We start from the raw sequence: 57,671 nt of genomic DNA, 5'->3' as shown, positions 1-57,671 counted from the left end.
CATCGGAGACGAACCGCTGTTGCATCTTCGACAGATTGGCCAACTGGGTGATCTGATCCTGGAGGGTGGAGGCCATCCGGTTGAAGGACTGGCCCAGCCGGGCGATCTCATCCTCCCCGACGACGGCCAGACGCTGGTCGAGCTGACCGTCGGCAATGCGTTCGGAGACTTCAGCGGCCTGGGAGACCGGCCGGACCACGGTCCGGGTGACCCAGGCGGCGATGAGGATGTTCATCAACAAGATGACCGCCGAGGCGACCAGGAACGCTTGGAACACGAAGTCGACGTTGTCCTGCACCGAGGAGAAGTCATAGACGAAGAACAGCCCATAGTTATACCCCGGCGGCAGGGTGGAGACCCGCACTCCGAAGACCACACCGGGGACGACGTCGCCCTGGGCGTTCGTAAAACTCACCGGCTGGTAGTACTGCCCTGAGCCCGAGCGCACCGCCTCGAGCAGCTCATCACTGAGGACCTCGTCGGTGTCTTCGATGAACCGGCCACCCCGATCGGTGATGAAGATATTGTCGCCGTCCTCTAGGGGCACCAACAGCTCGTCACGTTCCTGGGGGTTGCCGCCTTCGGCGATCTGCTGCATCTGCTCACGCACGGCGGCCTCCACCTCCGAACGTTCACCGGACGGGATGTTCTGCAGCTCCTGGCGGCCCTGGGAGAGCCCGCTGGTGGCCTCGATCTCCACCTGGTCGAAGCGTTCTTGGTACAGCCCGCTGGTGACCTGGGTGACCAGGAAATAGGAGATCAACCCGGTGCCGAGCACGGTGAGCAGGCCGGTGAAGAACACCGCCCGGAACATCAGCGAACGGGACCACACTCGGTGGAGTTGGAAGCCCTTCCGCTGTTTGTCGTCTGCCGGAATGGTCGGCGCTCCTATCCTCCGGCCTTATACCCCACACCGCGGACCGTCTGGACGATCTCCGGGTTTTCGGGGTCGCGTTCAACTTTGGAGCGCAGGCGCTGGACGTGGACATTGACCAGCCGGGTGTCGGCCTGGTGACGGTACCCCCAGACCTCCTCAAGGAGCTGTTCGCGCTGCCAGACCTGGGCTGGCTTCTTCGCCAAGGTGGTCAGCAGATCGAATTCCAGGGGGGTCAGCGGAATCTTGGTGTCGCCACGGCGGACTTCATGACCGGCGACGTCGATGGTCAGATCCCCGATGGTCAGGGTGCCGGAGTCCTGTTTGCCGGAGGTGTCGCTGGGCCGCAGGCGGGCCCGGACGCGGGCCACCAGTTCAGCGGGCTTGAAGGGCTTGGGCACATAGTCATCGGCGCCTGCTTCGAGTCCCCGGACGACGTCGGCGGTATCCGACTTGGCGGTGAGCATGATGACCGGGGTATCGGCTTCCTCACGGATCTCGCGGCACACTTCAATGCCGTCTTTACCCGGCAGCATCAGATCCAGCAGCACCAGGTCCGGGTCGGAGGCACGGAATGCCTCCAGGGCGCCGTCGCCGGTGGCGCAGAACGTCGGCTCGAAGCCGTCGTTGCGCAGCACGATGCCGATCATCTCGGCGAGGGCCTCGTCATCGTCAACAACCAGAATCCTGGCTTTCATCGGTGGGGGAGATCCTTCCTCGGCGGGCCGCACTCTGTACTGAATGCCCAGGATATATGAGAGCGGTAAGGTGGGCGCGGGCCAACGTCAAGGGTGTATGGAGGGCAAGCCGATGGACAGCCGTGTCAGCGGGGCTGCTGCACCGGCGCCCTCACGTGCCGGTTCGGTCTTCCCGCTACGCCCAATGAACCAGGATGAGGTTTTCTCCTCGGCCTTGGCGGTGCTGCGCCACGCTCCGCGAGCGGTGATCGGTCTGCCGGTGATCGCCTCGGCGGTCAACTTTGTGCTCACCACCGGGTTGATGCTGATTGCCCCGACGGATACTTTCCTGCGGTTGTACACCCAGCCGGCAGCCTTCGAAGACGATGAAGTCGCCTTGGCGGCGTTCTCCGACCTGTGGGTGCTGCTGCTGATGTCGGTGACGAGTTTCCTCAGCTGGGTCTTGCTCTACGTTGCGGCAGCGCTGATCCCGGTGGCTACCCTGCGTGCGGTCTACGGGTTGGGTACCGGGCCGTGGCAGACCCTACAGATCACTCGTAAGCGGCTCGGGTGGCTGGTGTTGCACGTGGTGTTAGTACTCGTGGTGCTCTCAACCGTGTTCTCCGTGGTGATGCTCATCGCTGCGCTCATCGTGGCGTTCACCCTGCTGGTGGGGGTCTTTGTGGTGGTACCCGCCATGCTGCTGGGGCTGTTGTGGACCACTGTGGCGCTGATGCACGCCCCGGTGGTGATTGTGGTCGAAGGTCGGGACGCCATTACCGCAGTGGGCCGGTCGTTCCAGCTGAATAAGGGCCTGTGGGTAAAACATATGGTGGCCGTGGGCGTGTTGTTCGTGGTTGGGCTCATCGTGATGCTCGCCACCATGTTGCCGCTGGGGGCACTGCTCGGGATCAGTGCCGGAACGGTCGATGGACTCCCGGAGGACGCCACCTGGCTGACCACCTCGCTGCTGATCGGCGTGCAACTGACCGATAGTGTGCTCACCGCGCTGATCCTGGCGCTGATGGGTGTGGTGATCTCCGTGCTCTATCTCAACGCCCGGTTCCGTCAGGAAGCCTTGGATACCGTGCTGGAAGCCGCTGCGGATAAGCCCTACTCCAGTGATGATGCCGGTGACCTGGTACCCGGGTCTCCGCAGCACACCGCCGCGTATTTCTCCGAGGCACGTTCCCCACAGGCCGCTGTGCCTGCCGCCCCCTTCGCTGGAGGTCAGCGTGTACGCACCTGATCCCGCCCGCCGATTGCTCGAAGACGAGCTGGAGGATCCCCGCTACCAGCGGGAGTTCACCGGACCGATCCGAGAAGCCATCGACCGGTTCCTCTCCTGGTTGGATGGCCAGGTCACCGGCACCGGCCCGGTGGATGTCCCCTTCGGACCGGTCATTATCCTGCTGCTGCTCGTTGCCGCGTTGGTGGCCTGTCTGCTCATTGTGCGTCCGCGGTTGCAACGTGCCCGGCGCGCCGAGGATCCGGTGCGCATCGAACGGGACATCACCTCAGCAGCACTGCGGCAACGAGCAGGCCGACACGCTGCCGCCGGTGAAACGGACGAGGCCTTCCGGGACATGTTCCGGGCACTGACCCGGGCGGCAGAGGAGCGCGGGGTGCTGCGGACTCAAGCCGGCGGGACCGCCACCGAAATCGCCCTGGCCTTGGGGCGGCAGTTCACTGGGCACGCAACCGAGCTGCGCCGTTGCGCGGACCTGTTCAATCTCTCCCTCTACGGCGGCGGTGCCCTGAGTGAACAGGACTACACCGATATCTGTTTACTCGACGAACAGCTGACCCAGACTCCGCCGACACACGAGACCACCACCGGCACTGCGAGGCTGGTGGCACCGCGATGAGCACCAGCACCGCCACTGTTGAACAGCACACCCCCACAGCGACAAGTGCAGCGGATATGGGCCGCTCGGCCCTGCGCCGGGGTTCCTTCTGGTTCGCGTTGGCAGTGGTGTGCCTGGTCACCGCTGTGGCGATGCACCTGCTCGATGACAGCGAGGCCGAACGCTACGGTCTGGGCAACACGGATCTCTCCGGGTACGCGGCCCTGGCCGAAGTACTCCAGGATGAGGGGGTCACCCTGCACCGTACGGCCTCCGCTGAGCAGGCTCGCCAGCTGACCGAAGAGCACGACGACGCCACGGTGGTCATCATGATCGACCCCTGGGAGCCGGAACCGGATTTCCTCGATCACCTGGCGCAGACCGACCGGGAGGTCATCTGGATCTCGCCAGAAGCGGAACTGCTCGCAGGGCTACTCGACGACGTTGAACCGGGCTACTCCATCCCCGAAGGTGCGGCAGGGACTGCGATGACTCTGCAGGCCGATGACTGCCAGTTGGACTCCGGGGCCGCGGCGCAGACCCTCCAGGCCCCCGGGGAGACACTCATCGCCGAGTCCGGATGCTTCCCCGTCGGCGGGGACAGTTACCCGTTGGTCTCCACGGAGGCGGGCACTGTCTTCAGTGCGCCGGAGGCCTTCACGAACCGGCACATCACCTCCGCAGGCAACGCCTCCCTGGCGTTGAATCTTCTCACCACCGGAGGCACTGAGGAGATCATCTGGTACTCCCCCACCCCTGGCGACGTCGTCGAGGATCAAGCCTGGGCTGACCCGGTGGAGTTGCTCTCCGACTGGATGGTGCCGCTGGGCTGGTGGTTACTGGCCTGTGGTCTGATCGCCTGTCTGGTGGCGGGCCGCAGAACGGGCCCGGTGGTGACTGAGCCCCTGCCGGTGCAGGTGCCCTCCGGGGAAGTGGCGCTGGGTCGCGGCCGGCTCTACCAGCACGCCAACGCCAGTGACACTGCCGCCCGAACCCTGCGCAGCGCCACTGTGCTGCGTGTGGCCGGGATCCTCCGACTCGGCCAACGGCCTGACCCTGAAGCGGTCATCGAGGCGGCACACCGGCAGACCGGCACCGACCGGCACCAGCTGAGCCAACTGCTTTCCACACCGCGTGTCAGGACCAACGCAGAGCTCGTGTCGTATGCTCGCAGGCTGCAGGAGCTTGAAGAAGATCTCCGGCGCAGCGTCACCGGCGCCGGCATGACCAGCACAGACCGCAACCGGGAGGAACACCAGTGACGGACGAACACCCCGCACCGGCAGCCGATGAGCTACGGGAGAAACTCTCCGCCGTCCGCGATGAGGTGGGCAAAGCCGTCGTCGGCCAAGACAGTGCGGTCTCCAGTATTGTCATCGCCTTGCTGGTACGCGGGCATGTGCTTCTAGAAGGAGTCCCCGGGGTCGCCAAGACCTTGCTGGTGCGGGCAGTCTCGGCCTCATTGAGCCTGCAGGCCAAGCGGGTGCAGTTCACCCCGGATCTGATGCCCGGGGATGTCACCGGCTCGCTGGTGTATGACTCCCACACCTCGGACTTCGCCTTCCGGGAGGGCCCGGTGTTCACCAACTTGTTGCTGGCCGATGAGGTCAACCGCACTCCACCGAAGACCCAGGCCTCGCTACTGGAGGCGATGGAGGAACGTCAGGTCAGCGTGGACGGGCTGGGCCGGAAGCTGCCCGACCCGTTCCTCGTCGCCGCCACGCAGAACCCGGTGGAGTACGAGGGCACCTACCCTCTGCCGGAAGCCCAGTTGGACCGTTTCCTGGTCAAGGTCAACCTGGATCTGCCCGAACGCGACGACGAGATCGAAGTGATCCGCCGGCACGCCGAGGGGTTCAATCCTTCCGACCTTGCTGCGGCGGGGGTCTCAGCGGTGGCCACAGCTGAGGACATCATCGCGGCCCGTCACGCAGTGTCCACGGTGACTCTTTCCGATGAGGTGGCCGGCTACATCGTGGACTTAGCCCGGGCCACCCGCCAGTCCCCTAGCTTCCAGCTGGGGGCATCCCCGCGTGGAGCCACGGCACTGCTCAACGCGGCCAAGGCCTGGGCCTGGCTGACCGGACGGGACTTCGTCACCCCCGATGACGTCAAGGCCCTGGCCCTGCCGGTGCTGCGCCACCGCGTCTCGCTGACCGCCGAGGCCGCCATGGACGGAGTCAGCCCGGATGATGTCCTCACCGGGGTGCTGGCCTCCACACCGGTCCCCCGCTGAGGCGCTGCTGCAATGGTGCTGACCTGGCGGCTGCTGTGGGTGGCGCTGGTGCTTGCCGCCGGTGTGGTACTCGCCCCTGAGCTCATCGGCTGGTGGGCGGGGCTGGTGGTGGTTCTCGTCGTCGTCGATCTGCTCACCGCTGCGTCCCCGCGGCGAGTGCGGATCGAACGGGAGCCGACCCGTCCGGTGCGCCTGGAGACCACCACCACTGTGGCCTCTGTGGTGCACAATCTGGGATCCCGCACGCTGCGGGGTACCGTCCGGGACGGGTGGCAGCCTTCAGCCGGTGCCGCGAATCCGCTACAGCCGGTGCGCATCCGGCCAGCGTCAGCCCAGCGCATCGAAGTCCAGCTCACACCTCGCCGCCGTGGTGCCCTGCGCAGCGCACATCTGAGCGTCCGCAGCCTGGGAGTCCTGGGGGTTGCCGGACGGCAGGTCACCCATCGGGTGGAACACACCCAGCGGGTCATGCCACCGTTCCGTTCCCGCAAGCATCTGCCGTCGAAGAAACAACGGCTACGGGAACTCGATGGCGCCTCCGCGGTACAGACCCGGGGTGCGGGGACGGAATTCGACTCCCTGCGGGACTACGTCCACGGCGATGACGCCCGCTCCATTGACTGGCGCGGCACTGCCCGGCGTCAGCACCTGGTGGTCCGTACTTGGCGACCAGAACGCGACCGGCGGGTCATCCTCTGCCTGGACGCTTCGCGCACCTCGGCGGCGCGGATTGGTGACGACGACGACGGCGAGCCTCGCTTAGAGACCGGGATCGAGGCCGCCCTGCTGCTGGGTTCCTTGGCCGCTTCGGCCGGGGACAGAACGGACTTCCTCGCCTTCCATCGCCACACCGTTGCACGGGTCTCCTCCGCAGAGAAAGGGGACTTCACCCACTTGCTCGGTGAGCGGCTCACCGCCGTGGAGCCCGCCCTGGTGGAGGCCGATTTCTCTCGACTGCCGACTGAACTCAGCCGGATCACCTCGCAGCGCAGCCTGGTAGTGCTGCTGACCTCCTTGGAGTCGGCTTCAGTCCTGGAAGGACTGCTGCCGGTGCTGCCGGCACTGACCAGCCGGCACACCGTCCTGCTGGCCTCCGTACAGGATCCACACCTGGAACAGTTGGCCCGGGCCCGCAGCACGGTCGGTGAGGTGTACTCCGCAGCAGCGGCCGAACGTTCGCTGCTGGAATCGGCGGTGCTGAAGGCTGAACTGGCCACCGTGGGCGTAGAGGTCGTCGAAGCGGGACCCCACCAGTTACCGGCCGCACTGGCTGACGCCTACATCCACCTCAAGGCCTTGGGCCGCCTCTAGGCATCCCCTGCCGCGAGACGTCCCTGGCGGAATATCAGCGCTGCCGCGTACGCTGGTAGCACTGTGAAAGTCTTAGCAGCTATGTCCGGCGGAGTGGATTCCGCCGTCGCCGCAGCACGCGCCGTGGACGCCGGTCACGATGTGGTCGGGGTGCATCTGGCGCTGTCCCGCATGCCCGGAACCCTGCGGACTGGTTCCCGGGGCTGCTGCACTATTGAGGATTCCTCAGACGCGTGGCGGGCCTGTGAGAAGCTGGGCATCCCGTTCTACGTGTGGGATTTTTCGGAGCGATTCAAAGCCGACGTCGTCGACGATTTCATCAGTGAGTACGCCGCCGGCCGCACACCGAACCCGTGTATGCGCTGCAACGAGAAGATCAAATTCGAAGCCCTGTTGGATAAGGCGATCAGTCTGGGGTTCGATGCCGTGGCCACCGGTCACTACGCCAAGATCATCGACGGGCCCGGTGGACGCGAGTTGCACCGGGCGGCCACCTGGACAAAGGACCAGTCCTATGTGCTCGGGGTGCTCACCGCCGAGCAGCTCGCCCATTGCTACTTCCCCTTAGGGGATACGCCCTCGAAGGATCTGGTGCGCGCTGAGGCCGCTGAGCGGGGTCTTTCCGTGGCGCAAAAACCTGACTCTCATGACATCTGTTTCATCCCCGACGGGGACACCCGCGGCTGGTTGGCCGAACAGATCGAGATGGAATCCGGGCCGATCGTGGGCCCCGACGGTGAACAGCTGGGTGAACATGACGGAGCTCAGGCCTACACAGTGGGGCAGCGCCGCGGGCTGAAGCTGGGTCGCCCGGCCGCAGATGGTAAGCCCCGATTCGTGTTGGAAATCCGCCCCAAGGAGAACACTGTGGTGGCGGGTCCACGCGAACTCTTAGCGGTTGATGACATCACCGGGATCCGGTTGTCTTGGGCCGGGGCACCCGTCGCCGAAGAAGCTACAGGTGAGTGGTTCGGCATCGACTTGCAGATCCGGGCGCACGCCGACCCCGTTCCGGCCCGCGCCCGGGTGCAGAAGGACCACACTGAGCACGACGACGCCCGTCTGGTTGTCGAGTTGGAGGAACCTCTCCAGGGGGTCGCCCCGGGACAGACCGCGGTGATGTATCAGGGCACCCGCGTACTGGGCCAGGCCACCATCGACACCGCCCGCTCACGGCACTACCAGCCCGCATAACCGGCGCATAACCGGCGCGTCACCGCATCGCGCCGAGGAGCCAGAAGCCTCCGAGGCCATGATGACTCCACCGGTGACATGCTGTCCGAACCAGCCCGCAAGACTCTAGACTCGTCCCATGAGCACGGACCCGCGGGCCGGTGAGGCGGCGAACTACGTAGACCCTGAGATCCTCGATGAACTGTTGTCTATGCGTTCAAGCATCGACAACATTGACGCCGCTTTGGTGCATCTGCTGGCTGAACGGTTCAAAGCCACCCAGCGGGTGGGGGTTCTCAAAGCCAAGCACAAGCTGCCGCCGGCGGATCCCCAGCGGGAGAAGAACCAGATCGCCCGGTTGAAGCGTCTCGCCGAGGAGGCCCAGCTGGACCCCGAGTTCGCCGAGAAGTTCCTCAATTTCATCATCGAAGAGGTGATTCGCCACCACCAGGCGATCAATGACTCCACCTCCGCTGAACCCCGGGACCCGAATGCGCCCTTCGACTGGGCCTCGAAAGACTAACCCGCTTCAAGAGTGACAGCCATAGCGCCAGGCGCTCAGCGTCGGTCGGCGGCTAGACCGGCTGAGCGGGCCTGGGCAATGACTCCTGGAAGCGCTTCAGCCAGGGCGGCGACGTCGTCGTCGGTGGTGGTCCATCCCAGGCTGAATCGCTGCGCCCCGCGGGCCTGCGCCTCAGAGAGCCCCATGGCCAGCAGTACGTGAGAAGGCCGCGGCACCCCCGCGGTACACGCTGAGCCGGTCGCGGTGTCGAAGCCGGCCATATCCAACATGAACAACAGCGAATCACCTTCAGCACCATCGACGGTGATGTGCAGGTTATTCGGCAGTCGCTGTTCCGGGGTGACCCGCGGGTCGGGTCCCCGCAGGTGCACACCCTCCAGCCCGTCGACGGCCTCCAGCAGCTCATTGCGCAGCCGCGCCAGTCGGGCGGATTCTTCCTCCCGCTGGGCGATCACTTCCTCAGCTACCGCAGCAAAAGCGCAGATCCCCGCCACATCCAGGGTCCCGGAGCGGATATCGCGCTCCTGTCCACCGCCGTGCTGGGTGGGGGTCAGCTTCACATCCCGACGGACCAGCAGTGCACCGATCCCCACCGGTGCGCCGATCTTGTGTCCACTGATCGCCATCGTGGAGGCCCCCGAGGCAGCGAAGTCCACCTCAAGGGCCCCGAAGGCCTGCACCGCATCGGTGTGGAAAGGCACACCTGCGGCGGTGCACTGCGCAGCGATCTCAGCCACCGGTTGGACCGCGCCGGTCTCATTATTGGCCCACATCACCGTCACCAGCGCGGTGGTGGCCGCATACTGCTGGAGCAACTGGTGGAAGGCCACCGTATCCACCACGCCGTCGGCATTGACCGGAATGATGATGAGTTCCGCACCCTCGTGGGCCTCGAGCCACTCGGCCGTGTCCAAGACCGCATGGTGCTCAATCCCCGGCAGCAGCACGTGACGCCGAGCGGGGTCCTCGGCCCGGCGCTGCCAATACAGCCCTTTGACCGCTAGATTGTCTGCCTCAGTTCCCCCTGAGGTGAAGATCACCTCCGAGGGGTGTGCCCCCACACTGGTGGCCACCTGTTCACGGGCCGAATCCACCGCCAAGCGGGCCCGCCGTCCCGCGCTGTGCAGCGACGAAGGATTAGCCATCGCCGGCATCTGCTCAGTGAGGACGCGCACTGCTGTGGGTTTCACTGGGGTGGTGGCGGCGTGGTCAAAGTAGCGTGTGCTCACGGCAGGCGATTCTACGCCGGGGATGTCTCGGTAAGCTGGGGCCTCTGATGAGTGATGACCTCTACGCCATCCTCGGTGTGCCCGCCGATGCCGATGCTGCGACCCTTCGCGCTGCCTACCGGCGTCGTGCCCGCCAGACTCACCCCGACCATGGCGGTTCGGCCGAGGAGTTCCACCACGTCCAAGCCGCCTGGGAAGTCCTCGGCGAGGAGAGCACCCGGGCTGAATACGACCGACGACGCCGCAGCGGCACCTCTGAGGAGTCGCCCTCAGCTCCCACGGAGGAAGGCTCAGGTTTTACCTACTCGCGCAGTACCGCCACCCGCCGGCCGGCCCCACGCACCGGTGATCGCAAGCAGCGCCGCTCCGCAGCAGCTGACCAGCCACCGGTCTACCAGCCCCCGTTGTCTGAACCGCAGCCGCTGTCGCTGACCCTGACCAGCCAGAAAGTCCACGGCGAGTTCCGGCGCAGCGGGCTCTTCGGCGCAGGCCGAAGCCAGCGGCTGCACACACGGACCGTGGAACTGCTGCAACGGCATCTGCTCGAGCAGCTTCCGGCTGCCCGGCTGTTCAACGACGTTCATCTCGGTCCCCCGGGGCGTGACCGCAAAGGTCGGTTGCAGCACCCCAAGGGGGGCGAACGCGCTGAGCATGTGGTCATCGCAGGGACCTCGCTGGTCGTGGTGGCCGCCTTGGAAGTCCCCGCCACCGCAGCGGCCTGGGACGGACGGGCCCTGCGGGTGGCCGGCCGGCGCATCACCCCGCCGAATCTCGCCGCTCAGGCCGCCAAGCTCCGCACCACATTGGCGGGGTTGCTGCCAGAAGGATCCCCCGCTGGTGCGGGTGTGAAGGTCAGTTCCCAGCTCATCCTCCATGCCGCAGATGGTGACCTGTTCCACCCCGTGGTGGAGACCCAGGGGCAGGGGCGCTACGCCGACCCGCCGCTGGCCGCCGGGCGGGCTGTGGGGCATATCGCTAACGCCCTGAGCAGTTCTGAGCGGGCCAACCTGGTCGACCGGCATCTCATGGCCGCTCTGCGTACCCAGCTCGCCGCACCGGAGGCCAGCTGAGATGAGCCTGAACCTGCACGTGGTGCTCGACCAGCCGGAGATCCCCGGCAATACCGGTAACATCATCCGCCTGGCGGCAGTAGCCGGTTTCCGGCTGCACATCGCCGGACCGACGCTCTTCGAGTTTTCCGACGCCCGGCTCAAACGCGCTGGACTCGACTACCACGACCTGGCGGTGATGACCGAACACACCAGCCTGGAGGCCGCCTATACTCACCTGCGGCCTCAGCGTATCTTCGCGTTCACCGCTGAGGGCAGCCGCACCCACACCGAGATCAGCTATGCCGACGGTGATGTGCTGCTCTTCGGGCGGGAGTCCACCGGGCTGGATGACACCGTCAAAAACGACCCTCGGATCACCGAGCAGGTGCGTATCCCGATGTTGCCAGCTCGGCGTAGCCTCAACCTGGCTAACGCGGTCTCGGTTGCCGTCTACGAGGCCTGGCGGCAACAGGACTTCCACGGTGCAGCGTGACAGGCCGCAGCGGTTCCCCCGTTGCACCACGGCCGATCAGTAGACTCGAGCCTATGACGACCCCCGCCGGCGGACGCCACCCTGAGGACTCCCCCGACGACGCCCCCGAGCCCGTAGAGCCGGAGGCGACTGGCTGGGAGCATGCTGACTTACAGCACGCATCCGGGGAGTACCCCGAGGCCGATGACGTCGCCGGCGACCCGGACAGCACCGAACCTACAGAAACAGAAGACGATGAGGCTGAGGGTGAAGCCCCGGACCTCGCCGCGCTGCCGGAGAACCCCACCCTGGCGGATCTGCTCACCGGCACCGCCCGTGGCCACTCGGCGAGCTTCTCCGCGTTCTACGAGGCGACCTCGGATGTCGTCTATGGGCTGACCCTGCTGATGCACGCCACCGCCGAAGGTGCCGCTGCTGCCACCACAGCGGTCTACCAGCACCTGTGGGACCAGGCCGATGCCCGAGCCCGGGACCTGCGCGTGCAGACCCAAACCTCCCAGCTGCTCACTGATGAGTTCGCCGGTCCGGGCCCGCAGACCACCCAGGCGCAGGATGCCTCCCCAGCGGACCCCTCGGCTGCGGATCAGACTGCCGGTGAAGATGCCAGCTACCGACCCAATGAGTACGAGCTCGTGCTGGAATGGTTGGTTCCCTTAGTCCATCGGATCGTCGTCGAACGCTTCCGCGAAGGCCTCGCCGAGCCCATCCCGCTCTCCCCTGTTCCGCAGAATCAGGGCGGCGGGGTGGCCGGTCTGCCCGAAGAGGTCATCGAAGATCTCATCCCCCTGTCTGACTCGCAGGTCCAGGCACTGGCCCTGACGTACCTGACCGGTCAGACTCACCAGCAGGTGGCTGAGACCGTCGGTGCTGCGATCCCGTCGGTGAAGTCCCGGTTGCGCGATGCCATGGCCCGGCTGCACGCGGCCCGGACCGAACGTGAAGCCGAGCCCGATCCGATCCTGCGGGCGGCGGTGACTAAGGATGACGTCACCCGCGGCAGCGGAGTCAACCGCAACTTCACCCCGGAGATTGCAGCGGACCTGGACAAGGGACTCCTCACCGAGCTGGCTGAGCTCTACGCCTTGGACGCCATCGATGACCGCGAACGCGCCTTATTGGAGGAAGCCGCGCTGACGGCCTCTGCCGACCAGGCCCAGCAGTGGGATACCCGCGTCTTAGCGGCCCGCCGTACCCTCGCTGAGATCTTCGCCGCCCACCCGGTGCCCCCGCCTTCGGGCCTGCTCGATGAAATCCTCGGCACGGTCGCCGAGAGCCAGCAGGAAGTTGGTATGAGCATGGTCGAAAGCTTCGGTGCCGAGACCGAGGAGACCGAACGGCAGAAGCCCAAGGCCAAACGATGGATGCTGGTGGCCGGGTTCCTGGCCGTCGTTGCCATCGGCGCGGTGGTCATCTGGGGCATCAGCCGCGGGCAGGACACCCAGGCCATTGCCGAGGCGGATGAGAACGCCGTGGTCATCGAAGGGCACCCCATGCATGAGGGCGGTGAGATCCACGCGGTCATCTCCGCCGAAGAGGACGTCGCCTTCGTGGAGTTCAGCGATGTGCCGGATCTGGAGAACGAAAACGCCACCTACCAGCTGTGGCTGCTGCCTGTGGACGATTCCCTCCCCTCCTCCCTGGGGAATTTCACACCCGAAGAGCTCGAAGAAGAGGGCGTGGATATCCACAACATCGCCCAGTACCAGTACCTGCAGGTCACCGTGGAGCAGATCCGCGGTGAGGAACGTCCCACCGGCGAATCCGTAGCTGACCTGCCGTTACAAGAAGGGCTCCCCGAGGATCCCGACGACGCCTGACTCAGAAGCCGGAGATGGTGTCCTCGTCATTGACCACCACATGGTGAAACGCCTCGGCGTATCCGCCTGAGGCGTGCGTGGTGCGCAACTGGTCCAGGACGAATCCGCGCATCCGTTCGGCGTCGCGGTGCTGCGTGAAATGCCGATCCAGGGCCTCAAGCTTGCGTTGTTCGAAGCCGCCAACATCCACGGTGAGGTTCACCCGCTCGGCGGGCGCGCCCATGAGCAACAGGTGCCGGACTTTGAACGCCTCGAGCCCCTGGCCGGTCAGCTCCGGGTAGGCGAAGGGGTTCTCCACTGCCGGGTAGGCGGCGCGCACCACAGCCTCCCCGCAGGCGAGGTGGTCGGGGTGGGACTTCTGCAGCCGGTCCCAGGCCCGTTCTGGGTGGGATGAGAGCACGACGTCGGGGCGCACCCTGCGCATCTGCCGCACCACCTCACCGATCAGCTCATAGGTCGGGGCGACGAACCCGTCCCGCTCGGTGAGCAGCACCACCTCGGAGATCCCCACGACCTCAGCGGCGGCTCGCTGCTCCTCAGCTCGGATTCGCGCGGTCTCCTCCGGGGAGCGGGCAGGATCGAAGCCTCCCGCGTCCCCGGCGGTGAGCAAGCAGAGGGTGACCTCCACACCGTGGTCGCTGAGAGCGGCCAGGGTGGCGGAGGCGCCGAAGTCGACGTCGTCGGGATGGGCAGCGAATGCCAGCACCCGTCGGATACCGAGCTGGTCGATGAGCTCTGCCGGGGTGGACTCTCTGACCGGGGCGTGCCGTGTCACCGGGGCTCTCATCACATCCCGCTGAGGGTGACCTCGGTGGAGTACTCCTCGCCATCCCGCTGCACGGTGATGGTGACAGTCTCTCCGGCGGCGTACTCACGGATGATCGCAGTCAGTGCGATCTGGTCCTCCACATGGCGGCCTTCCACCTCGGTAATGACGTCTCCGGGCTGAATCCCGCCCTCCGCCGCGGGGGCCTCATCGGAGACCTGGGTGACCAGGGCCCCGGCGGGGAATCCTTCAGGCATGGGCACATCGGGGTCCTCATTGAGGAAAGCCTCGAGGATCTCCTCATTGAGCTCCGGGTCGGGGGTCGCCGTGGTGGCGGTGACCCCGAGTAGTCCGTGGCTGGCCTCCCCGTGTTCGATGAGCTCCTGGGCGACCCGCTGCGCGTAGTCGATCGGGATGGAGAACCCCACCCCGATGTTGCCGGCTCCTTCACCGAACATGCCCCCGGTGGAGGCGATGGCCACGTTGACGCCGATCACCCGGCCTTCGGAGTCGACCAGCGCCCCACCGGAGTTGCCCTGGTTGATGGCGGCATCAGTCTGAATGACGTTGAGGTAGATCTGCCCCTGGGTCTGCGGGGTTTCCTCCTGGTCGGGGAAGTAGAACTCGAAGCCTTCCCCGCCGTCGTCCTCTTCGGGCTGTTCGATGCCGGGTTCATCCTCCACGGCGGCAGAGGCCACCTGGATGGTCCGGTCCAGGGTGGAGATGATCCCGTCGGTCACAGTGCCGGAGAGACCTAAGGGGGAGCCGATGGCGATCGCCCGGTCCCCCACATTGAGGTCGGAGGAACTGCCCAGTTCGGCCGGGGTGAGGTCTTCGGCGTCATCGAGTCGGATGACCGCCAGGTCACTGAGCGGGTCCAGGCCCACGATCTGAGCCGAGGAGGTCCGGCCATCGGCCAGGCGGGCGTAGATCTCTGGTTCAGCGGTGGCTCCACCGAGGGTCACCACGTGAGTATTGGTCAGCACGTGCCCCTCCTCATCCAGGATGATGCCCGAGCCTGAACCGGCGCCGTCCTCAGCGCCCACGGCCAGAGTCACCACCGACGGCGAGGCCTCTGCGGCCGCAGCGGTGACCACTGTCGCGCTGTCCGGGTCGTTGACTTCCACCCCGTCGCCGGGCTCATCGATGGTCTCCTCCACCTCCCCCGCCTGCGGCCCGGTGGCCCAGTTGGCCAGGGTCAGGGCACCGGCAGCCACACCCCCGCCGAGCAGTCCAGCAAGCACCATGCACACCAGCAACACCCCGATGCCGACACCGCGCCGACGCTGCCGCTGCGCCGGTTCCGGAGGGTTGGTCCACTGATTGGGTTGCCGGTCGGGCTGTGGAGAAGGCTGCGGAGTCCCGCCGTACCCCCCACCGGAGTGGCCGCCTGCCCCAGGCTGAGCGAATGGTGACTGCCCAGCTGACAACGAGGGTCCAGCCGGGTGGGCGGATGGGGAACGGTGGGAACCAGGCTGGGAATACTGCCCTGGCCGCTGCGGCTGATGGGAGTCCCCGCCGGGACGGTACTGACCCGGCTGGGAGCCGGCCCCGGGGAACGACGGCGGTACCGGCGGTCGGCTACCCCACCCCGGGGTCGGTTCCCCGGGCTGGGGCTGACGCGGCTCAGGCCGGTGCTGCTCCGGCTGGCGCGGCGGCTCATCTCCGGTCTGCGGCTGACCCCGTTCGGGCTGCTGAGGCTGCTGCTGGTGCGGGGGAAGGGGGCGGGTGGCGTCGTCGTGATCGTGCCGGTGCTGCTCGCCGTTATCGTCCTGTGCCATGACGTCCTTGAAGCTCCTTGCTCGGCGTGAGGGACGGGTACTGCGTATTAGACTCGCACCATGGTGCCAGAGGTGGCTGTGCTCTTGCTGGGGGCCTCGATCGTGGGCCCGCTCATCATCGCTGCGGCGGTGCTCGCCCTCGTAGGGGCCGGGGCAGTCTGGCTCGCCGGAGGCCAGCGACGCTCAGCACGGATCCGCGCCGGCTGGCAGCGGCAGCAGGTGGAAGCCGCCCAACAGCCCGAGGCGGAACGGGATCCGCTGGATGAGCTGAGCACCGATGAGCTGCGTCTGCGGGCCGGTTCGGTTCTCGTGGCCGCAGATAATGCGGTCTCCTCCTCGGAGCAGGAGTTGCTCTTCGCCCAGGCCTCCTACGGTGAGGAGCGGATCAAACCCTTCCAGCAGGATCTCGAAGAAGCCACACGCCACCTGCGCCAGTCGTTTTCCCTCCAGCAACAGGCTGACCAGACCCCACAAGACCAACAGGATGAGATCCGTGATCTCTACAAGCGCATCATCCACCACTGTGAGCAACTCGATCAGACGCTGACTGCGCATCAGGAGGAATTCGAGGGGCTGCGCAGCCTGGAGCGGGATCCCACTCCGGCCCTGGAACAGTTGCAGACCCGGATCGATGAGTTCAGCCGGCGTCGTCGTACCGCTGAGGACGCGCTGGAGACCATGGCGCAGAAGTACGACGACGACGCCCTCGCCCAGTATCGGGACAATCTCACCCAATCTCAGCGGGCCCTTGAATCCGCTGAGCAGGAACATCGTCGTGCCGCCGAGGCGGTGCAGGCCGGCGATACTGCCGCGGCGGTGGTGGCGCTGCATTCCGGGGAGCAGGCCGCCGCCGATGTCCAGCGGCTGGTGGAGTCCATGGAGCAGACCGAAGACCGGCTGGCCCAGGCACGGAAGAACATCGAGATCGGGATCACCCAGACCGAGCAGGACATCGCCCAAGCCAAGGCGCTGCGCACCGGTACCCATCGGGAGGAGTTGGCCGGCCCGATCGCCGCGGCCGAGCAGGCCGTCGCCCAGGTGCGCGATGTCCTGCAGACCCAGGAACGCATCGACCCCTTACGCGTGCTGCATTCTCTGGAGATCGCCCACCGGGAGTTGGACGAACCGCTGAACGCCATCCGGGATCAGCAGGCCAAGGACCGCCGCGCCCGGGAGGTGCTCGACCACGAGCTCGTCTCCGCCCGCAATCAGGTCGAATCCGCTGCCGACTATCTGCGAGCCCGCCGGTACGGGATCTCCGCCACCGCCCGGACCCGGATGGCCGAGGCGCAACGCTGCCTGGCCGAGGCCCACGAGCGGGCAGAGGGTGAACCTGCCCGTGCCCTGGACTACGCCCAGCAGGCCGGTCAGTTGGCCGCCCAGGCGGCCCAGATCGCCCAGCGGGAAATCGCCGAGGGCAATCTGGCGCACGGTGGGCAGGTCGTCATCGGCGGTGGCCACTACGGCACCGGTGGTGGCTTCGGTGGGATGGGATACGGGTATGGCTATGGGCGCCGTCCCGGTGGCTACGGCATGGGTCGGGCCGCCCGTACCGGCATGCGGATGGGCCGGATGGCACACCGCGGACGGCGGTTCTAATCCGTGCATGCTGTCACAGCAGGAGGAAATCTCCCCCTAGGGACTGATGCGATGTCCACCTCAGTGACTAGTATCGGAGGGGTGATCGTCCGTACGCCGTCGACGCCCCTGTAAGGAAAGGTGATCACCGTGACGAAGCAGTCCATTTTCGGACGGATGTCCCAGTTGATTCGCGCCAATGTCAACGCGATGCTGGACCGTGCCGAAGACCCGGAGAAGATGCTGGATCAGATGATCCGGGACTTCACCAACAACATCCGTGAAGCAGAAGAGGCAGTCGCCCAAACCATCGGCAATCTGCGGATGATGGAGGACGACTACAAAGAGGATCTGGACACCGCCCGTTCCTGGGGGCAGAAGGCACTGGCGGCATCCCGCAAGGCCGATGAGTTCCGGGCCGAGGGTCATGAGCAGGATGCTCAGAAATTCGACAATCTCGCCAAGGTTGCCATTCAGCGTCAGATCGATGCGGAGAACTCCGCGAAGAACGCTGAGCCAACCATTCAGTCCCAGCGGGAGATCGTCGAGCGGCTGCGCACCGGTTTGGAGCAGATGAAGACCAAGCGTCAGCAACTGATCTCCAAACGGGATGAGCTAGTGGCCCGCTCCAAGGCGGCTCACGCCCAGTCTCAGGTGCACGACGCCGTCAAAGCCATTGACATCATGGACCCCACCTCGGAGGTGGGTCGCTTTGAGGAGAAGATCCGCCGGGAGGAGGCCCGGGTCCGGGGACAGAACGAACTGGCCGCCTCCTCCCTGGACTCTCAGTTCGAGCAGCTTGAGGACCTCGGCGAACAGGCTGAGGTCGAAGCCCGGCTGGCTGCCCTGCGTGGCGGGGCCTCCGAGCCTGCAGCCATTGGCACCGGGAGCGAGTCCTCCTCCGGAGTAACTGAGGCTGACTTCGCCAACCTAGAAACCGAAAAAGATAAAAGTTGAAAGTCAAAGGAGACTGTCGTGTCATTTGAAGGACGAGTAGCCCTCATCACCGGTGCCGGATCCGGCATCGGTGCCGCCTGCGCCAAGGATCTCGCTTCTCGCGGAGCCAAAGTGGTCGTTTCAGACATTTCCGCTGATTCGGCTCAGCATGTGGTCGAGGAGATCACTGCCGCCGGTGGTGAGGCGGCGTCCTTCGTGGCGGACAGCTCCACTCCGGAGGGTAACGAAGGTGCCGTGAATTTCGCCGTGGAGACCTACGGCAAGCTGAACTATGCGGTGAACAACGCCGGTATCGGCGGCAACCCGGCCCCCGCCGGGGAAGTGGACTTAGACGACTGGCTGCGGGTTATCAACATCAACCTCAACGGCGTGCTCTACGGAATGCGGTATCAGATCCCGGCCATGCTGCAGGCCGGTGCCTCCGAAAGCGCCATTGTCAACATGGCCTCCATCCACGGCTCGGTGGCCGCCCCCGGCAACGGAGCCTACACCGCATCCAAACACGGAGTGGTGGGGCTGACCAAGAACGCAGCGGCGGAGTACGGCGCGCAGGGGCTGCGCATCAACTCCATCGGCCCTGGTTACATCTGGACCCCGCTGCTGGAGAACAACCTGGACGAGCAGACCATCGAGGTGCTGAAGACCAAGCACCCGCTGGGCAGGCTGGGGACCTCGGAAGAAGTTGCTTCCCTGACCCGGTTCCTGCTCTCGGATGAGGCCTCTTTCATCACCGGGTCTTACCACCTGGTTGATGGCGGTTACACCGCAGTGTGATCCGCCTTCCAGCGGGCCTGTAGCCCCCGCCGGAAATCTGAGATAATGGGGAGCTGAACTGTTCAGCTCCCCATTATCTGTACCCAACGCATTTGCAACGAGGAGACTCCACCTGTGACCACGACCCAGCACTCCAACGGCACCCCGGAAACCGGTGCCACGGCAGTCAACACCGGCCTGGCCCACATGCTCAAGGGCGGGGTCATCATGGACGTGGTGACCCCCGACCAGGCGAAGATCGCTGAGCAGGCCGGTGCGGTGGCAGTCATGGCACTTGAGCGCGTTCCCGCTGATATCCGGGCCACCGGAGGTGTCGCCCGGATGAGCGACCCGGATTTGATCGCCGGAATCATCGATGCCGTCTCTATTCCCGTGATGGCCAAGGCCCGGATCGGCCACTTCGTGGAGGCACAGGTGCTCGAGCACCTGAAAGTGGACTACATCGACGAGTCCGAGGTCCTCTCCCCGGCTGATTATGTCCACCACATCGACAAGTCGAAGTTCAAAGTGCCGTTTGTGTGCGGGGCCACGAACCTGGGTGAAGCGCTGCGGCGGATCACCGAAGGCGCCTCCATGATTCGCTCCAAGGGTGAGGCCGGTACCGGCGATGTCTCCGAGGCGATGAAGCACATCCGCACCATCAATGCGGAGATCGCTCGTCTGAGCGCGCTCAATGAGGACGAACTCTATGTGGCGGCCAAGGAACTGCAGGCCCCCTATGACCTGGTCAAGCAGGTCGCCAAGGACGGCCGCCTGCCTGTGGTGCTGTTCGTTGCCGGTGGAGTAGCCACGCCGGCCGATGCGGCGATGATGATGCAAATGGGTGCTGACGGCGTTTTCGTCGGCTCTGGCATCTTCAAGTCTGGCAATCCGGCCGCACGTGCCGAGGCCATCGTGAAGGCCACGACGTATTACGACGACCCAGCTGTCATCGCTGAAGTTTCGCGGGGTCTCGGCGAGGCGATGGTGGGTCTCAACGTCGCTGATGTGCCGGCTCCGCACCGGCTGGCTGAACGCGGCTGGTGACCGCCGCGCCACAGATCGGTGTGCTCGCACTGCAGGGCGCGGTCGCCGAGCACGAACGGTCACTGCGCTCAGTGGGGGCGCAGGTCCGTACGGTCCGCCGCCCTGCGGAGCTGGAGGGTCTCGATGGGCTGGTCATCCCCGGCGGGGAGTCCACCGCCATGGCCCGGCTAGCGGCACCGGTGGGTCTGATGCCCGCGATTCGCGCCCGCCACGAGGAAGGCATGGCCCTCTTCGGCACCTGCGCCGGGCTCATCCTCACCGCGAATACCGTCTCTGACGCTGAGGCCCTTCAGGGGTATGACCGCATTGGCGGACTCGATGTCGTTGTGCGGCGGAACGCCTATGGCAGCCAACTGGATTCCTTCACCACGGATCTCGACGTCGCCGGACTCGCCGAACCGCTTCCGGCGGTGTTCATCCGAGCTCCGATCATCGAGGAGGTCCTTGACGGCGTCGAGGTACTTGCCGAGGCGGCGGGGCATCCGGTGGCCGTCCGGCAGGGCCGGATCTTGGGCGCCAGCTTCCACTCTGAGCTCACCAGAGATGCTCGTTTACACCAATTGTTCACCGAACTTGCCCGCTGAGGGACGTTTCTCTGGCATGATGTGGTGCCGATAAGCCTTCGGCACAGCACCGACCCATAGGGGAACCATGACTCAGGGACCAAGCGAGGACGAACTCCGGCGCCGCGCGGCGGACCCCGCCACGTCTCAGCGAGAGCTCTACCTGCTGGCAGCGGACCACCCGGAGGTGCGCCCGCTCATTGCGGAGAACCCGAATACCTACCAGGGCCTGCTTGACTGGCTGGCCAAGCAGGGAGATCCGCGGGTTGATGCCGCACTGGCACGCCGTCACGGCACCGGTGACACCGACGAGCCCACCGCGTTTATTCCCCCACAGCCTCCCCCGGGCGACAATCCCACTCGTCCGCTCTCGGCCGCACAACGGGAGCAGGAATTCGGCGCGGTACGGCAGGGGCAGGACTCCTCGGACTTCTTCGATCGGGTCTACTCGGCGGGCCCCCACCAGCCCACGCCGCAGCAGCCGGCTGATGAGGGCTACTACCCCGCACCCCCTCCGGTGGCCGAGTATCCGCAGCAGCAGTGGGTGCAGACCGAACCAGAGCGCTCGGAGCGCCGCGGCGGCGGGGCAGCGGGATTCTGCGTCATCCTCCTGATGCTTGTGCTGCTGCTGGCCGCAGGGCTGGCCGCGGTGTATTTCCTGCTCCTCGGCGGCGGTGACGACGAGCCCGAGCCGGCACCGGTACCCGAGGAAGTCGAAGAGCCCCAGGATGAGGCCGAAGAAGACCAGCAGCCGGAAGATTCCCCCGAGCCCTCTCCTGAGGACGAGGAGGAGGACGGCGAGGCCCGCCCCGCCCCGGATGATGCCCGCCAGATCGGTGGGTTCTCCACTCCCACGGGCAATATTCACTGCCAGTTCGGCGGCGGCACGGTCAGCTGCACCATCGAGGACTATGACTTCGATGGACCGGATGGCTGCGATGACCCGGTGACCCTGCATGTGGATGCCTCCGGGGCCACCGAGATGACCTGTGGGGCGGAGGTCAGTCAGCAGGGCACAGTGCTGGACTATGACGAAGCAGCCACAGAAGGCGACTTCGCCTGTGTGTCACAGTTCACCGGCACCGAGTGCTGGTCGACCGAACACGGGGATGGTTTCCACATCTCCCGTGGGGAGTACGACCTCTACAGCTGGGATTAGCTGCAGCCGCTGGTGTCACACGAAGAAGAAGCTCACCAGCAGCACGATTCCGAGGATCGCAGCAAGCACCACGGCAACGATCCCCACGATGGATGAGGTGTTAGCACCTCGGCCTGCTGGGGCATTGCCAGCTGGTCCGGGCGGGGTGGACATCCCGTCGACGCCAGGATCATGGGAGGCCTGGCCTGCGGGCCCAGTGGGTTGTGCAGGGGTCTCCGGGTAGTTCTGCGGGCCGGGTTCAGCAGCTGGTTCACGCAGTCCGGCGTCCTCGGCGGGCTCCGGTTCGGTGCGGTCGGGGTCCTGACTCATGACAAGTTCCTCTCTTGTCTCGCGGTCCTGACCAGCCTATGCATTCCGCCTGGACAGCTCCTGTCAGTGGGTCAGCGTCCTAGATCATCCCCAAGGGGGATTCGGTGAAGATGTCAGGTCCGTAGTGTCACGGGGTACACACTCCGCTGAATTGGAAGGCCCACGCCCATGACTACAGAACCCCTTGGGGAACGCCAGGCCTTCATCTGGCAGCGGATCGAGAATACGGCGCTCGCCGTGGGGATCCTGCTGGTAGTCATCGCCTTAGGCGAGCTGTGGTGGGTGCTGTTCGCAGCATTCCTCGCGTTTGACCTCTCGGCACTGGGGTATCTGCTCGGCCAGCGGGCCGGGGCCTTCTGTTACAACCTGGTGCACAACTACACGGCACCAGCGATGCTGCTGACCATCTGGGCGGGGCTGCGGCTGGTCGAGATCGAGGCCGGATGGCTGGCGCTGGTGGCAGCATGCTGGGCTTTCCACGTGGCGGTGGACCGTGCCCTGGGCTACGGACTGAAGCTGGGCCCCTTCCGTCACACTCACCTCGGCACTATTGGCCGGGATCATCACTGACGGGTCATTCGTCAGAGCTGAGTGGGCAAGCGCTTAAGGCGCCAGGGGGTCACAGGTCGTTAGGCCGAGGTGTTGGGCCACGGTTTTCATGGTGGCGTCGTGCGTGACTATGGTCAGCGGAAGGCCTGAGAGTTTCGCTGCGGCGAGGTGGATGGCGTCCAGCGTTGTGATGTGAGGTTCGATGCCGGCGGTGAAGGGGCGCTCGCAGAGCCGGTGGGGTCAGAGACCGGGGTCCTGCAGACCCTCTAGGGCGTTAAGTCCCAGGAAGAGCCCCAGCAGGAACAGAATCAGAGCAATAGTGCCATTGGCGTGCCGACTCAAGAAGCTTTCCAGCGCGGCTAGAGGACGCTCCAGCAGGCGGTGAGCAACCACCCGGCCGAGTAGCAACACCAGCGCCGGGGAGATCATCACCGCGCAGTAGAACAAGATCATCAGCACGGATCCGGGAAGTTCCGGCGCAGCAGTCGAGACCAGTCCGATGCCCGCCAGATACGGAATCAGTGTGGCAATCTCCAGGCCCACTGCCGCCAAAGCCAACGCCAACAGGGCCCCTAAACCACCTTGGGCGCCCTCACCTACAGCTCGGTTGCGGAACCGACCCACCCGGTCCGCAGTGCCCCGGGCTGCCTCGCGCCGACGTTTCTTCTCTTTGCCTGCCTCTGTCCAGGGGTCCAACCGCATGCTGTACCAGATCAGTACTGCGGCCAGAGCAGCCTGACCGATGAGGAACGGCTGGGACTGTTGTGCAGCGCTGACCGAAGAGAGCACCTGGTCCCCATAGAGCAGCAGTCCGGCCAGCAGCACCACGCCGATCACCGCATACGCTCCCGCGACCACACCCAGATACATCACAAGTCGTGCCGCCCGCAGCCGGCCTGGCGCCATCAGCAGCCACACCGGGATCAGCAGGGTCCCGAAGCTGGTGGAGTCGATCAACGCCAGCACTGCCAGGATTCCCAGCAGAGCCCAGGGACCGTCTGCGCCGTCACCGAGCAGTGCGGTGATGTCCAGTTCCGTCATGGACTCGATCCTGGCGCCTGCACGAGGTGTGCGCATCGGCTAAAGGATGGAAACCATCAGACGATTCTGGCTCGTCCTCCCTCTTTCGACGGAGGCTGTCACCACCAAGACTGTGGTCGAATAGCGGTGTGGACCGCAACTACCGCGCTCATCTGCAGACTGCCGCCTACCTGGCCTTGGGTGTAGCAGCAGTTCTGGTGGGCTGGGCCGGCCCTACTGATCTGCCCTGGTGGCAGTGGCTTCCCGGGGACCCCCAGCCTTGGTGGCACGTGGTGACCTTGGGTGCCATGGGTGCGGCAATGCTATTGAAGGTCCAGCGCCCCACCTTCGCCCTCCTGCTCGGTGGTCTGTGTGTCCTGATGGACCTCAGTTTCGGCTTCAGCGTGGGAATTCTGATCTGTTTGACGGATCTCATCTACAACCACGGAATCCGAGCACCGGCTGACCGGGCTAAGGCGTCTGAAAGACTCCTCGGCGGCGTTGTTCTTCTGCTCGCAGGTGGGGCGGTGCTCATCGACTCGCTGTTCACCGCAGTGAATGTCGGGCTGTTGGCTCTTGCAGTGCTCATGGTTCCGGCCTGGTGGGCCGGTGAGGTGCGGCGTGGCTATCCCTCATTCGTGGAGGACCGCATCAGGCAGCGGTTGGAACAGGAGCAGCATGCGGAGGTGGTCGCACAGCAGGAACGCAGGCGCAGAAGCGCCGTGGATCGGGAACGACGCCGGATGGCCCGAGAACTTCATGACGTGGTCTCCTCCCACGTGGCATCCATTGCCCTGACCTCCGGTGCGGTGTTGAATGCCGAACCGGATGCCGAGCGTGACCGACGAGCACTGCGCACGATCCGCGAGACCAGTCTCAGCGCCATGGATGAGCTGCGCCAGATGGTTCAAGTGCTGCGGGGTCAAGGACAGGACGACGACGACGCCACGGGCCTCCTCACCGAAACCACCTGGGATCAGGTACTTCAGCGGGCCAGAAACGGCGGTTTGGATGTAGACGTTCATGGCCACCCCCCTGCAGACCTGACTCCAACAGAACGCGGAGTAGTGCTGCGCATTCTGCAGGAAGCGCTGACCAACGCCCACCGTCACGGCGCAAACACAGCGGAGGTTCGCCTCAGAGCCACGCCGCGAAAGCTGGAACTGACGGTCGACTCACCACCCAGAGAAGATGCGGAAGAACCCACGGTGACAGGGAGCGGGACCGGGATCATCGCCATGCAGGAGAGAGCGCGAAGCCTCAACGGAACAGTGACAGCGAGAGCACATCAGGGGCTGTGGCGGGTTCAAGCCGAGATCCCGCTGGCCCGCACCAGCCAGACACCTCAGAAGGATTCAGAGTGAACTGCAAGCCGGACGACGCGGCAGCGGCGGCGCCCATTACGGTGTTGCTCGCCGATGACCATTCCAGTGTGCGGGCGGGCCTGCGGCTGCTCCTGGAGACAGCGGCAGGTATTGAGGTGATCGGTGAGGCCGCAGATGGGCAGGCTGCTGTGCATCAGGTGATGGCCCTGCAACCCGATGTGGTGCTGATGGACGCCCGGATGCCAGGCACCGATGGAATCGTCGCGACTCGGCGCATCGTCTCAGCGGGAGAAACGCAGGTGCTCATGCTGACCACGTTTGACCTGGACGAGGTGGTCTTCGGTGCGCTGCGCGCCGGAGCTGCCGGGTTCCTGCTGAAGTCCGCTGAACCCGGTGACCTGATTACTGCCATCCGTCGGGTAGCTGCCGGGGACAGCGTCGTGACTCCTGAAGTGACCCGTAAGGTGTTGGATACCTTCGTCAGAGACACATCTGCACAGCAACCCGACCAGACCCTCACCCCTGAGGGAGACCTGGCCGAACTGACTCCACGGGAACGTGAAGTACTCACCGCTTTAGGACGGGGGTTGAGTAATGCGCAGATCGCCGCGGAACTGTTCATCACTGAAGCAACCGTGAAGTCGCATGTCTCCAGTGTGCTGGCCAAGTTGCACCTGAGTTCACGGATGCAGGCGGCGGTCCTGGCCCGCAGCCACCAACAGCAGGGCCGCTGACCCCCGCAAGAGCCCAACCGCCTGGGCCGATAACCCCTATAACCCGGGGTCTGTATCAGGAGGGGTTATAGGAACAAATGTGTGTCTACACCATCACCTCGCAAGGATCTTCTTCATTTCGTTTCCTCCTCTATCAGGTGATGGTGGACATTGAATTTTTGAGCAAAGGCATGAGCTCGGGCCCGGGCCCGGTGCATAAGCACCCCGATGAGCACCAGACCGGATACGGCGATCAGATCCATAGCGGTGCGGGGAAAGTTCACCCACATGCCAAGAGCCAAAGCTGCCGCCCATAGGAGACCGATCACCACTACCGCTCGTAGATGGCCATCTACGTGGGCGTGGCTTGCCCGCCATACCTGGTCTGTACGCGTGGTCTCCTCTGTGGCCAGCCCCATCCGCATCTGCGGAGTCATCCAATTTCGTTGCACCGCTGTACGCATGAACAAGGTGAACCCAGCCAGCGACAGGTAACCCACGAGGGGGGCGATGAAGATCATCTAATGCTCCTCTCCGGCGGATGACCCTTAATGCACGCTGAACACTGAGTTGTGAACACCATAACGACGGCTATGTTTCGTGAACACGACCGGGGCAAATCGGGACCCGAATGTGAACTCGGTCGGCTCCAGTCACCATGTCGCACGCGCTTCAGTCTCTATCCGCTCTACTACGGCGATCGAACTACTGCTGTCTCAGGTGAGTTACCCCACATCAAAAGCAGACTTGTTACTCATGTTAGCCGTGCCTAAACACCGTGTGACCTGGTGTTTCGGAAGACAGCTCCCCTGCCGACAACTACGGATTCAAACCGCAGGGCGCCCGCCCGTGAAGCATCGTCCCCTCCCTGGTGGAGGCGTGTTCTCCCCCATGCCTTTCGGTGACCGACCGGTCACCTCCCCACTGTTGGGGGTTATAGGCCAAAATGTGTGTACAGAACGGCTGGGGATCGTTGATATAGCAGGGAAGTAGAGGGCTGAACATGCTTTGAAAGCATGTTCAGTGACTAATCCCCGGAATCACCCCACACTGAAGCGATTCCCCGCCCCTGATGTGGTGGTCACCGATGGTGGTCGAGGACTACGTGCTGCGATGGACCAGCACTGGCCGGCAACGAGGATTCAGCGGTGTTACTTCCATATCCGAGCAGCCGTTCGTAAGCACACCACCTTGAACCCCCGGCTGGAGGCAGGCCAAGAGATCCTTGAGCTGACCAAGGGCCTTATGCAGGTATGGGACCTTGATGCCGCTGCGAAGTGGATGGGTGCCTACGCCTCTTGGGAAGCGAAATGGGAGTCCTTCCTGAAACAACGCACCTACGCCAAGAAAGGACTGGAGCGGCCCGCCTGGGCCAAACCGAACCAACAGTGGTGGTACACCCATATCCGGCTGCGCAGAGTCCAGGGCCTCTACCGGCAACTCATCAGGGATGACTCCCTGTTTACCTGGCTGGGGGAGGACTACTGCGACGGTGCGGCCCGCACCGTGGAACGAGTGACCTCACGGCTGGAGGGTGGGCCCAATAACGCGATCAAGCACCTGCTACGCCACCACCGGGGCATGACCGAGGACCACGCCCGCAAGGCAGTCGACTGGCTGCTGAACAGCCTCACAGAACATCCACACGACCCATGGACCCTGGCACAGCGACACCTGAAACAGGCGCAGAGAACAGCACGTCCGAAGAGGGTCGAGGAGGAACCACTTGGCCCGGAGACCTACGGCACCGAAGCTACCGCTGAAGAAGGACTCTGGGCCCGTTCAGGCTGGGCAGGACGGGGATGACACGCCCGGACCATACACACATTTGTTCCGATAACCCTAACCCGGGGTCTGTGTCAGGGGGTCTGAGGGAAAGGGAAAGGGAAAGGGCCGCCGACTGGAGAAAAACTCCTCGTCAGCGGCCCTTCATCGTTGCGGGGGCAAGATTTGAACTTGCGACCTCCGGGTTATGAGCCCGGCGAGCTACCGAACTGCTCCACCCCGCGCCGTTGGGCAACAATGCCCTCTGCCCGTTTCCGGGCCTTGTCTATCTTACATGCAGGTGAACGGCGGACAAAATCACGGTCACGTGGTCGCCCAGCGCACCGGGCGACCACGTGCCGCAGAAAACCTCAGTCCTCCTGCTCCTCCTGGAGCTCGACCATCTGCTCCAGCACGGCGTCAAGCTCTTCCTGAGCCTCGCCATAAGCGGCCCAGTCGCCATCTTCCAGAGCCTGCTGAGCTTCATTCATCAGCTCGCGGGCCTGCTGAGCCAACTCGTAGAGATCACCGTCGAACTCGGTGGGAGCCGGAGTCGGGGCCTCGGCCTCCTCGGTCTCTTCCGGTTCGTCGTCTTCCTCGTCCTCGACCGTGGCTTCTTCGGTCTCGTCCGGGTCGATGTCGACCTCGTCCTCGACGGCTTCGGCATCAACCCCAGCCCCTTCGGCCGCCTCAACACCGGCGTCACCGTCGAAGATCATATCGAGCGCTTCCTGCAGGGTGTCCCCGTAGCCGACTTCCTCACCGAAGGCGACCAGCACCATCCGCAGGGCCGGATAGGCGGCGTCAGTACCGGCCGACTGCACATACACCGGCTGGACGTTGAGGATGCCGTCGCCGGCGGGGATCGAGAGCATATTGCCTCGGATCACATTCGACCCACCGATCTCCAGCACATTGAGCTGCTGGGCGACCTGGGAGTGAGCGTCGAAGTTCGCCTGAGTCTGGCCCGGGCCGGGGATCGCGGTGTCACGCGGCAGCTCAAGCAACCGCATCTGACCGTAGTCCTCGTTCTTCACTCCGTCCTCACCGGTGCCGGCGTCACCGCTGGCGGCAAGGAAACCGTAGAGTACGTTGCGCTGCTGCCCGTCAGCCTCAGTGGCGGGGATGAACGTGGAGGTCAACTGGAAGGTGGCCTCCTCCTGCTCGGGCATCTGCAGGGTCATGTAGTACGGCGGCTGAGCCACGCCGTCCCCACTGGTGGGGTCAGAGGGCACAGACCACGCGTCATTGCCCTCATAGAACGTGCCGGCGTCGTCGACGTGGTACTCGGTCAGCAGCTCACGTTGGACTCGGAACATGTCCTCGGGATAGCGGACATGGTCCAGCAGTTCGGCGCTCATCTCCTCATAAGACTGCAATGACTCCGGGAAGACGTTCTCCCAGGTCTTCAGGATGGGGTCTTCATCATCCCAGGCGTAGAGGTCTACCGAACCGTCGTAGGCATCCACAGTGGCTTTGACCGAGTTGCGGATGTAGTTGACCTGCCCAGTCAGCTGGGGACCACCTTGGGTCAGCGCGTCAGTGGTTGCCGACTCCAGCTGCTGCTGAGTGGAGTAGGGGAAAGCGTTGGAGGTCGTGTAACCCTCTACGATCCATTTCACCCGCCCGTCAACAATGGCCGGGTAAATGTTCTGGTCGACCTCCAGGAAAGGTGCGACCTTCTCCACACGCTCCCGAGGGTGGCGGTCGTAGAGGATCTGGGACTCCTCGTTCATGTCACCGGACAGGAGGATCTCGGGGGACTGGAACTGCAAAGCGTAGACCAGTCGGTTGAACATGTTGCCCACGGAAGGGCCACCGTCACCGCTGAAGGTGTACTGAGCATCCTCGCCGTCGTCGGCCTCACCATCGCCCTCGTCGTCTTCAGTGACCTGGGTGGCCGGGCGGTCCAGCTCCATGGGAGAGGCACCTTCCGGCGCACCAACGATGGAGTACTGCGGGGAGTTCTCACCGAAGTAGATCCGCGGCTCGTAGTCCTCGTCACTGGCCAGCTCACCAGTGGTGGGCATGCCGTGCAGAGTGAACTGGGGCCGGCCCTCCGGGGTGACAGTATTCGCGTTCGCAGCGACCAACCCGTACCCGTGGGTGTAGATCAGGTGCTCGTTGACCCAGGAGCCCTCCGGGGCGTTGACCTCACGGGCAGCGATGACGGTGTCGCGGGTCTCGCCGTCGATCTCGTAGCGGTCAAAGCTCAAGGTGTCCGGGAACCGGTAATAGGGACGGAACTGCTGGAACTGCCGGTAAGCAGCGGAGACCAGGTTGGGGTCCAGCAGACGGATGTTCTCGATGTTGTGGGTGTCATCGGCCAGCGCACCCTCTTCAGCCTGCGGCACCGCGTTGTAGTTCTGCTTCTCGATGTCGTTCAGCCCATAGGCGTAACTGGTGTGCTCCATATTGCGCTGGATGTAGTCCCGCTCGAGGCTCTGCTCGGTGGGTCCCACCTGGTACTCCTGAACCAGGAACGGCACGATCCCAGAACCGACGACGGCAGTGACCACCAGCATGGCCGTTCCGATCACCGAGAACCGCCAGCGGGCCGTAATCGCAGTAAGAATAAATGCCAAGGCCACGATGACTGCGGCGATGGCCAAGATGGTCTGCGCAGGGATGACCGCATTGACGTCGGTGTACATGGCACCGGCCCAGTTACCGCCCTGGTCCTGCAAAGTGGCGTACCGGTTAAGCCACCAGTTGATGCCCTGCAACAGCAGGAAGACCGCAGCGGCCACCGCAATGTGCCAACGGGCCGCCTTCTCCACGACGAACTTGCCAGTGGATTCGATGCGGATATTGCCGAACAGGTAGTGGCAGAGGATGCCTGCGATCCCAGCGACAAGCACCGCGGAGATCAAAAAGCCGGTGATAAAGCCCAAAAAGGGCAGAGTGAAGACGTAGAAGGCGTAGTCCAGGCCGAACTCCGGGTCGGTGTCGCCGAAGGGCTCCTGGTGGAAGAACATCAACACCCCGTCCCAGTTGGCCTGGGCGGCGGTGCCAGCGAACAATCCCAGCAGCACCGGCAGTCCGAACAGCAGCAAGCGCCGCATGGACGTCAGCGACTTCTGGTAGCGGGCGACATTGTCATCCAGCTGCGGGCCGGCACGTTCGGGTCGGGCACGGAAGGCGAACCACAGACTCGTAAAGACCAGCAGCCCCATGACCAGAAACGCCGCAGCGAAGACGGCTAGCCGGGTCAGGCGCTCGGTCCAGAACACCTCTGAGAAACCGAGGTGGGAGTACCACATGATCTCCGCGTAGAACCCGGAGAAGACCACGAAGGCCGCCAGCAGAGCCACAATGATGATGATGGTGATGAGCAGGGCTGAGGGCCGCCGGAAACCACCGCTGGGACGTGGCCCTGCGGGTTCAGAGGGACCTCCTCCCCCGCCGGGGCCGCGCGGGGTGTCATCGCCGCCGGGCCCGCCTGGGCCGGGGCCGAAGATCCCGCCGCCGAAGGGGTTCTGGGAGCCGAATCCCGGGTTGGAGCTCACGCGTTCGTCCTTAATCTCTGTTTGTCACTCATCAAGGGGCGACCGCTTCTATGCGGTCTTCAGCTGCCGCAGGCCGGCAGCTGTTCAAGGTATTCGGTGTCGCCGTCCCGGACGGCTTCGACGACGCTGACCGCCTCGTCGACGTCGTCGACTCCGTAGACGTCAAGTCCGTCTACACGTCTGCCCTCCAGCTCACCACAGTTCTGCCGCGGGGCCAAAAAGTACTCTGCCCCTTCGTCCCGCGCACCGACGATCTTCTGAGGAATCCCGCCGATTGGCCCGACCGTGCCATCCGGGTCGACGGTGCCAGTACCGGCCCAGTGCTCCCCGCCGGTCAGTGACTCCTCTGTCATCGTGTCGATGATGCCCAGGGCGAACATCAGACCCGCTGAGGGGCCGCCGACGTTCTCCGAGAGCCGGATATCGATGCCGTAGGGGAAGTCGAACTCACTGCCGAGCAGAATGCCGACGTAGTACTCGCCGTCGGCTTCCTGGTAAGTGGGAACCTCAACGGTGAGCTCTTCGCCGTCACGCAGCACCGTCAATTCTATCGGTTCACCGGCAGCTTCATTGACCGCCGAACGCAGCCCTTCGATACCGGTGATTTCCTCACCTGCGGCGGCGAGGATCTGATCGTCAACGCGGAGTTGATCGGCCACCCCCGCGGCCTCGGCCTCCTCGGTGAAGCCCGCCACAAAAAGGGTCACCGCGTAGTCGATGCCTTGCTGGTCCAGCGCCGCGGCGAAAGCCAGCTCCTGTGAGGAGGTCATCGCCGCCTCATTGCGTTCTCGGACCTCCTGCTCCGTGGTGCCCGAGGGGTAGACCAACTCATGCGGGGTCAGATCTACGGTCGGAGAGATCCAGCCCGAGAGTGCTTCGAAGCCGCTGACGGTCGACGTCGGCGCCCCACTGACGTAGACCGTGGTCAGCGCCAACTGGCCCTCAGTGGGGTAGGTATCCGCCCCGGAGACAGTGATAACCGGTAGTTCCTCGCCGTCTTCACGTTCGATTTCCCCGGTGGTGTCGAAAGTCGGGCCCGGGGACTCCATCAGATAGGGCGCGGGCAAAAAGAGCGCACCGAAGGCCCCCAGGAGTACCACCACACCGGAGACCAGCTGAACCGCCAGCCGTAGCGGCCCAGGACTGCTCACCGGGCGTCCCCGCCGTTGTCCTCCCCGGTGGAGCCGTAGTCGCCGTCGAGCAGCTTCTTCAGCTCATCGTCCATCTCCGCAGAGGCCTGTTCCCGTTGACTACGGCGGGCCTGGAAGCCCTCCGGGTCGTCGAGATCGGCCTCATCGGGCTGAACATCCGGGTGAGACCACACCTCATCGCGGCCGGATACCCCGAGAGTCTCCCGCAGGTGCTTCCATAGCGCGGCAGCGTCCCGCAGCCGGCGGGGCCGCAGCTCCAAGCCAACCAGGGCAGCGAAGGCCTGCTCGGCCGGGCCGCCCGTGGCACGACGCCGGTTCATCGTCTCCCGCAGCCGCTCCAGGGAGGGAAGATGCGCGGCCGCTTGGGAGACGACGTCGTCGACCCACCCTTCCACCAGCGCCAGTGTGGTCTCGATGCGCCGCAGGGCAGCTTCCTGTAAGGGGGTGCGGTCCGCAGTGAAGAGATCCTCCCCGAAGAGCGCCTCGACCGCCTCCGGATCCTGGGGGTTGATATTCGCTGCGGCTTCCTCAATCCGGTCCATGTTGATGTGGATGCCCGCGGCGTACTGGGCGACCGCGTTGAAGAGGTCATCATCCAGCCACGGGGCGTGGGCGAACAACCGAATACGGGCAGCCTCCCGCAGGGCCAGGTAGAGCAGGACTTCTTCATCCTCCACCTGCAGCCCGTCACCGAAGTCACGAATATTGGACGGCACCAGCGCCAAGGATTGCCCGGCCATCGGTAAACCGATATCTGATCCGGAGTGCACCTCACTGGCCAGTTCGCCGATCGCCTGGCCGATCTGGGCTCCGAAGGCAACACCGCCCATCCGTTCCATCATGGTGGCGAACTGTCCCATGGCTTCCGGGGGAAGCATGCCGCGGAGTTCTTCGGGGATACCGGCACCTTCGCCCTCTTCGAGCTGTTGGCGGACCACCTGAGCCATCGCCTTGCCCACCGAGACCGCGACTGGTTCAGTCAGCTGCTTCCACGATTCAAAAGTCTGCTCGATCCACTTCCGCCGGGTCAGCGCCTGACCGATCTGCCCCAGGGCGTCGAAACTGGTGGCCTCGTCGAGCCACATTTCGGCCAACCGCAGCGCAGAGTCCACGTGGTGCTGATCCGAGGGAGTCATCGGGGGGTCATCATCTTGGACCGCTGAGAGGGCAGCCGACATCGTGACATCCCAGTTCACCGCGGATCCCTCGTCGTCACTCTGCATCGCGGAGAACATCGCCTGGACCTGGCCCATGATCTGCTGGAGCATTTGAGGGTCTGCACCCAGGGGTCCGAGCATGCCGGGATCGAAGCCGGGCGGGAAGCCGGGGAACCCGCCGGCCTGGCCGGAGTCGTCATCCTGGGAGGACGAGCTGGAGCGAGGATCACCGGTGAACCCCATGGAAGGGCCACGGGAAGCGGAGGGTTTCTCCTCCTCCGGGGTGTCGTCTGCCTCGGGGTCGGCGTCGTCGTCCGTGTTCCCGAAGGCCTCCCCGAAGAGTCTGCGAAGCATCTCTTCGGGGTCCTGCTCGTTCGGGTTCTCGCCGCTGCGGTCGCCGTTGTCGCTCATAGTGCCCCAGGGTATCGGGCGTGGCTGGGGGTTGGCCCCATCTCGGCGATGCACCGACAGTCCGGCACCGGCTTCACCGGCTCTACGTGGATCACTCCAGAGGTCTGCGCGGTGAGCACCGCCGATTCAGTGGACACCGGCTGACCGGCGTCGATGAGCGCTAGCACTTGGTGGGCCGCGGCCGCGGCGGCGAGGGCCTCCAGCTGCGGTGCGGTGTGTTCCTGCCGGTGCTCAGGCAATAGACCAAGCACCACACAACATTCCGCGCAGAGCGGAGTCCCTGACCCCAGTAGCGGCCCCAGACGAATACCGGAGCCGGTGATGCTCACCACCAGGGTCCGCGTGGCGGTCTCTGCCGCCTGCCGCACCAGGTCCAGATCAGCTGCGCAGACCCCGGTGAGCACGTGGACATCGACCCCTCGGGTTCCCGCTCCGGCAGGGACCTCAGCGGCGGTGGTGCCGGTTTCGGCACTCATCACCGCTGAGCGGACCGCCTCAGCACGGCTGAACCCCACGTGGAGCCGCCGGAATCCGCGTCCGACGTCGGCTTCACAGACTTCGCGTTCATCACGCAGCAACAGCGTGCCCACCTGAGCCTGCGCCAGGTGCTCGGCCAACTGCACGCCCACCGGGTTCAGGGTGTCGATCAGTACAGTGGCCAGGTGACGCCGCGCTGCGGCCACAGCAGTCTCAGCAGAAGGGGGCATCGGTGGTCCTCCTGACGGTCCTCGTCTGATCTGAACGCTGATCTCCATTGTGGCTGGATTCGCTCCCGGGCGGTGGTGGTTTTCCACAGGTAAGCTCGAGGGTCATGGCTGCTGCCCGCACTGAACACCGTCTGGACGTTGACGGTGAGGAGATCATCGTGGTCCGGTCTGCCCGTCGGCGCCGTACCGTCACCGCGGATCTGGTCGGTGGGATGCTTCGTATCCAGGTGCCTGCCCGGCTCCCCGAAGCGGAGGTGCGCCGCCACGCCCGGGCTTTCCGACGTAAACTACAGGCCCGCCAGTCCCGCTCCGGCGGCGGGGACGCCCAGCTTCAGCACCGCGCCCAGCAGTTATCCGCGCAGTATCTCGACGGGATACCGCAGCCGACCTCGGTGCGGTGGTCCCAGCAACAATTACGCCGCTGGGGGTCGGCGACCTCCTCGACCGGAACCATCCGACTCTCCGCCCGGCTGCGCACCATGCCGGATTGGGTGGTGGATGCGGTGTTGGTCCACGAGCTAGCACATCTGATCGAACCCGGCCACGGTCCGGCGTTTCAGCAGCTGGTGGCCCGCTACCCCCGAACCCGAGAGGCTGATGCCTTCCTTGAGGGGGTCAGTTGGGCCGAACAACATCTCGACGGCGGACAACTGCCCCGCCCGGCGCCCGGGGGGCCTGCATCCGAGGGCCTGTAAGCATCAGTCCGGTCACCACAGGCACAGCCGCAACGAGATCAGCCGATAGGATGCCTGCGATGACTCACCCCACTGTGTTGCTGCTGTTGACCACCGCCGTGGTGGTCGCTGACTCCGAGCCCGAGGGGGACCCAGCACCGTGGTGGCTGCACTTGCTGGCCATGGCCGGGGCCATCGGGATCTGCGCGCTGGTCATCATCGCGCTGAACTGGCTCAAGGGCCGACTCTTCGGCCGACCGGAGCAGTAAACCCCCTGGAGCAGGAGCCGAAACCCCGGGCAGGAATGCCAGGAGCACGGGCCGACGCCGTCAGCTGCTGTGTTCGCGGAGCACCTGTTTGAGCCCTTCCCCGTGGGCTTGGAGTTTCTTCTGCCCGATACCGGGGATCTTGAGCAGTTCCTCATCCACCGGCGCTGGTTTGCGCTCGGCGAGGACTTCGAGTTCGGCATCAGCGAAGACCATGAACGCCGGTTTCCCCAGTTGTTTGGAGTAATCGAGCCGCCAAGTCCGCAGCGCCTCGTAGAGGGCGGCATCATATCGCGGCGGGCAGTTCTCACAGCGCTGACGTCGAATGTGGCTGGCCACCGTCAACGCTGCCCCACAGGTCGCACAGGTCACCGTGCTGCGCCGGGACGAGGCATTCGGACTGGGCTTACCTGACCCCGGTGCGATTCTCCGTACGGGTTCTTCCATTCCCAGTTCACGGCGCAGGGGGGCGAGGAACCGGGAGGGTTTCCGCCGGCCACGTCCCCCGGTGTGCCGTGCCGCAGCGGAGGAAAGGTAGAGGTGGGTACGGGCCCGGGTGATCCCTACGTAGAGCAGGCGGCGTTCCTCATCGATCTCCCGTTGGGTGCGAGCGAAGGTGATGGGCATCAGCCCTTCGCACAACCCAGCGAGGAAGACCGCATCCCATTCCAAGCCTTTGGCCGAGTGCAGCGAGGCCAGGGTGACACCTTCCACTGTGGGTGCGTGCTGAGCTGCGGAGCGCTCTTCCAGCTCGGCGAGGAACTGACGCACGGTGAGCCCCGGTCGTTCGGCGGCAAGTTGGTCGGCCAAGGAGACCAGGGCGGCCAGGGACTCCCATCGTTCCCGCACAGCCCCGGTGGATTCGGGGGCGGTGCGGGACCAACCGATCGAGGACAACACAGCTCGCACGGCCTCGGGGACCGGTTCTTCGGTCTGCACCAGGGATGAGGTGCGCAGTGCCGCGATAGCCTCCCGGACCTCGCGGCGGGAGAAGAACCGTTCGGAGCCGCGTAGCTGGTAGGAGATTCCGCGGGAGCTCAGCGCCTGCTCGAACGTCTGAGACTGGCCGTTGGTGCGGTAGAGCACTGCGATCTCACTCAGTGCCACTCCACTGGAGGCGAGCTGACTGATGGTTTCGGCGATCCAGTCGGCTTCGGCGTCGTCGTCGGGGTGCTGAGTCAGCTGTGGGACCGGGCCGTGGTCCCGTTGGGAGATCAGCGTCAGCGGTGCCGGCCACGGGGGAGGTTGAGTGTCGGTGTTCTCCCCGGCACGCTTGCGGGCTGCAGCCCGGCGGGCGATCTGTTCGTCTTCGGCGGTGCGGTCAGCCAGCAGAGAGTTGGCCAGACGCACTACCTCGGGGGTGGAACGGTAGTCGCGGACCAGTTTGATGACCTCGGCGTGCCGGTAGCGGCTGCGGAACTGAAGTAAGTAGTCAGGCCTGGCCCCGGTGAAGGAGTAGATGGTCTGGGCGGCATCACCGACGACGCAGATCTCCTCACGCCCGCCGAGCCAGAGGTCCAGCAGCCGCTGTTGCAGGGGGGAGACGTCCTGGTATTCGTCGACCACAAAGTGCCGGTACTGCTGCCGGACCTGAGCGGCGACCTTCTCATCTTCGGTGAGCATCCCAGCGGTGAAGAGCAGTACGTCCTCGAAGTCCATCTCATGCCGATCGGTCTTTAAGTCCTCATAGGCCTCATACAGCTTGGCGAAACTGGTGTGTTCCACCCCCGCCGGGGCCGGGCGTCCGGCGGCTCGGGCGGGGTAGTCGGCGGCAGTGATGGTGGAGACTTTGGCCCATTCGATCTCTGAGGCGAAGTCCCGCAAGGAGGCCCGGTCGGTCGTCAGCCGCAGGCGCTTAGCCGCCTCGGCGATCAGCCGGATCTTGTTCTGCACAATCGTGGGCATCTGACCACCCACGGACACCGGCCAGAAGTACTGCAACTGCCGTAAGGCCGCGGCGTGGAATGTTCGCGCCTGCACTCCGGGAGCTCCTAAGGAGGTCAACCGGGAGCGCATCTCTGCGGCGGCGCGGGCGGTGAACGTCACCGCCAACACCCGGTGGGGATCATAGACCCCGGCACGGACCCCGTAGGCGATCCGGTGAGTGATGGCCCGGGTCTTTCCGGTACCGGCCCCGGCGAGGATACACAGCGGCCCGGTCAGGGTGGCAGCGGCGGCGCGCTGCTCGGCGTCGAGCCCTTCGAGGACCGTCTCGGCGGCGTCGTTCATGGTCTCTACGGTAGCCGCCGGTGGTGAGAACCCCGCAGGCGTTTTCCACAGCCGGCACACGGGTTGGGTCCATCCCCGCGTTTCAGCGGGGCACACTGCCGCTCGGATTCTAGGCTGAGCTGCGTGCGATGGACTTCGATGGAACTGGCGGCTCTGGCCACCCGTGCTGTGCCGGGCTTGTCCCCCACGGCGGTGGCCGCGGCCGCCGATGACGCCCGGGACTTCACCTCCGCGGTGGTCGTCGACGGCGCCGGGAACCGGTGGCGGGTCCGCGCACCCCAGCACTCCCAGGCCGCCATGCGCTTGGAGACCGAGGTCCAGGTGCTGCGAGGTTTCTCCACTGCGATCCGCGCGGAGCTTCCCTTCCGCGTGCCCAGCGTGGCTGGAGCAACCCGGGTCGAGGAGATGCGGGTCTTCGTCTACAACCACCTTCCCGGCGCCGGGCTGCCGCTGGAGGAATTGGCCGGTACGGAGGAGACCCCCGGAGCTTCTGCCGAACTCATCGATGACATCGGCCGCACCATCGCCGCGGTTCACGACCTGGCCGAGTCCGTGGTCGATCATGCTGAGCTGCCCCGTTACAGTGCCGAGCGGCTGCGTCAGCGCCGTCTCAACGAGCTGGATGCAGCGGCGGCCACCGGCCAGATCCCCCCACTCCTGCTGCGCCGGTGGGAACACGCCATGGAGGACAAACAGCTCTGGGAGTTCTCCCCCACCGTGGTGCACGGAGACCTGCATGAGGACAACCTGCTCATCGACGGGGACCGTGTGGTGGCGGTGACCGGCTGGACGGATCTACATCTGGGCGATCCGGCCGATGACCTGGCCTGGCTGGTCAGTTCCCCGCGGCAGGGGTTCGCCGACGCCGTCGTCGCCGCCTACCGCCGGCATCGCACCACCGAAGCCGATGAGCACATTCTGCGCCGAGCCGCATTGGCCGCTGAGTTCGCGCTGGCCCAGTGGCTGGTGCGCGGCCATGCCTCGGAGAACCACCAGATGGTCACCGAAGCCAAAGGACTGCTGAGCCAGCTCGCGTCGGATATCGAGACCTACGGGGGCCGGGACATTTCGGTGACCCCTATGGAGGGTGAGCAAGTCCGCACCCCCGCTGGGGATCAGGACTCCAAGCCGGTCATCCGTGCCGGTGCCGCCGCCCAAGTGGTGGGATGGGATGAACCCGACGACGACGGCGAGCCGGCGGTCATCACCGACGCCTCCGCGGCAGCCTCCTCCCCTCAGCCGGGGACCCCACAGACAGCAGGCGCCGTCGGGCAGACGCACTCGGCCGGTCCCTTCGCTGAGGATGACCTCGGTCAGGGCGATGACATCGACGACGACCTCGACGGTGAAGAACTCACCGGGGAGGTCCCCGCGCCTGTGCCGGCGGATGATGATCCCACCGGGAAGGTCACTCCCCTGAGGCCACGGCAGCCGGCTCAGGTGCCCACCGGTAGCCCATCACCGTCTGGCAGGACCGCCGGTTCGGCGGATCTGCCAGCGTTTGTCGATGACGACCGGGAGTTCGACGTCGGCTCGGAACCTGTTCCCAGCACCGGGGAACTTCCCATCCAGCCCACCAGTGAAAGTGAGCAGCGGGCCAAGCAGAAGCACTTCTTCCCCGCCTCAGCGTCCTCGGCTCGCTCCGCGGAGTCGGCCCAATCTGCTCAATCCGCACAGTCTGCTCAATCCGCACAGTCTGCTCGCTCAGCAGGGTCTGCTCGCTCAGCGCAGTCGGCGCCCTCTGGATCCTCGGCACCCTCAGCCCCCTCGCCGGCGGGTTCCTCCACCGGTTCCGCTCAGAGCCCTGCTGAGCGCCCCGCTCAGACGAGCGGGCGCAATTCAGGGGCCAAACCGGCGTCGTCGTCCTCATCGGGGAGCTCCATCTACGACCGGCACCCGGGTCTGCGTCCACCGGGCCGCTGAGTCAGGCCCGGTCGCCTGCTACCTGCTACCATCTGCCCTTCCGGTCAGCTTAAAACGCCTCAGTGGGAATGAACTGCCAGAGCCGTGAGTTGAGGCGCCTGTGAGCAGCCCAGGAAAGCCCGTCACCGGGCCACAGACCAGCCATCCCGCCACCGGCGGTGTCCCCCTGGTGGACAATCCCGCCCCGGAGTACTCTCGGCGGCAGATCGCAGTGGCGATTCTCGCGCTCTCCCTGGGTGGGTTCGCCGTGGGGGTGACAGAATTCGCGGTCATGGGGCTGCAGCGGGAGGCCGTTGCAGACCTGGATATCACGGTGCCACAGGGCGGGCAGCTGGTGACCTTCTACGCGCTCGGTGTGGTGGTCGGGGCGCCGATCCTCTCCCTGCTGGGAGCCAAACGGGAACGGAAAACCTACGGGCTGGTGCTGCTGGGCATCTTTGCGGTGGCCCATGTGCTCAGCTTCTTCGCTCCGACCTTCGAAACGATGCTGGTCACCCGGTTCCTCTCCGGGCTGCCCCATGGGGCCTACTTCGCAGTGGCTGCCCTGATGGCCGCGCAGATGGCGGGCCCGGCCAAACGGGCCCGGGCGATCTCCGTGGTGCTCTCGGGGTTGGCCATCGCCAATGTGACCGGGGTGCCAGCGGTGACGTGGCTGGGACAGCAGTTCGGCTGGCGGTGGATGTACGCCGTCGTCGCGGCGCTGGCGGTGGTCACCATGGTGGCGGTGGCGCTGTGCGCTCCACGGCAACACCCTCCGGCTGGCACCTCGATGGGCGGGGAACTGAAGGGCCTGGCCAACCAACGGTTGTGGGTTGGAATAGCGCTGGCTGTCGTGGGGTTCTCCGGTATGTTCGCCATCTATTCCTACATCTCGCATATTGCCGTGGAGGTTGCAGGGATCGAGGAGTCGTGGTTGTGGCTGGTGGTGTTCGTCTTCGGTGTGGGGATGGTACTCGGCAACTTCTTGGGCGGCTGGCTCTCCGACAAGTCGGTGCTGGGTACCGTGGTGGGGGCCATGGCGATGGTCTCGGTGTTCATGGCGGCTTTCGGTGCTCTGGCTCATCTCTTGGTGCCGATGATCGTGCTGTTGTTCTTCGTTGGGGTGTCGGCCTCCACCCTGGGCCCGTCGATGCAGACCCATCTGATCGACACGGCGCCGAAGGCCCCACAGCTGGCGGCGAGCTTCCATCATTCGGCGTTCAATGCCGCCAATGCACTGGGCGCGATGATGGGCGGGTGGGTGATCGCAGCCGGATTCGGACTGCGGGCCCCGGCCTTCGCTGGTGCCATCGCTGCCGGGTGCGGGGTGCTGATCGCTCTCTACGCGGTCTGGCTGACTCGGCGGCGAGGCTTGAAGGTCTGAACCGCCGCCGAAGAGCGCACGACGACGCCCCATCACCACCGTCTGTCACATTCGGTTCATCTGCACCGTGGAGCATAGGAGGTCAACTGCGTGTGAGGAGGCTTCAGCCATGAGCCAGAAGACTGACCGCGTCCCCGACTACGAGGAGGCAACCTCTTCCCCCATCGGGCCGATGACCAGCCCCATCCAGGTGCTCAGCGGCTCGATCCCGGTGGTGACCGGCACGATGCGTGCCGTCAGTGCGGATCACCAGCAGCCGCAGTACTCACCACGGCAGGTGGCGGTGGCGATCTTGGCCCTGTCCCTGGGCGGGTTCGCCATTGGGGTGACTGAGTTCGCCATTATGGGGCTGCAGCGTGAGGCGGTCCAGGAGTTGGCGCTGACCAGTTACTCCGAGGGCGGGCTGCTCATCACCTTTTATGCCGCCGGGGTGGTCATTGGCGCGCCGATTCTCTCCTTGATGGGTGCCAAACGGGAACGGAAAACCTACGGGTTGTTCCTGCTGGGGATCTTCGCCTTCGCCCATGTGTTCAGCTACTTCGCACCCACCTTTGAGGCATTGCTGTTCGGTCGGTTCCTCTCTGGCCTACCGCATGGGGCCTACTTCGCCACTGCGGCACTGATGGCCGCGCAAATGGCCGGCCCCACTAAGCGGGCTCGGGCGATTGCGGTGGTGCTGTCCGGAATCGCAATCGCCAACCTGATGGGGGTACCGGCGGTGACCTGGGCTGGGCAGCAGTTCGGCTGGCGGTTGATGTTCCTCATCACTGCCGTGCTGGCGATTATCACCATGGTGGCGGTGGCCTACTGTGCGCCCCGGATGCAACCGCCGGAGGGCTCCTCGATCCGCGGGGAGCTCAAGGGCCTGGCCAATCAGCGGCTCTGGGTGGGCATCGCTCTGGTCATTGTGGGCTTCTCCGGGATGTTCGCCATCTACTCATATATCTCCCACATTGCCGTCGATGTCGCTGGCATCGGCGAACGCTGGCTGTGGTTCGTGGTGCTGATGTTCGGGTTGGGCAATGTCATCGGCAACTTCGCCGGAGGGTGGTTCTCTGATAAGTCCGTGCTCGGCACCGTGCTGGTGGCCACGGTCTTGGTGGCCACGTTCATGACGCTGTTCGGGCTGCTGGCCCAACTGGGACCTGTGATGGTGGTGCTGCTGTTCCTCATCGGCGCGGCCGCCGGTGCCTTGGGGCCGGCGATGCAAACCCACCTGATTGACACCGCGCCACGGGCACCGCAACTGGCCGCGAGCTTCCAACACTCGGCGTTCAACAGTGCCAATGCGATCGGCGCGATCCTCGGCGGGGTAGTCATCGACGCCGGGTTCGGCCTGCGGGCCCCCGCCTACGCCGGTGCCATCGCCGCCGGGCTGGGGATCGCCATCTGCCTGTACGCCATCTGGCTGACCAAGCGGCGCGGGCTGCCCGTATAGGGGTAGGGCAGCGCAGGGCACCGGGGTCTCAGCGGCCGGGATCCTCCGAGCTGGGGTCCTCAGAACCGTGGCCTTCTGCACTGGAGTCTGGAGAACGCTGGTCGTCGGAATCCGGGGCTTCGGAACTGGCGTCTTCGGCGGTACTGGAGTCTTCCGAGGCGGGGTCCTCATCGGGCAGCTGGTCGGATTCCTCCGGCTCTCCGACAGCCTCGGGGCTCTGCTGTGCGGCGGCTTCGGTCTCCTCCGGGGTCATGGAGCCGCGCGCCGCTCCGGCGTGGCCGTTCTCCGGGTGGCGGATGCTTTCGTCCTCTTGGCCGTCCTCGGTGGGTGGCGCGGGCCTGTCCTCGAGGTCCTCCTGTTGGGAGGCCGCTGCGATACCGGCCAGTTCGGACTCGGTGGTGAAGTCCCGCACCGCGGAGCCGAGCAGCTTCCGGGCCCGGGGCAGAATGTCGATGATGGTCCGCGGCAGCGGCAGTGTGTCCTGGGGTGCAAGCACCATGCCGACGACGAATCGGGTCCGGTCGTCGTCGAGCACAATGACTTTCACGGCCTTGATCTGTTTGGTGATCTTGGAGGCGATGGCCTCCAAGGTGTCTCGATCCCCCGGGGTGATGCGCAGGTAGATATTGAGTTCCATGTACTCCGGGTCGGATTCGGCGTAGTTGGTTACCACGTACTTCCAATCCGGAGTGGTGACCAGTAAGTCCCCGGTGTTATCGGCCTCCACCTCCCAGCCGAAGTGCCGGGTCAGAGTGTCGGTGTACCGCCGGATCCACGCTTGTTTGCTCGCCATGTCGACCTCCCGTTAGCAGCTGTGCTCTCACGGTACCGCTCGGGGCTGACATCCTCATCAGGGTCTCTTCACAGCCTCGCTTCATCGGGCTACCGCACCGATGGGTGATCTCGCTGCGGTCGCTGTCACAGGGCTGCGCGGATATTGGCCCGCAGAGTCTCCTCTAAGGCCTGCCGGGAGTCGGGGAAGTCAATGCCGTCCATCTCCTCACTGGGGTGGGTCTTCGTCACCCCGTGTTCGACGTAGTAGAAGGAGACGGTGATGTTCTCCCGGTCTACCCCGAAGGTTTCGGCGAAAGCGTGTTTATACACCGCCAGCTGCAACAACCGGTGCTGCAGGGTGTCCCGATCGGCGGGGACCGCGCCGGTCTTCCAATCGACCAGGTGCCAGTGCCGCGCTGACTGCATATGGGCATTGCGTTCGGCGGTGGGAAGCCCGTACCAGAACTTGCGGTCCCGGACGGTGAGTTCGCGGCCGTCGTCGCCGACGCCGAAGATCGCGTCGATCTGCCCACGCACCGTGGTGCCGGCCAGGGCCAGAGCAAAGGGAAGTTCGACGTCGAAGGCTCGCCGATTGGCCCAGTCGCTTTGTTCGAAGGTGCTGCGGACCTGCTCAAGCTGGAACTTCTGCACCAAGGAGTCATCGAGGCCGAGGTCTTCGAAACCGGGCAGGGTGGTTTCGATGCTGTCGAAGTGCTGTTCCAGCCAGGCATGCACGGCTGTTCCGCGCCGCAGTGCCACCGCTGGTTTCTGCGGAATGGGTCGTTGGAGTTGTTGGGCGAGCCGTTCAGGGGCTTCGGCGAAGCCCACCATGTGCGTGGCGGTGATCTGATCTGGCAGCCGGGCACTTGCAGCCTTCGCCTGGGCGGTGGAGAGCACGAATCGGGTGTGTTCGTCCAACTCGTCAAGACCAGGGAGGTTCTCCTGCCCCAGCTGGGCGGTGACGTACTCGGCGGCCTGGCGGACCAGCTGGCTCGGCTTCGGCTCCCGGTGCGGGGTGATGAGCACAGGACCTTCGACGCGTTCACCGTCATCGTCGTAGACAGTGCGTTCCACGGCCGGTCCATCGAGTGGTTCGAAAGGCCACTCGGCGGTGAAATAGGTGTGCGCCGCTGCGTTCGAGGTAACCCGTTCCTGCGCCTGGGCCACGAGCTGTTCGACCTCGCTGCTGCGGCCAAGCTGCTCAGCCGCCGCGTAGAAGTAGCTCGAAGGCCCTACGGGCCTTTTCCGGGCACTGAAGAACTGTGTGCCGGTGAGAATCAGTTCTTCTTCAGCGCGAGTAATGGCCACGTAGGCCAGTCGGCGTTCCTCTTCCTCGGTGAAGGTGCGGGCGTTTTCTTTGTAGTCCTCGGCGGCGTCGACCCATCCTTCCCAACTGCCTTGACCGGTGTCGTTCCAGGCCGGGATGGATGCCGCATCACCGCGCAGTGGACCCGGTAAGGCGCCATCTTTGGCGGTCCACCGGTCTTTGATGGCGGAGGCTCCGAGGTTCGGCAGACTGTCCTGCTGAAGGCCCATCACCGCGACGATGGTCCACTCGAGCCCTTTGGCGGCGTGGATGGTCATCAGCTGGACCGCATCCGGATTGGGCTCCACTTCCGGGATAGCGAAACCGCCTTCCTGGGACTCGGCGACCTCAAGCCACTCGAGGAAGGCCTGCAGGCTGCGTTCCTCATGGTCGGATTCAAAGGACTCCGCCCACGCGGTGAACTCGGCCAACCGCTGTACCGCCCGACTGCCGCCAGCGTATTTGACGTCGAGTTCCACAGTGAGCCCGATGGTGTGCATCACGTGTTCGATCAGTGCCACCGGCCCCTGCGCGGCGACCCCGTCGAGGGCTTCGGTCAGGTCAGCGAATTCCTCGAGGCGGATCAAGGCCGCCTCAGAGACATCCGGCAGGCGGGGCTGCTGGCCGCGGGCGCGGGCTCGGTGCCGGTGGACTGTGCGCAGAACCGCATCGAGCAGAGTGACCTGTTCTTCGGCCTCTCCATCCCGGCTGGGACGGTTCTGCTCAGCGGCGAACTGTCCCAGCCGGTGCAGGTCCCGGGCGCCGAGGCGGAACCGGGGGCCGGCGAGAATCTTGAACACCATGTCGTTGCGGGAGGGATCGGCCAGCACGGTGAGGTAGGTGCAGACCTCCTGGATCTCTGGGGTGCTGAGCAGTCCGGCCAGACCGGTGAGTTCGCAGGGGATGTTCCGGGCGCGCAGTTCCTGTTGGAGGACCAACAGTTGGTCGCGTTTGCGGGCCAGCACCGCAGCACGCACCCGCTTGTCCGGATGGACCGAGGGATCGGGGTGCCGGATGTCCCCTCGGTGACCTTTAGCCCGGTTCTGCCGCAGATAGGCGGCTTCCAGCTCATCGGCGATGGCGCGGGCTTCCTCAGCGGCGTCACCGGCCCAGTGCAGTGCGATGCGACCGGGCTCGTCCTCCCGTGTGAGATACGGGTTGGGGCGCAGCCGGATCCCATCGCTGGCGATGGCGTCATCCTCAGCTGCGAGCTCACCGGTGACCCGCCGCAGTTGCAGCCGCATCTGGCGGTTCCAGTCCCGAGTGAGGTACGCACCCGGGGGTTCCGTGGGGGTGTGGTGCTCGGCGTCGTCGTGGTCTGGGTCCCCACCGTGGGCTGTGGTCTCCCGATGGTTCTGGGGGGAGGTGTGGTCTTCTTCTGAGGACGTGGGGGCGTAGCGGAAGGGGTCGATGAGGCGGTTGGCCACCGAAAGGATGGTGGGGGCGTTCCGCCAGGCGATGGTCAGCACATGCTGGGCGGCCGGGTTGCCCTCAGCGGTGGTGAACGTGGTGGGGAAGGTGAACAGCTGGCCGGCAGAGGCTCCACGGAAGCCGTAGATCGACTGGTTGGGGTCACCTACGGCGGTCACCGAGTGTCCTTGCCCGTAGAGATGGTGAAACAGCTGCAGTTGAGCGTGTGAGGTGTCCTGAAACTCGTCGAGCAGGACCACCCGGTACCGATCCCGTTCGGCGGCCACAGCGGCGGGAGAACGGCGGGTGATCTCTTCGGCGCGTAGCAGCAGGTCACCGAAATCCAGGAAGTTTTTGTCCCGTTTGATCTTCTGGTATTCCTCAGCCAGAGCCGCCACCACCGGACGGAAGCTGAGCTTCTCTAGCAGACCGTCAACGGCTTCGGCGAGTTTCTTCGGTGTGGTGGGTTTCTCTCCGTACTCCCGGTGGTAGCCGTGCAGCCGGTCGGCGATCCAGGCCTGGAGTTCTTCGGCGGTGACCAGATGCTCAGCCAGCTCTCCGGTGAGGTTCAGTACCGCATCGGTGAGGGCGGAGGCGGACCTCTCGGCCTCCGCTAACCGAGCGGCCAGCTGGTGGAGATGCTCGGGGACATCCTCTCCGGTATGCAGGGTGGTGATGAGCCCGTGGGCCAGCTGCCAAGCGTGGGCCTCCGTCAATTGCACGGCTTCTGGTTCGATACCGATATGGGTGCCGTAGCTGCGCACCAGGCTGCTGGCGTAGGAGTGGTAAGTGGAGACCGAGGGTGCGAGCAGGTCCTCAAGCCCGTCGGTGGCCCACCGGCGACGCCGCTGCTCAGCGAGATCTTCGGGGTCAGGCCGGCCACTGAGGATCTCTTCAACGGAAACCACTCCACGGCGAACCAGCTGGCCGAGCTGCCCGGTAACGCGCTGTTTGAGTTCCGCGGCGGCTTTGCGGGTGAAGGTCACACCGAGGATCTGGTCGGGGCGGACCGCGAGGTTGGCCACCAGGTACACGACCCGGTCGGCCATTGTCTGAGTTTTCCCCGACCCGGCCCCGGCGATGACGAGCATCGGATCCAGACCCCGGTGGACTTCCCCGTCGATGAGTGTGCCACCGCGGATCACACTCTGTTGCTCAGCGGTGGGGGTGTTGGTGCCCAGGACCTCAGCCAGGTGGGCCGGGCTGAACCGTTCGGTGAACCGAGCGCTGCTGGTGGTGTTCATGCGGTTTCCTCCCATTCCCGCTGGACCACGGGGGTGTTCTCAGCACAGAGCGGGCAGAGCACGCCCACGTAGCAGGTACTGAAAGGCCCGCCGGTTCCCGGTTCGTGCTGGGCGCGGAAGCTGGTGCCGGTCATGGCCTGTGCAGCGGCCTCGACGTGGTGCATCGCCCAGGTGCTCCGCCACCATTCCTCTCCGGGTGTCTCGGTGTGTGGCTGCTCGGGGACCGGCAAGGGCGCCTGCGGTTGGGTGGGGAAGTTCTTGGTCCGGCCGGTCACTTTCTCTGGCCACTTGCGGCGCAGCTGCAACAGGGCAGCCCCGGCGACCCGCGTGGGGTCAATGGGTTTCTCTGCGCGACTGCTCAGGTGCGCCGTGAACTCGCCGGAGGGGTCGAGGTCGCTGATGTCGGCTCCGATCCGGTGCAGCCGGTCAAGGGCCTGCGCACGACGCCGGCTGAGCTGCTCACGCTGAGGCTCCTCCACGGTGCCCTCCTCCAGTCGGGCGGTGAGGTCTTCGACCATCCGGCGCAGCGTGGATTCCAGGGCCCCGGCAGCAAGCATGAGCTGGTAGAGACCGATTTGGGGGTATTCGGTGCGCACCTCATCGTTGCTGGGGATGCGCTTGGTCGTCTTGATGTCGACCACGTAGACGCGGCCGTCGTCGAGAATCTCAATCCGATCGGCCTTGCCGCGCAATTCCACCAGACGTTCGGTCCCTGCGATCTGCACCGGGATCTGGAGCCTGAGGAACTGTTCGTCAATCCAGGCCTTACGGGGCAACAGGTCTTCCGGATTGGGTGTGTGAAGACCTTTGAGCCGGTCGTAGTAACCACCGAGAACTTCGAGCAGTTCGGCGGCTTCTGCTTTATTCTGCTCATCAGCCCAGGTGTCGCCGGCCCTGAAGGCTTCCCATTCGGTGTCGAGGGCGTCCAACAGCTCCGCGGTACTGGCCTCCGGGTACTTCTCGGCGATCATGTGGATGAAAGTTCCCAGATCCGCGGCATATGGGCTGGGAGGCGTGCCCCCAGCGGCGGAGGTGAACCACTTCAACGGCTGATCCCGGGCATCGGCGACAGATGAGGGAGAGATGGGCACGACGTCGTCGGGATCGAAAACCGCCGCGGTGCTACTGAGCTCGCGTACGCCCCACCAGCTGTCCGGGTGCGCCCCGGGGATTCCACTTTGGGCCAGGACCGCTAACTCCCGGGCCACGGACTCCACGGTGCCGGGATCGGGATTCTCCCGGAGGAGTTCACGTTCTAAGCGGGTGCGCAATCCGGCGGCCAGGGCCCGACCTTCCACGAGCTGGGGCACCCGGACCTGTGGCACACGTTCGACCCGTTCGCCCGCTGGGCCTTCTGTCACCGGGGGATGGTGCAGGTCATAGAGAGAGCTCGGAACCTGGTCATCAGATTGCACCGCAACGAGGGCGACACGGTGGGTGGCCCGGGAGACTGCGGAGGCGAAGACTCGATACTCATCGATCAACGCCTCTTGACGTTTGGAGAGCACATCGGTCATGGGCCGGTCCCCGGCGGCTTCGACCACGGCCACCAGGTCTGAGGAACCCAATAGTTCACCTTGGGGTCTGACCAGCGGCCAGGTGCCGTCTTGGAGGTCGGTGAGGATCGCGGTGTGGAACTGCCGGCCCGCAGCGGTGGCGGGCGTGAGGATCTCCACACCGGTGTGGGCGGTGCCGGCGTCGACCAGCCCGTCCATGGGCAGCTCGAGTTCTTCGACGTAGTCGACGAAAGCCAGGGCCTCGTTGCCCTGCTGCTGGCCGAGGAAACGACGTGCCGTTTGAAAGGCAGCCATCACGGCATCAAGGTTCGCATCGGCACGCTGGGCGTCTTCATGGTCACTGAGGGCGATCTGCTGCCAGTCCTCCGCGACGTCGGCGGCCTCCCACACCGCCCATAGGACCTCTTCGGCTGAGGCGCCGTGTGACACCTGCTGGGCTTCCACCGCGGCACGCAGCATCCGGCGCAGCCGCAACAACGGCTCCAGAGTGCCGCGCCAGAGGCGCTCAGCCTTGTCGAGCACCGAGGCAGGCTGGGTTTCGGCGATGCGTTCGAAGACCGGTTCCACACCCGGATCAAGCCGCAGCGCGGCCACCAGTAAGTGGTCCGAGCGGCTGTGTTCCTCCGGGCCCGGAAGGGGTTCTGGGTCTACCACAGTGCCCTCGGTCTCCAAGCGCCGGGTGATCTGCAGCAGCGCCTGACGGATCCCGCGGACCCGACGTGCCTCAGCTCCAGCGTAGACACTGGCGAGCAGGTCCAGTGCCTGCTGCAACGAAAGCACCCGGTGTGGTTCACCGGAGCCGGCAGCCATCAGACTCAGCAGCGGCCACACTGCTTCTTCCCGGTGCAACACCAGGTCGCTGAGTTCCCGGGTGACCTCTACTGAGTGCTGGGTGAAGAGCCGATGGAGCCGGTCAATACGCTCAGTGCCCCGGACAATAACGGCAATCTGATCCCACCCAGCCCCGGCGGCACGGGCCTGGAGCACCTCTTGGAGGATCTTCCGATCGGCGAGGTGCTGTGAACTCAGTACTGTCGCGGCAACCTCAGTCGGGCAGGTGTCTGTGGTGATCCGGGTACCGGAGTGTTCTTCGTGGTCAGGAAACGAAGGGGCCCCTGAAGCCTGCAGGGAGACCACCGCCCCGGTGCGGGCCACCGTAGCGGTGTAGAGGTCTGCGGCGTCTCCAGCCATGCGATAACTGCGCGGCAGGCTGAGCACCACCGGTTGTGGCAGCCCTGTCTCGGGCCTGGCAACCATGCTCCCGACCGCGTCAGGGCTGGAGGGATCAGCAACCTGCTTTGTCCAGTTGGCGAGCTTATCCGGCCTGGCACCACGGAAACCCTGGACGGTGACACTGGGGTTGGCGAAGGCAATGACCGGACCCCCGGCACCCAGCTGAGCCAGCAGTCGGTACACCGAGGGCGGGGCCTCCTGGAGGTCGTCGACGAGGATGAGATCTAGCCGCTGACGTAGAATGTCCACCAAAGGCTGCTGGCCGGTGTCCCCAGCCTGTGGCACAGCAGCAGGGAGCTGAAGCAACCGTTCGGCCTCGGCCAGCAGGGCTGTGGAGTCATAGACCCCCGGCATCTGTTCAGCCAGGTAAGTCTCATAGGCGGTGAGCACCGTTCCTAGTGCCCGCCATTCCGGGCGGTGGACACCAGGCAGCGCCTGGGGGTCCAGGCCGTGGCGCTGTAACTGCTCGGCAGTCACCTGGTACTCCCGGCACCGGTCGATGAAGGTACGGATCTGTTTGCGCAACGCCCGGGGGGCTTCCAGCGCACCGGCCAAGGGGGCCCATTCTTCGGAGTCAAGATCCACGGTGTCTGCCAGGGAAGCGAGCACCTCGGAGATCACTCGGTCCTGTTCGGCCCCGGAAAGCAGGCGAGGAGCCAGGGTCGCCTGTTCCACCTGGAATTCGCGAGCCTGATTGAGGATCCAGAACGCCCATGCGGAAAACGACCGGGACGGCTGAGCAGTGAAATGGGTGTGATCGCCGTCTTCGGCGGCCAGAGTACGTTCCAGTCCCCGCCGTAGACGGGCCGCCGAGGTGCGGGTCGGAGACAGCACCAGCAGCCGGGAGGCGTCATGTCCGGCGGTAATGAAATCCGCGGCCAGACGCACCGTCAGCCAGGTCTTGCCGGAACCGGGCCCACCGTAGACCAAGGCCGGGCCGGTGCCGGAGCCCGGCAGGCTGCGAACCCGCCGTTGCTCGGCGTCCCAGTCCACCCGGCTGGTCGGCAGCTCGGCTGCCTGCTGCACTGTACTCATCTATGCCCTCCTGGTGCTCCATGCTGAGTCCACCGTAACGGTGCCCGGTGACATGCCTCAGTGCCGCTTCACACAGCCGCCCCTTCACACACCGGGCGCAGACTCGGTAGCGTGGGACGCTCAGCCGGGCAGACTCCACGCGCTGTTGATCCCCATCAGATGAAGAAGGTAAAGAGATGACTGAAGAAGCACCGCAGACCCCCGACCTCAAGCAGGCCCTGGCCACCGCGGCCGAGGGCGAAGCGAGCACCGATGAGCTGGTGGGCGTGGTCAACGCGTTCCTGCAGTCGGAGATCTACCTGCCCTCCCCCCAGCAGCCGGGTGAAGACGGTTCCGTCAGCCCCTTGATGCTGCAGGATCAGAACGAAAACCCCGTGCTGCCGCTGTTCAGCAGTCCGGAGGAAATCCCCGCCGACTACAAAGAACGCGCTCCGCATGTGGCGGTCGTCTCGGGGATCGCCATCCTGCAATCCGTCACCGACGCCGGCATCGTCATCGACCCCGGGACCGACCACCAGTTCCCGCTGACGGCTGACCAGATGTCAGCCATCCGCGAGCAAGTCACCACCGCCGGCGGCGAGTAGTCCCGCGCCCGGGACACCGCAGGTGTCCTCCCCGCGCGGTAATGTTCTGCCCATGACGGAGGCACTGTTCGACATCCCGGCCGCTGAAGGGTCCTGGCATACCGGACGCGTGGTGGGCTTCGATGTGGAGACCACCTCCCGGTACCCCAGCCAGGCCCGGATCGTCTCGGCGGCACTGGTCGTCGTCGACCCCGGTGACCCTGCCGGCCCCCGGGTACGGGAATGGCTGGTGAATCCGGGGATGCCGATCCCGGAGGAAACCACGGCGATTCACGGCATCTCCACAGCACTGGCGGTGGCCGAGGGCCAAGATGCCTCCGAAGCGGTCCGGCAGATCGCCGTGGAGCTGGGCAAGGAGTTTGATGCCGGTTCAGCGGTAGTGGCGATGAACGCCCCGTATGACTTCACTGTCTTACAGCACGAGGCAGCCCGCCACGGGGTGGGGATGCCCGAGCCCCGGCCGGTCATCGACCCGTTGGTCATCGACAAGCAGGTCGATAAGTACCGCCCCGGCAAACGCACCCTGACCGATCTGTGCGGGGTGTACCACGTGGTTCTCGATGAGGCCCACACCGCCGGCGCCGATGCCCTGGCCGCGGTGGAAGTGGCGCTCTGCTTGGCTGAGCACTACCCCCAGCTACAGCTTCCGGCCGAAGAACTCCACGATTTACAGGTGGGTTGGAAAGCCGACCAGGCGGCGGATTTTCAGCAGTTTCTCCGGCGCCGCAATCCGGAGGCGGTGATCGACGGCTCCTGGCCGCTGGCCTCAGCCGTCCCGGAATCTTCACCATCGCAGGACTCACCGGTGACGCCGTGAGCCAGCATCCACCGGACAATGAACGCCCCGCCGGCGATGAGCACGGCGATGGGATTCCCCGTAACGCACGGGGAGGGATGCCCACTGCAGTGGTCATCATCGCGATCGTGATCTTCGTGGTGCTGTTCTTCCTGATCCGCGAGGTCCGCGGCAACTTCGTGGACTATTCTTCCGGGTTCGGCGCAGCCGAGGCCGGGCTCGTGGTTCCCGCGCTGGTGAGGGTCAATCTGGCCGCGCCACTCTGCGATATCTGACCCATCCTCTAAGGTAGTAAGCACCGCGGGCACTGTCGGGCTGATGGGAGGATGAGGCACCGATGAGCACACCACCGACCCGGACGCTGCCGCTGTCTCGGACTGCCGCAGAGCCCCCGGGCAGCGCAGGCCACCGGCCCACGGTGCCCCATTACCCTCTGGCTGAGTCAGAGACGGGGATACCTCGCGAACCTCTGGATGGTACAGAGACCGGTCCACACGCCCCTGGCCACGGGGTCTCCCCGGAGTGGGCTCCGGAGGAAGAACCCGGCCGCCGCCGACCTGCCGTACTCCTCGCCGCGGGGCTGGGGGTCTTCGCCCTGATCGTGGTGTTCTTCCTGTTGCGGCCTTTCTTCGACCCGGGCCCCAGCGTGGCCGAACGGTTCGAGACCGTTGAGATCACCGGGGAGCAATGGCCCGCCGCGCAGGATCAGCTGCGCGAGGCCGGTATCAGTGACAACGAGTACGAGGTCATCGAACCGTCTTCCGGCCACGAAGGCATCGACCTGGTGGTGGACCGTGTCCAGGTCCACGGTGACGAGCAGGTCTCTGTTCACTTAAGCCCGGACGTGGCTCAGCTGGTGGAGTCACTGGGTCTGGAGGGGATGAGCTGGCCTGAAGCGGAGGCTGAGCTTACCGCAGCCGGTCTGGACAACGGCACCGACTACCACCTCCGCACTGATGCTGGAGACATCTACCGGGAGGCGAATTGGTCAGTGGCGGAGGTCAACACCACCGGGGACACCCCGGTGGTCGTGCTGAGTAACGACCTACGCAGCGGGATTGAGGACGCCGCCCGCGGCGCCGGGGACTGGACCCAGGAGCAGTGGGATCAGTTGCAGAACCGCTGGGAAGACTTCGACCTCAACGACCAGATCGACGGGTTGCGCAACTTCTGGAATGCCGACGACGACGGCAACTAGGCCTTACGTCTGCGGGCTCGCCTGGGCGGCGGCTTCAGCGGCCCGAGGCAGAGCGGCAATGATCCGCTCCACCGCGGCGTCGTCGTGTGCTGCGGAGAGGAACCAGGCTTCGAAGACGCTCGGCGGGAGGTAGACCCCCTGGGCGAGCATGGCGTGGAAGAATGGGCCGTACCGGAAGGCTTCCTGAGCCTGGGCTGCACTGTAGTTGCGCACCCCGGTGGTTGAGGTCCCGAAGGCTACGGAGAACAGGTTTCCCACCTTCTGGATGCTGTGGTCGACCCCCGCGCGCACCAGGGCGGCACTGAGTTCGTCAGCTACCCGCTGGGCTTGGGTATCGATGTGCCGGTAGACCTCGGCCCCGGCGTGCTCCAGGGTGGCAATCCCGGCGGCCATGGCCACCGGGTTCCCGCTCAGCGTCCCGGCGTGGTAAACCGGTCCGGTAGGCGCCAGGTGTTCCATGATGTCCTGCCGTCCCGCCACCGCGGCCGTGGGCAGGCCCCCGCCGATCACTTTGCCGAACGTAAACAGATCCGGGGTCCAGCCTTCTTCCCGCCCGGAAGCCCCCCAGTAGCCGGCCTCGGTGATCCGGAACCCCGTCATCACCTCGTCGAAGATCATCAACGCCCCGTGCCGGGTGGTGATCTCCCGCAGAAACTGGTTGAACCCCGGTTCGGGCGGAACCACCCCCATATTGGCGGGGGTGGCTTCGGTGATGATCGCGGCGACGTCGTCACCGTAGGTGGCGAAGACCTCCTCGACCGCCGGGCGATCGTTGTATTCGATGACCACCGTCTCTTTGGTCTGCAGCTCAGTCACTCCTGCCGAGCCGGGGAGCCCCAGAGTGGCCACACCGGAGCCCGCTGCGGCGAGCAACCCATCGGAATGACCGTGGTAGCAGCCGGCGAACTTCACCACAATCCGTCTGCCGGTGGCCCCGCGGGCCAACCGAATGGCGGTCATCGTGGCTTCTGTGCCGGTGGAGACCATGCGGATCTGCTCCGCACCGGGGACCCGCTGGCGGACCAGCTCGGCCAGACGGACCTCGGAGGGATGGGAGGTTCCAAAGCCCAGTCCTGCCCCGGCTGCCCGTTGGACGGCCTCGATGACCTGCGGGTGACTGTGCCCCAGCAGCGCAGGTCCCCAGGACCCGACCAGGTCGACGTACTCGGTGCCTTCCACATCAGTGAGGTAGGCGCCCTCCCCCGAGACCATGGACACCGGGGTTCCGCCGACCGATCCGAAGGCACGTACCGGGGAGTTCACTCCCCCGGGCATCAGCTCAGAGGCAGTGTCGAACAGCTGCTGGTTGGTGGTCATCAGGTCCTTTCAGCTCACAGGCGGGTAGTCGGAGTCATCACGTCGGTCCTGAATCCGCAGATGCTCCGGGTCAATCGATGAACGGTGCGCGGCCACCGGCGGTACCGGGATGGTGTCTTCGCGCAACCAGCGGGCTGCTTCCACCGCGTAGTAGGTGAGCACGCTGCTGGCCCCGGCCCGGCGGATCGCAGTCAGGGTCTCCACAATGACACCGCGGCGGTCCACCCACCCACTGGCCGCCGCTGCTTCGATCATCGCGTATTCCCCACTGACGTGGTACGCGACGACGGGCACGTCACTGATTCCGGCGACGTCGGAGACGATGTCCAGATAGGCGCTGGCGGGTTTGACCATGACCATATCGGCCCCTTCGGCCAGATCCAGTTCGACCTCGCGGAGAGCTTCAGTGCGGTTGGGGGCGTCCATCTGATACTGCCGACGATCCCCAGTGAGCTGGGAGTCCACAGCCTCCCGGAAGGGCCCATAGAACGCTGAAGCGTATTTCGCGGCATAGGCGAGAATCGGCACGTTGTGGTGGCCGGCGTCGTCGAGCGCTGAGCGGATGACTCCCACTTGACCGTCCATCATCCCTGAGGGTGCGACCACATCCGCTCCGGCTGCCGCCTGCACCACCGCCATACGGGCGTAGACCTCCAGGGTGGCGTCATTGTCCACCGCGCCGGTGTCATCGAGCAGGCCGCAATGCCCGTGGTCGGTGAATTCATCGAGGCAGAGATCGCTCATCACCGGCAGTTGGTCACCGACTTCGGTCTTGACCGCCCGGATGGACCGGTTGAGGATGCCGTCGGGATCCAGCCCAGCAGAGCCTTCGGCATCCCGCTGCGCAGGGATACCAAACAGCATGATCCCACCCAGGCCGAGGTCACGGGCCTCAGCAGCGGCCTGCAGCAGGGTTTCTTCAGTGTGCTGGACGACTCCCGGCATGGAGCGGATGGGGGCGGGCTCGTGCAACCCTTCACGGACGAACACCGGGAGGATGAAATCAGCCGGGTGCAAGCGGGTCTCGGCGACGAGTCGGCGCAGGGCCGGAGTGCGGCGGAGCCGGCGCGGACGATCGGCGGGAAAAGCCATACCTCCAGCCTACCGGCCACAGCGGCTGCCTTCAGTCGCCCCGCAGAGCCGCCAGCACCCCGGCTGCGGTCGGCTCGGGCAGCACCGCCGTTGCAGGATGGCCCCGTCGGCTCAGGGTGTCAGCGGTGGGTTCGCCGATGGCCAACACGGTCACCTCGGGTGGCTGCAGCCGTGCCCATACTTCCGCGGCGCTGGAGCTAGTGATAAGGACCACATCACCAGCTCTGAGCAGGCTGGTATCGGGGTGGGCTAGGTCGACCGTGTCGTAGACGCTCACCCGGGTTACCTCCCAGCCCTGCTGGCGCAACCGGTGGGCCAAGGTGGGCTCCGCCCGAGCCGATTGGGGCAACAGCAGTCTTTGCCCAGCAGCCGGGGCGGGAAGTTCGGCGAGGATACCGGCTGCGCTGTGATCCTGAGGCATCCAGGTGGGGCGCAGACCAGTCACCTCTGCTAAGACCCGGGCGGTTCCGGGGCCGACGACGCCGATGTGGGTCTGTGGGGGCACTGTGGAGTCCCAGCCGGCCTGCCTGAGAAAGCGGACCGTGTTGCCGCTGGTCAGCAGAATCCAGCTGAACGCTCCACTGCCCAGAGCGCTCAATGCCGCGGTGATCTCAGTGGTCTCCTGAGGCAGCACCTGTCGGGTTAACGGCAGGTGTGCCAGCTCGAACCCGGCCTCGCGCAGGCCCTCTTCCAGGCCACCGGCCTGGGAAGCCGAACGTGTGAGAATTATCCGCACGCCAAACCCTCTCCCACCCGCCGTTGTTCCCGCTCACACAGCGCCGACCGACGACAGCGGGAGAAAAGCGAGGTATCCACGGCAGTACACCACGGGGAATGGCCCATTCGGTTATTCCTCAGCTGTCGACAACGTGGGCGAGGAGTCCGGTGTCCTCCGCCACAAGGGTCTGAGCAACATCAATACCGAGCTGGGCCGCCTGGTCGAGGGCCTCATCCCGCTCGGCACCGGCCTCCAGCGTTATCTCTGCTCCGGCCCGCTGGACCGCTGAACCGTCGGGGGCACACACCGCGGCGTCCAGGCGGAGCTTCACCCCGCCATCGGGTTCGTCGGTGCACCGCGCCAGTCCGCCCAGCGGAGCGGCACAGCCGGCGTTGAGCCGGGCCAGCATGGCCCGCTCAGCCGTGGTTTCCAAGCGAGCGTCAAGCTCATCGAGCTGAGCCAGCCCGATCCCCAGCGGCTGGGCGGTGCTCGCGTCTTCAGTGCGGACCTCTACGGCGAGGGCCCCCTGGCCGGGGGCCGGCAGCATCACCTGGGGGTCGAGGAGTTCGCTGATCTGGTCCTGTAGTCCCAGCCGCGCCAGACCCGCTCCGGCGAGCACGACGGCGTCGAGGTCGCCCCGGGCGGCACCCGGAGCCTGGCTGGAGGTCTCCGCGAGGTCTTCGCGCCCGCGGACCCGGGCCAGACGGGTGCCCACGTTGCCCCGGATGTCCACGATCTGCAGATCCGGGCGGGCAGCCAGCAGCTGAGCGGCCCGCCGCGGCGAGCCCGTGCCGACCTTCGCCCCTTCGGGTAACTGATGCAATGTTGCGTCATCGGCCGAGCACAGGGCATCACGCACATCGGCTCGCTCGGGCACCGCCGCAATACTGAGACCCTCGAGGTCCTTGGCCGGCAAGTCCTTCAAAGAGTGCACTGCGACATCGCACTCAGCGGAGAAGAGCGCCTGACGTAAAGCGGCGGCGAAGACCCCGGTTCCGCCGAGCTGGCTCAGCGGCCCGGTGAGCACATCACCCTCCGAGGTGATGGTGACCAGCTGGGTCTGCAATCCGGAGATCTCAGTCAGCGCCTCAGCCACCGCAGAG

49 protein-coding genes and 1 tRNA gene (2 of these 50 cut by a window edge) are annotated in these 57,671 nt (G+C 65.4%); 29 read left to right on the top strand and 21 right to left on the bottom strand.

The features are described 5' to 3' along the window. Both mtrB and mtrA read right to left on the bottom strand, forming a co-directional pair. On the bottom strand, window positions 1-832 hold the 5' portion of the coding sequence (mtrB, locus tag H578_RS12320) for an MtrAB system histidine kinase MtrB (protein ID WP_022871862.1). 818 nt of this gene lie to the left of the window's left edge; only the first 832 of its 1,650 coding nucleotides appear in the window; it begins with the start codon at window positions 830-832; its stop codon lies off the left edge, out of view. 56 nt (window positions 833-888) lie between these two features. Beyond that, a complete protein-coding gene (gene mtrA / locus H578_RS0101040; protein WP_022871861.1) occupies window positions 889-1,572 on the bottom strand; it encodes an MtrAB system response regulator MtrA in 684 nt (227 codons plus the stop codon). A 112-nt stretch (window positions 1,573-1,684) separates the two neighbouring features. Between mtrA and H578_RS16360 the strand changes: the two genes are divergently transcribed. The 7 genes from H578_RS16360 to H578_RS12310 all read left to right on the top strand — a co-directional run bounded on the left by H578_RS16360 (window position 1,685) and on the right by H578_RS12310 (window position 8,641). Then, window positions 1,685-2,800 carry a hypothetical protein gene (locus H578_RS16360; protein ID WP_028463808.1) on the top strand — a complete coding sequence of 372 codons (1,116 nt, stop codon included), beginning with the start codon at window positions 1,685-1,687 and terminating at the stop codon, window positions 2,798-2,800. Next, window positions 2,787-3,419: a DUF4129 domain-containing protein gene (locus H578_RS15325; RefSeq protein WP_022871859.1), complete on the top strand. Its 633-nt coding sequence runs from the start codon at window positions 2,787-2,789 to the stop codon at window positions 3,417-3,419. Before H578_RS16360 ends, H578_RS15325 begins: the two co-directional genes overlap by 14 nt. After that, window positions 3,416-4,660, top strand: coding sequence for a DUF4350 domain-containing protein (locus H578_RS0101025; protein WP_022871858.1), 1,245 nt, complete (start codon window positions 3,416-3,418; stop codon window positions 4,658-4,660). Before H578_RS15325 ends, H578_RS0101025 begins: the two co-directional genes overlap by 4 nt. Next, window positions 4,657-5,634 (top strand): AAA family ATPase, encoded by a 978-nt coding sequence (locus H578_RS0101020; RefSeq protein WP_022871857.1) that lies wholly within the window; start codon window positions 4,657-4,659, stop codon window positions 5,632-5,634. Before H578_RS0101025 ends, H578_RS0101020 begins: the two co-directional genes overlap by 4 nt. A 12-nt stretch (window positions 5,635-5,646) precedes the next feature. After that, window positions 5,647-6,945, top strand: coding sequence for a DUF58 domain-containing protein (locus H578_RS0101015; RefSeq protein ID WP_022871856.1), 1,299 nt, complete (start codon window positions 5,647-5,649; stop codon window positions 6,943-6,945). A 63-nt stretch (window positions 6,946-7,008) separates the two neighbouring features. Continuing rightward, entirely contained in the window at window positions 7,009-8,139 is a 1,131-nt protein-coding gene (gene mnmA, locus H578_RS0101010) for a tRNA 2-thiouridine(34) synthase MnmA (protein WP_028463807.1), read from the top strand. 118 nt (window positions 8,140-8,257) lie between these two features. Further along, window positions 8,258-8,641 carry a chorismate mutase gene (locus tag H578_RS12310; RefSeq protein ID WP_022871854.1) on the top strand — a complete coding sequence of 128 codons (384 nt, stop codon included), beginning with the start codon at window positions 8,258-8,260 and terminating at the stop codon, window positions 8,639-8,641. Between the two features lie 35 nt (window positions 8,642-8,676). On the opposite strand, the gene H578_RS0101000 is transcribed toward H578_RS12310, so the two are convergent. After that, the gene (locus tag H578_RS0101000) at window positions 8,677-9,870 is read right to left on the bottom strand and encodes a cysteine desulfurase family protein (RefSeq protein WP_022871853.1); all 1,194 of its coding nucleotides are present in this window, start codon (window positions 9,868-9,870) and stop codon (window positions 8,677-8,679) included. 47 nt (window positions 9,871-9,917) lie between these two features. On the opposite strand from H578_RS0101000, the gene H578_RS0100995 reads away from it, so the two are divergent. The 3 genes from H578_RS0100995 to H578_RS0100985 are packed head-to-tail and all read left to right on the top strand — an operon-like array spanning window position 9,918 to window position 13,232. Then, on the top strand, window positions 9,918-10,940 hold the full coding sequence (locus H578_RS0100995; RefSeq protein ID WP_022871852.1) for a J domain-containing protein: 1,023 nt from the start codon (window positions 9,918-9,920) through the stop codon (window positions 10,938-10,940). A gap of 1 nt (window position 10,941) precedes the next feature. Next, complete coding sequence (locus tag H578_RS0100990; RefSeq protein ID WP_022871851.1) at window positions 10,942-11,415, top strand: tRNA (cytidine(34)-2'-O)-methyltransferase; 474 nt, start codon at window positions 10,942-10,944, stop codon at window positions 11,413-11,415. Window positions 11,416-11,468: 53 nt separating this feature from the next. Then, window positions 11,469-13,232 (top strand): anti-sigma factor domain-containing protein, encoded by a 1,764-nt coding sequence (locus tag H578_RS0100985; RefSeq protein WP_022871850.1) that lies wholly within the window; start codon window positions 11,469-11,471, stop codon window positions 13,230-13,232. Window position 13,233: 1 nt separating this feature from the next. Here the strand turns inward: H578_RS0100985 and H578_RS0100980 are convergent, their stop codons facing one another. Continuing rightward, on the bottom strand, window positions 13,234-14,007 hold the full coding sequence (locus H578_RS0100980) for a PIG-L deacetylase family protein (RefSeq protein ID WP_028463805.1): 774 nt from the start codon (window positions 14,005-14,007) through the stop codon (window positions 13,234-13,236). An 11-nt stretch (window positions 14,008-14,018) separates the two neighbouring features. Next, the gene (locus H578_RS12305; RefSeq protein WP_022871848.1) at window positions 14,019-15,779 is read right to left on the bottom strand and encodes a trypsin-like peptidase domain-containing protein; all 1,761 of its coding nucleotides are present in this window, start codon (window positions 15,777-15,779) and stop codon (window positions 14,019-14,021) included. Between the two features lie 60 nt (window positions 15,780-15,839). On the opposite strand from H578_RS12305, the gene H578_RS12295 reads away from it, so the two are divergent. The 6 genes from H578_RS12295 to H578_RS0100945 all read left to right on the top strand — a co-directional run bounded on the left by H578_RS12295 (window position 15,840) and on the right by H578_RS0100945 (window position 21,836). Next, window positions 15,840-17,378, top strand: coding sequence for a coiled-coil domain-containing protein (locus tag H578_RS12295; protein ID WP_022871847.1), 1,539 nt, complete (start codon window positions 15,840-15,842; stop codon window positions 17,376-17,378). A 129-nt stretch (window positions 17,379-17,507) separates the two neighbouring features. After that, entirely contained in the window at window positions 17,508-18,314 is an 807-nt protein-coding gene (locus H578_RS0100965; protein WP_028463804.1) for a PspA/IM30 family protein, read from the top strand. Between the two features lie 18 nt (window positions 18,315-18,332). Beyond that, window positions 18,333-19,088: an SDR family NAD(P)-dependent oxidoreductase gene (locus tag H578_RS0100960; RefSeq protein ID WP_022871845.1), complete on the top strand. Its 756-nt coding sequence runs from the start codon at window positions 18,333-18,335 to the stop codon at window positions 19,086-19,088. 114 nt (window positions 19,089-19,202) lie between these two features. Continuing rightward, a complete protein-coding gene (gene pdxS / locus H578_RS0100955) occupies window positions 19,203-20,114 on the top strand; it encodes a pyridoxal 5'-phosphate synthase lyase subunit PdxS (protein WP_022871844.1) in 912 nt (303 codons plus the stop codon). Beyond that, on the top strand, window positions 20,108-20,698 hold the full coding sequence (pdxT, locus tag H578_RS0100950) for a pyridoxal 5'-phosphate synthase glutaminase subunit PdxT (RefSeq protein ID WP_211215170.1): 591 nt from the start codon (window positions 20,108-20,110) through the stop codon (window positions 20,696-20,698). The genes pdxS and pdxT overlap by 7 nt, the downstream gene beginning before the upstream one ends. A 67-nt stretch (window positions 20,699-20,765) precedes the next feature. Further along, on the top strand, window positions 20,766-21,836 hold the full coding sequence (locus tag H578_RS0100945) for a variant leucine-rich repeat-containing protein (protein ID WP_022871842.1): 1,071 nt from the start codon (window positions 20,766-20,768) through the stop codon (window positions 21,834-21,836). 15 nt (window positions 21,837-21,851) lie between these two features. Here the strand turns inward: H578_RS0100945 and H578_RS0100940 are convergent, their stop codons facing one another. After that, on the bottom strand, window positions 21,852-22,145 hold the full coding sequence (locus H578_RS0100940; RefSeq protein ID WP_022871841.1) for a hypothetical protein: 294 nt from the start codon (window positions 22,143-22,145) through the stop codon (window positions 21,852-21,854). Window positions 22,146-22,313: 168 nt separating this feature from the next. Here H578_RS0100940 and H578_RS0100935 point away from each other — a divergent pair, with 168 nt between their 5' ends. Continuing rightward, entirely contained in the window at window positions 22,314-22,715 is a 402-nt protein-coding gene (locus tag H578_RS0100935) for a DUF4260 family protein (RefSeq protein WP_022871840.1), read from the top strand. 219 nt (window positions 22,716-22,934) lie between these two features. Here H578_RS0100935 and H578_RS0100930 read toward each other — a convergent pair whose 3' ends face one another. After that, window positions 22,935-23,735, bottom strand: a complete 801-nt coding sequence (locus H578_RS0100930; RefSeq protein ID WP_022871839.1) for a GAP family protein — start codon at window positions 23,733-23,735, stop codon at window positions 22,935-22,937. 128 nt (window positions 23,736-23,863) lie between these two features. Between H578_RS0100930 and H578_RS0100925 the strand changes: the two genes are divergently transcribed. Further along, window positions 23,864-25,078, top strand: a complete 1,215-nt coding sequence (locus tag H578_RS0100925; RefSeq protein ID WP_022871838.1) for a sensor histidine kinase — start codon at window positions 23,864-23,866, stop codon at window positions 25,076-25,078. Beyond that, window positions 25,075-25,773: a response regulator gene (locus H578_RS0100920; protein WP_022871837.1), complete on the top strand. Its 699-nt coding sequence runs from the start codon at window positions 25,075-25,077 to the stop codon at window positions 25,771-25,773. Before H578_RS0100925 ends, H578_RS0100920 begins: the two co-directional genes overlap by 4 nt. Before the next feature lie 113 nt (window positions 25,774-25,886). Here H578_RS0100920 and H578_RS0100915 read toward each other — a convergent pair whose 3' ends face one another. After that, window positions 25,887-26,273, bottom strand: a complete 387-nt coding sequence (locus H578_RS0100915; RefSeq protein ID WP_022871836.1) for a hypothetical protein — start codon at window positions 26,271-26,273, stop codon at window positions 25,887-25,889. 502 nt (window positions 26,274-26,775) lie between these two features. On the opposite strand from H578_RS0100915, the gene H578_RS12290 reads away from it, so the two are divergent. Then, a complete protein-coding gene (locus H578_RS12290; RefSeq protein ID WP_022871835.1) occupies window positions 26,776-27,558 on the top strand; it encodes a transposase in 783 nt (260 codons plus the stop codon). Window positions 27,559-27,687: 129 nt separating this feature from the next. On the opposite strand, the gene H578_RS0100905 is transcribed toward H578_RS12290, so the two are convergent. The 5 genes from H578_RS0100905 to H578_RS0100885 all read right to left on the bottom strand — a co-directional run bounded on the left by H578_RS0100905 (window position 27,688) and on the right by H578_RS0100885 (window position 34,451). Beyond that, window positions 27,688-27,761: transfer RNA gene (locus H578_RS0100905), tRNA-Met, on the bottom strand. A 126-nt stretch (window positions 27,762-27,887) separates the two neighbouring features. Then, window positions 27,888-31,025: a UPF0182 family membrane protein gene (locus H578_RS12285; RefSeq protein ID WP_022871834.1), complete on the bottom strand. Its 3,138-nt coding sequence runs from the start codon at window positions 31,023-31,025 to the stop codon at window positions 27,888-27,890. A 59-nt stretch (window positions 31,026-31,084) separates the two neighbouring features. After that, window positions 31,085-32,176: a YlbL family protein gene (locus tag H578_RS12280; RefSeq protein ID WP_022871833.1), complete on the bottom strand. Its 1,092-nt coding sequence runs from the start codon at window positions 32,174-32,176 to the stop codon at window positions 31,085-31,087. Beyond that, the gene (locus H578_RS12275; protein ID WP_022871832.1) at window positions 32,173-33,744 is read right to left on the bottom strand and encodes a zinc-dependent metalloprotease; all 1,572 of its coding nucleotides are present in this window, start codon (window positions 33,742-33,744) and stop codon (window positions 32,173-32,175) included. Before H578_RS12275 ends, H578_RS12280 begins: the two co-directional genes overlap by 4 nt. Then, window positions 33,741-34,451 carry a ubiquitin-activating E1 family protein gene (locus H578_RS0100885; protein ID WP_022871831.1) on the bottom strand — a complete coding sequence of 237 codons (711 nt, stop codon included), beginning with the start codon at window positions 34,449-34,451 and terminating at the stop codon, window positions 33,741-33,743. Before H578_RS0100885 ends, H578_RS12275 begins: the two co-directional genes overlap by 4 nt. Before the next feature lie 104 nt (window positions 34,452-34,555). Here H578_RS0100885 and H578_RS0100880 point away from each other — a divergent pair, with 104 nt between their 5' ends. Both H578_RS0100880 and H578_RS0100875 read left to right on the top strand, forming a co-directional pair. Further along, complete coding sequence (locus tag H578_RS0100880) at window positions 34,556-35,146, top strand: M48 metallopeptidase family protein (protein ID WP_022871830.1); 591 nt, start codon at window positions 34,556-34,558, stop codon at window positions 35,144-35,146. A gap of 59 nt (window positions 35,147-35,205) precedes the next feature. Then, a complete protein-coding gene (locus H578_RS0100875) occupies window positions 35,206-35,394 on the top strand; it encodes a hypothetical protein (RefSeq protein ID WP_022871829.1) in 189 nt (62 codons plus the stop codon). A gap of 60 nt (window positions 35,395-35,454) precedes the next feature. On the opposite strand, the gene H578_RS0100870 is transcribed toward H578_RS0100875, so the two are convergent. Then, window positions 35,455-37,620 (bottom strand): ATP-dependent DNA helicase UvrD2, encoded by a 2,166-nt coding sequence (locus H578_RS0100870; protein WP_022871828.1) that lies wholly within the window; start codon window positions 37,618-37,620, stop codon window positions 35,455-35,457. A 123-nt stretch (window positions 37,621-37,743) separates the two neighbouring features. On the opposite strand from H578_RS0100870, the gene H578_RS12270 reads away from it, so the two are divergent. The 3 genes from H578_RS12270 to H578_RS0100855 all read left to right on the top strand — a co-directional run bounded on the left by H578_RS12270 (window position 37,744) and on the right by H578_RS0100855 (window position 42,344). Further along, window positions 37,744-39,543 (top strand): phosphotransferase, encoded by a 1,800-nt coding sequence (locus H578_RS12270; RefSeq protein ID WP_245554863.1) that lies wholly within the window; start codon window positions 37,744-37,746, stop codon window positions 39,541-39,543. 100 nt (window positions 39,544-39,643) lie between these two features. Beyond that, window positions 39,644-40,906 carry an MFS transporter gene (locus tag H578_RS0100860; RefSeq protein WP_022871826.1) on the top strand — a complete coding sequence of 421 codons (1,263 nt, stop codon included), beginning with the start codon at window positions 39,644-39,646 and terminating at the stop codon, window positions 40,904-40,906. Between the two features lie 109 nt (window positions 40,907-41,015). Next, on the top strand, window positions 41,016-42,344 hold the full coding sequence (locus H578_RS0100855; RefSeq protein WP_022871825.1) for an MFS transporter: 1,329 nt from the start codon (window positions 41,016-41,018) through the stop codon (window positions 42,342-42,344). A gap of 28 nt (window positions 42,345-42,372) precedes the next feature. Here H578_RS0100855 and H578_RS0100850 read toward each other — a convergent pair whose 3' ends face one another. The 3 genes from H578_RS0100850 to H578_RS0100840 form a co-directional block, all read right to left on the bottom strand. Continuing rightward, window positions 42,373-43,137 (bottom strand): prolipoprotein diacylglyceryl transferase, encoded by a 765-nt coding sequence (locus H578_RS0100850; protein ID WP_022871824.1) that lies wholly within the window; start codon window positions 43,135-43,137, stop codon window positions 42,373-42,375. A gap of 125 nt (window positions 43,138-43,262) precedes the next feature. Continuing rightward, window positions 43,263-47,078, bottom strand: a complete 3,816-nt coding sequence (locus tag H578_RS0100845; protein ID WP_022871823.1) for an ATP-dependent helicase — start codon at window positions 47,076-47,078, stop codon at window positions 43,263-43,265. After that, a complete protein-coding gene (locus H578_RS0100840) occupies window positions 47,075-50,863 on the bottom strand; it encodes a PD-(D/E)XK nuclease family protein (protein ID WP_022871822.1) in 3,789 nt (1,262 codons plus the stop codon). Before H578_RS0100840 ends, H578_RS0100845 begins: the two co-directional genes overlap by 4 nt. Before the next feature lie 176 nt (window positions 50,864-51,039). Here H578_RS0100840 and H578_RS12265 point away from each other — a divergent pair, with 176 nt between their 5' ends. From H578_RS12265 to H578_RS0100820, 4 genes are all read left to right on the top strand, one after another. Then, window positions 51,040-51,447 (top strand): SseB family protein, encoded by a 408-nt coding sequence (locus H578_RS12265; protein ID WP_022871821.1) that lies wholly within the window; start codon window positions 51,040-51,042, stop codon window positions 51,445-51,447. Window positions 51,448-51,499: 52 nt separating this feature from the next. Next, window positions 51,500-52,264 (top strand): 3'-5' exonuclease, encoded by a 765-nt coding sequence (locus H578_RS0100830; protein WP_022871820.1) that lies wholly within the window; start codon window positions 51,500-51,502, stop codon window positions 52,262-52,264. Next, a complete protein-coding gene (locus H578_RS0100825; protein WP_022871819.1) occupies window positions 52,261-52,518 on the top strand; it encodes a hypothetical protein in 258 nt (85 codons plus the stop codon). Before H578_RS0100830 ends, H578_RS0100825 begins: the two co-directional genes overlap by 4 nt. Before the next feature lie 62 nt (window positions 52,519-52,580). Then, the gene (locus H578_RS0100820) at window positions 52,581-53,441 is read left to right on the top strand and encodes a hypothetical protein (RefSeq protein ID WP_022871818.1); all 861 of its coding nucleotides are present in this window, start codon (window positions 52,581-52,583) and stop codon (window positions 53,439-53,441) included. A gap of 3 nt (window positions 53,442-53,444) precedes the next feature. Here H578_RS0100820 and hemL read toward each other — a convergent pair whose 3' ends face one another. From hemL to hemC, 4 genes are all read right to left on the bottom strand, one after another. Continuing rightward, a complete protein-coding gene (gene hemL, locus H578_RS0100815) occupies window positions 53,445-54,758 on the bottom strand; it encodes a glutamate-1-semialdehyde 2,1-aminomutase (protein ID WP_022871817.1) in 1,314 nt (437 codons plus the stop codon). Window positions 54,759-54,767: 9 nt separating this feature from the next. Then, complete coding sequence (gene hemB / locus H578_RS12260) at window positions 54,768-55,850, bottom strand: porphobilinogen synthase (protein ID WP_022871816.1); 1,083 nt, start codon at window positions 55,848-55,850, stop codon at window positions 54,768-54,770. 31 nt (window positions 55,851-55,881) lie between these two features. Then, on the bottom strand, window positions 55,882-56,586 hold the full coding sequence (locus H578_RS0100805) for a uroporphyrinogen-III synthase (RefSeq protein ID WP_022871815.1): 705 nt from the start codon (window positions 56,584-56,586) through the stop codon (window positions 55,882-55,884). A 118-nt stretch (window positions 56,587-56,704) separates the two neighbouring features. Further along, on the bottom strand, window positions 56,705-57,671 hold the 3' portion of the coding sequence (hemC, locus tag H578_RS0100800) for a hydroxymethylbilane synthase (RefSeq protein WP_022871814.1). Its footprint extends 53 nt past the window's final position; the window shows 967 of its 1,020 coding nt (coding positions 54-1,020); its start codon lies off the right edge, out of view — the gene reads right to left on this strand; the stop codon is at window positions 56,705-56,707.

The organism is Nesterenkonia alba DSM 19423 (genome assembly GCF_000421745.1).
Lineage (GTDB): Bacteria > Actinomycetota > Actinomycetes > Actinomycetales > Micrococcaceae > Nesterenkonia > Nesterenkonia alba.
This window is presented reverse-complemented; position numbering and strand designations above follow the sequence as displayed.

Excerpts from the sequence above, each read along its gene's own strand:
- H578_RS0100830 (WP_022871820.1), top strand. The coding sequence starts at position 51,500 with ATGACGGAGGCACTGTTCGACATCCCGGCCGCTGAAGGGTCCTGGCAT.
- H578_RS0100855 (WP_022871825.1), top strand. The coding sequence starts at position 41,016 with ATGAGCCAGAAGACTGACCGCGTCCCCGACTACGAGGAGGCAACCTCT.
- H578_RS0100840 (WP_022871822.1), bottom strand. The coding sequence starts at position 50,863 with ATGAGTACAGTGCAGCAGGCAGCCGAGCTGCCGACCAGCCGGGTGGAC.
- H578_RS16360 (WP_028463808.1), top strand. The coding sequence starts at position 1,685 with ATGGACAGCCGTGTCAGCGGGGCTGCTGCACCGGCGCCCTCACGTGCC.
- H578_RS12265 (WP_022871821.1), top strand. The coding sequence starts at position 51,040 with ATGACTGAAGAAGCACCGCAGACCCCCGACCTCAAGCAGGCCCTGGCC.
- H578_RS0100945 (WP_022871842.1), top strand. The coding sequence starts at position 20,766 with ATGACTCAGGGACCAAGCGAGGACGAACTCCGGCGCCGCGCGGCGGAC.
- H578_RS12275 (WP_022871832.1), bottom strand. The coding sequence starts at position 33,744 with ATGAGCGACAACGGCGACCGCAGCGGCGAGAACCCGAACGAGCAGGAC.
- H578_RS0100940 (WP_022871841.1), bottom strand. The coding sequence starts at position 22,145 with ATGAGTCAGGACCCCGACCGCACCGAACCGGAGCCCGCCGAGGACGCC.
- hemB (WP_022871816.1), bottom strand. The coding sequence starts at position 55,850 with ATGGCTTTTCCCGCCGATCGTCCGCGCCGGCTCCGCCGCACTCCGGCC.
- H578_RS0100990 (WP_022871851.1), top strand. The coding sequence starts at position 10,942 with ATGAGCCTGAACCTGCACGTGGTGCTCGACCAGCCGGAGATCCCCGGC.
- H578_RS0100845 (WP_022871823.1), bottom strand. The coding sequence starts at position 47,078 with ATGAACACCACCAGCAGCGCTCGGTTCACCGAACGGTTCAGCCCGGCC.
- H578_RS0100820 (WP_022871818.1), top strand. The coding sequence starts at position 52,581 with ATGAGCACACCACCGACCCGGACGCTGCCGCTGTCTCGGACTGCCGCA.
- H578_RS0101025 (WP_022871858.1), top strand. The coding sequence starts at position 3,416 with ATGAGCACCAGCACCGCCACTGTTGAACAGCACACCCCCACAGCGACA.
- H578_RS12305 (WP_022871848.1), bottom strand. The coding sequence starts at position 15,779 with ATGGCACAGGACGATAACGGCGAGCAGCACCGGCACGATCACGACGAC.
- H578_RS0100985 (WP_022871850.1), top strand. The coding sequence starts at position 11,469 with ATGACGACCCCCGCCGGCGGACGCCACCCTGAGGACTCCCCCGACGAC.
- H578_RS0100885 (WP_022871831.1), bottom strand. The coding sequence starts at position 34,451 with ATGCCCCCTTCTGCTGAGACTGCTGTGGCCGCAGCGCGGCGTCACCTG.
- H578_RS0100850 (WP_022871824.1), bottom strand. The coding sequence starts at position 43,137 with ATGGCGAGCAAACAAGCGTGGATCCGGCGGTACACCGACACTCTGACC.
- H578_RS0100875 (WP_022871829.1), top strand. The coding sequence starts at position 35,206 with ATGACTCACCCCACTGTGTTGCTGCTGTTGACCACCGCCGTGGTGGTC.
- H578_RS12295 (WP_022871847.1), top strand. The coding sequence starts at position 15,840 with ATGGTGCCAGAGGTGGCTGTGCTCTTGCTGGGGGCCTCGATCGTGGGC.
- H578_RS12310 (WP_022871854.1), top strand. The coding sequence starts at position 8,258 with ATGAGCACGGACCCGCGGGCCGGTGAGGCGGCGAACTACGTAGACCCT.
- H578_RS0100915 (WP_022871836.1), bottom strand. The coding sequence starts at position 26,273 with ATGATCTTCATCGCCCCCCTCGTGGGTTACCTGTCGCTGGCTGGGTTC.
- H578_RS0100995 (WP_022871852.1), top strand. The coding sequence starts at position 9,918 with ATGAGTGATGACCTCTACGCCATCCTCGGTGTGCCCGCCGATGCCGAT.
- H578_RS0100930 (WP_022871839.1), bottom strand. The coding sequence starts at position 23,735 with ATGACGGAACTGGACATCACCGCACTGCTCGGTGACGGCGCAGACGGT.
- H578_RS0101015 (WP_022871856.1), top strand. The coding sequence starts at position 5,647 with ATGGTGCTGACCTGGCGGCTGCTGTGGGTGGCGCTGGTGCTTGCCGCC.
- hemL (WP_022871817.1), bottom strand. The coding sequence starts at position 54,758 with ATGACCACCAACCAGCAGCTGTTCGACACTGCCTCTGAGCTGATGCCC.
- mtrA (WP_022871861.1), bottom strand. The coding sequence starts at position 1,572 with ATGAAAGCCAGGATTCTGGTTGTTGACGATGACGAGGCCCTCGCCGAG.
- H578_RS0100880 (WP_022871830.1), top strand. The coding sequence starts at position 34,556 with ATGGCTGCTGCCCGCACTGAACACCGTCTGGACGTTGACGGTGAGGAG.
- H578_RS0100870 (WP_022871828.1), bottom strand. The coding sequence starts at position 37,620 with ATGAACGACGCCGCCGAGACGGTCCTCGAAGGGCTCGACGCCGAGCAG.
- H578_RS0100935 (WP_022871840.1), top strand. The coding sequence starts at position 22,314 with ATGACTACAGAACCCCTTGGGGAACGCCAGGCCTTCATCTGGCAGCGG.